Origin of the sequence: Silvibacterium sp., from assembly GCF_047605705.1 — a bacterium.
In the GTDB taxonomy this organism is placed as follows: Bacteria; Acidobacteriota; Terriglobia; order Terriglobales; family Acidobacteriaceae; genus Silvibacterium.
Genome location: NZ_JASGFD010000013.1, coordinates 57,672 through 100,877, shown reverse-complemented (window position 1 = coordinate 100,877; position 43,206 = coordinate 57,672). Strand labels below are relative to the sequence as shown.

General features: G+C 61.7%; 37 protein-coding genes, 1 tRNA gene and 2 pseudogenes (1 of these 40 cut by a window edge). 24 read left to right on the top strand and 16 right to left on the bottom strand.

Annotated elements, in window-relative coordinates:
* Window positions 1–733, top strand: a pseudogene (locus QM649_RS06995) (glycosyl hydrolase family 43); the annotation flags it as partial.
* Window positions 734–813: 80 nt separating this feature from the next.
* Here the strand turns inward: QM649_RS06995 and QM649_RS06990 are convergent.
* Window positions 814–4,524 carry a TonB-dependent receptor gene (locus tag QM649_RS06990; RefSeq protein ID WP_415198303.1) on the bottom strand — a complete coding sequence of 1,237 codons (3,711 nt, stop codon included), beginning with the start codon at window positions 4,522–4,524 and terminating at the stop codon, window positions 814–816.
* 466 nt (window positions 4,525–4,990) lie between these two features.
* On the opposite strand from QM649_RS06990, the pseudogene QM649_RS06985 reads away from it, so the two are divergent.
* The 3 genes and pseudogenes from QM649_RS06985 (at window position 4,991) to QM649_RS06975 (ending at window position 7,874) form a co-directional block, all read left to right on the top strand.
* Window positions 4,991–5,535, top strand: a pseudogene (locus QM649_RS06985) (DUF4337 domain-containing protein).
* A 90-nt stretch (window positions 5,536–5,625) separates the two neighbouring features.
* The gene (locus QM649_RS06980; protein ID WP_415198302.1) at window positions 5,626–6,945 is read left to right on the top strand and encodes an ectonucleotide pyrophosphatase/phosphodiesterase; all 1,320 of its coding nucleotides are present in this window, start codon (window positions 5,626–5,628) and stop codon (window positions 6,943–6,945) included.
* A gap of 2 nt (window positions 6,946–6,947) precedes the next feature.
* Window positions 6,948–7,874, top strand: a complete 927-nt coding sequence (locus QM649_RS06975; RefSeq protein ID WP_415198301.1) for an N-acetylglucosamine kinase — start codon at window positions 6,948–6,950, stop codon at window positions 7,872–7,874.
* 35 nt (window positions 7,875–7,909) lie between these two features.
* Here QM649_RS06975 and QM649_RS06970 read toward each other — a convergent pair whose 3' ends face one another.
* Window positions 7,910–9,634 (bottom strand): GH39 family glycosyl hydrolase, encoded by a 1,725-nt coding sequence (locus QM649_RS06970; RefSeq protein WP_415198300.1) that lies wholly within the window; start codon window positions 9,632–9,634, stop codon window positions 7,910–7,912.
* A 210-nt stretch (window positions 9,635–9,844) separates the two neighbouring features.
* Here QM649_RS06970 and QM649_RS06965 point away from each other — a divergent pair, with 210 nt between their 5' ends.
* Complete coding sequence (locus QM649_RS06965; protein WP_415198299.1) at window positions 9,845–10,609, top strand: hypothetical protein; 765 nt, start codon at window positions 9,845–9,847, stop codon at window positions 10,607–10,609.
* A gap of 37 nt (window positions 10,610–10,646) precedes the next feature.
* Here the strand turns inward: QM649_RS06965 and QM649_RS06960 are convergent, their stop codons facing one another.
* Window positions 10,647–12,611 carry a hypothetical protein gene (locus QM649_RS06960; protein ID WP_415198298.1) on the bottom strand — a complete coding sequence of 655 codons (1,965 nt, stop codon included), beginning with the start codon at window positions 12,609–12,611 and terminating at the stop codon, window positions 10,647–10,649.
* A gap of 129 nt (window positions 12,612–12,740) precedes the next feature.
* Here QM649_RS06960 and QM649_RS06955 point away from each other — a divergent pair, with 129 nt between their 5' ends.
* Entirely contained in the window at window positions 12,741–14,027 is a 1,287-nt protein-coding gene (locus QM649_RS06955; RefSeq protein WP_415198297.1) for an MFS transporter, read from the top strand.
* 216 nt (window positions 14,028–14,243) lie between these two features.
* Here the strand turns inward: QM649_RS06955 and QM649_RS06950 are convergent, their stop codons facing one another.
* The 5 genes from QM649_RS06950 to QM649_RS06930 all read right to left on the bottom strand — a co-directional run bounded on the left by QM649_RS06950 (window position 14,244) and on the right by QM649_RS06930 (window position 18,623).
* Complete coding sequence (locus QM649_RS06950) at window positions 14,244–14,708, bottom strand: CcdC family protein (RefSeq protein WP_415198296.1); 465 nt, start codon at window positions 14,706–14,708, stop codon at window positions 14,244–14,246.
* A 276-nt stretch (window positions 14,709–14,984) separates the two neighbouring features.
* On the bottom strand, window positions 14,985–15,362 hold the full coding sequence (locus QM649_RS06945) for an NTF2 fold immunity protein (RefSeq protein WP_415198295.1): 378 nt from the start codon (window positions 15,360–15,362) through the stop codon (window positions 14,985–14,987).
* A 60-nt stretch (window positions 15,363–15,422) separates the two neighbouring features.
* Window positions 15,423–15,617, bottom strand: a complete 195-nt coding sequence (locus QM649_RS06940) for a hypothetical protein (RefSeq protein ID WP_415198294.1) — start codon at window positions 15,615–15,617, stop codon at window positions 15,423–15,425.
* Window positions 15,618–15,745: 128 nt separating this feature from the next.
* Window positions 15,746–17,524, bottom strand: a complete 1,779-nt coding sequence (gene ggt, locus QM649_RS06935; RefSeq protein ID WP_415198293.1) for a gamma-glutamyltransferase — start codon at window positions 17,522–17,524, stop codon at window positions 15,746–15,748.
* A gap of 433 nt (window positions 17,525–17,957) precedes the next feature.
* Entirely contained in the window at window positions 17,958–18,623 is a 666-nt protein-coding gene (locus QM649_RS06930; protein ID WP_415198292.1) for a TetR/AcrR family transcriptional regulator, read from the bottom strand.
* A 113-nt stretch (window positions 18,624–18,736) separates the two neighbouring features.
* Here QM649_RS06930 and QM649_RS06925 point away from each other — a divergent pair, with 113 nt between their 5' ends.
* The 9 genes from QM649_RS06925 to rplI all read left to right on the top strand — a co-directional run bounded on the left by QM649_RS06925 (window position 18,737) and on the right by rplI (window position 24,976).
* Window positions 18,737–19,540, top strand: a complete 804-nt coding sequence (locus tag QM649_RS06925; protein WP_415198291.1) for an NADPH-dependent F420 reductase — start codon at window positions 18,737–18,739, stop codon at window positions 19,538–19,540.
* A 38-nt stretch (window positions 19,541–19,578) separates the two neighbouring features.
* Entirely contained in the window at window positions 19,579–20,637 is a 1,059-nt protein-coding gene (locus QM649_RS06920; RefSeq protein ID WP_415198290.1) for a 4-(cytidine 5'-diphospho)-2-C-methyl-D-erythritol kinase, read from the top strand.
* Between the two features lie 43 nt (window positions 20,638–20,680).
* Window positions 20,681–20,754 (top strand) — tRNA-Gln (locus QM649_RS06915).
* A 106-nt stretch (window positions 20,755–20,860) separates the two neighbouring features.
* On the top strand, window positions 20,861–21,901 hold the full coding sequence (locus QM649_RS06910; RefSeq protein WP_415198289.1) for a ribose-phosphate diphosphokinase: 1,041 nt from the start codon (window positions 20,861–20,863) through the stop codon (window positions 21,899–21,901).
* A 273-nt stretch (window positions 21,902–22,174) separates the two neighbouring features.
* The gene (locus QM649_RS06905; RefSeq protein WP_415198288.1) at window positions 22,175–22,837 is read left to right on the top strand and encodes a 50S ribosomal protein L25; all 663 of its coding nucleotides are present in this window, start codon (window positions 22,175–22,177) and stop codon (window positions 22,835–22,837) included.
* A 6-nt stretch (window positions 22,838–22,843) separates the two neighbouring features.
* Window positions 22,844–23,458 (top strand): aminoacyl-tRNA hydrolase, encoded by a 615-nt coding sequence (gene pth / locus QM649_RS06900; protein WP_415198287.1) that lies wholly within the window; start codon window positions 22,844–22,846, stop codon window positions 23,456–23,458.
* A 118-nt stretch (window positions 23,459–23,576) separates the two neighbouring features.
* Window positions 23,577–24,005: a 30S ribosomal protein S6 gene (gene rpsF, locus QM649_RS06895; protein ID WP_415198286.1), complete on the top strand. Its 429-nt coding sequence runs from the start codon at window positions 23,577–23,579 to the stop codon at window positions 24,003–24,005.
* A 95-nt stretch (window positions 24,006–24,100) separates the two neighbouring features.
* Window positions 24,101–24,442: a 30S ribosomal protein S18 gene (gene rpsR / locus QM649_RS06890; protein ID WP_415198285.1), complete on the top strand. Its 342-nt coding sequence runs from the start codon at window positions 24,101–24,103 to the stop codon at window positions 24,440–24,442.
* A gap of 75 nt (window positions 24,443–24,517) precedes the next feature.
* A complete protein-coding gene (gene rplI, locus QM649_RS06885) occupies window positions 24,518–24,976 on the top strand; it encodes a 50S ribosomal protein L9 (protein WP_415198284.1) in 459 nt (152 codons plus the stop codon).
* A gap of 79 nt (window positions 24,977–25,055) precedes the next feature.
* Here rplI and QM649_RS06880 read toward each other — a convergent pair whose 3' ends face one another.
* Both QM649_RS06880 and QM649_RS06875 read right to left on the bottom strand, forming a co-directional pair.
* Complete coding sequence (locus tag QM649_RS06880) at window positions 25,056–25,670, bottom strand: hypothetical protein (RefSeq protein WP_415198283.1); 615 nt, start codon at window positions 25,668–25,670, stop codon at window positions 25,056–25,058.
* Complete coding sequence (locus tag QM649_RS06875; protein WP_415198282.1) at window positions 25,654–26,874, bottom strand: GTP-binding protein; 1,221 nt, start codon at window positions 26,872–26,874, stop codon at window positions 25,654–25,656. Before QM649_RS06875 ends, QM649_RS06880 begins: the two co-directional genes overlap by 17 nt.
* Window positions 26,875–26,961: 87 nt before the next feature.
* Here QM649_RS06875 and QM649_RS06870 point away from each other — a divergent pair, with 87 nt between their 5' ends.
* On the top strand, window positions 26,962–27,339 hold the full coding sequence (locus tag QM649_RS06870; protein WP_415198281.1) for a Fur family transcriptional regulator: 378 nt from the start codon (window positions 26,962–26,964) through the stop codon (window positions 27,337–27,339).
* Window positions 27,340–27,411: 72 nt separating this feature from the next.
* Here the strand turns inward: QM649_RS06870 and QM649_RS06865 are convergent, their stop codons facing one another.
* Window positions 27,412–27,597 carry a hypothetical protein gene (locus QM649_RS06865; RefSeq protein ID WP_415198280.1) on the bottom strand — a complete coding sequence of 62 codons (186 nt, stop codon included), beginning with the start codon at window positions 27,595–27,597 and terminating at the stop codon, window positions 27,412–27,414.
* Between the two features lie 199 nt (window positions 27,598–27,796).
* Window positions 27,797–29,698, bottom strand: coding sequence for a molecular chaperone HtpG (gene htpG / locus QM649_RS06860; protein WP_415198279.1), 1,902 nt, complete (start codon window positions 29,696–29,698; stop codon window positions 27,797–27,799).
* Window positions 29,699–29,859: 161 nt separating this feature from the next.
* Here htpG and QM649_RS06855 point away from each other — a divergent pair, with 161 nt between their 5' ends.
* Window positions 29,860–30,750 (top strand): TIGR03435 family protein, encoded by an 891-nt coding sequence (locus QM649_RS06855; protein WP_415198278.1) that lies wholly within the window; start codon window positions 29,860–29,862, stop codon window positions 30,748–30,750.
* 195 nt (window positions 30,751–30,945) lie between these two features.
* Here the strand turns inward: QM649_RS06855 and bla are convergent, their stop codons facing one another.
* The 3 genes from bla to QM649_RS06840 form a co-directional block, all read right to left on the bottom strand.
* Window positions 30,946–31,848, bottom strand: coding sequence for a subclass B3 metallo-beta-lactamase (gene bla / locus QM649_RS06850; protein ID WP_415198277.1), 903 nt, complete (start codon window positions 31,846–31,848; stop codon window positions 30,946–30,948).
* 87 nt (window positions 31,849–31,935) lie between these two features.
* Entirely contained in the window at window positions 31,936–33,207 is a 1,272-nt protein-coding gene (locus QM649_RS06845) for a dipeptidase (protein WP_415198276.1), read from the bottom strand.
* Window positions 33,208–33,540: 333 nt separating this feature from the next.
* Window positions 33,541–34,362 carry a TIGR03435 family protein gene (locus QM649_RS06840; RefSeq protein WP_415198275.1) on the bottom strand — a complete coding sequence of 274 codons (822 nt, stop codon included), beginning with the start codon at window positions 34,360–34,362 and terminating at the stop codon, window positions 33,541–33,543.
* 267 nt (window positions 34,363–34,629) lie between these two features.
* Here QM649_RS06840 and QM649_RS06835 point away from each other — a divergent pair, with 267 nt between their 5' ends.
* Together QM649_RS06835 and QM649_RS06830 are read left to right on the top strand one after the other, a co-directional pair.
* On the top strand, window positions 34,630–34,935 hold the full coding sequence (locus QM649_RS06835; protein WP_415198274.1) for a hypothetical protein: 306 nt from the start codon (window positions 34,630–34,632) through the stop codon (window positions 34,933–34,935).
* A gap of 106 nt (window positions 34,936–35,041) precedes the next feature.
* Window positions 35,042–35,587 carry a hypothetical protein gene (locus tag QM649_RS06830; protein ID WP_415198273.1) on the top strand — a complete coding sequence of 182 codons (546 nt, stop codon included), beginning with the start codon at window positions 35,042–35,044 and terminating at the stop codon, window positions 35,585–35,587.
* Window positions 35,588–35,644: 57 nt separating this feature from the next.
* On the opposite strand, the gene nagA is transcribed toward QM649_RS06830, so the two are convergent.
* Window positions 35,645–36,802 carry an N-acetylglucosamine-6-phosphate deacetylase gene (gene nagA / locus QM649_RS06825; protein ID WP_415198272.1) on the bottom strand — a complete coding sequence of 386 codons (1,158 nt, stop codon included), beginning with the start codon at window positions 36,800–36,802 and terminating at the stop codon, window positions 35,645–35,647.
* Between the two features lie 98 nt (window positions 36,803–36,900).
* Between nagA and QM649_RS06820 the strand changes: the two genes are divergently transcribed.
* The 5 genes from QM649_RS06820 to guaA all read left to right on the top strand — a co-directional run.
* The gene (locus tag QM649_RS06820) at window positions 36,901–37,761 is read left to right on the top strand and encodes a deoxyribonuclease IV (protein WP_415198271.1); all 861 of its coding nucleotides are present in this window, start codon (window positions 36,901–36,903) and stop codon (window positions 37,759–37,761) included.
* A gap of 282 nt (window positions 37,762–38,043) precedes the next feature.
* A complete protein-coding gene (locus QM649_RS06815; protein ID WP_415198270.1) occupies window positions 38,044–38,871 on the top strand; it encodes a hypothetical protein in 828 nt (275 codons plus the stop codon).
* Between the two features lie 94 nt (window positions 38,872–38,965).
* Window positions 38,966–41,599, top strand: a complete 2,634-nt coding sequence (leuS, locus tag QM649_RS06810; protein ID WP_415198269.1) for a leucine--tRNA ligase — start codon at window positions 38,966–38,968, stop codon at window positions 41,597–41,599.
* A 109-nt stretch (window positions 41,600–41,708) separates the two neighbouring features.
* Window positions 41,709–42,599 (top strand): hypothetical protein, encoded by an 891-nt coding sequence (locus QM649_RS06805; RefSeq protein ID WP_415198268.1) that lies wholly within the window; start codon window positions 41,709–41,711, stop codon window positions 42,597–42,599.
* 390 nt (window positions 42,600–42,989) lie between these two features.
* On the top strand, window positions 42,990–43,206 hold the start of the coding sequence (guaA, locus tag QM649_RS06800) for a glutamine-hydrolyzing GMP synthase (RefSeq protein ID WP_415198267.1). The gene runs 1,340 nt beyond the window's last position; 217 of the gene's 1,557 nt are visible here — the first part of the coding sequence; it begins with the start codon at window positions 42,990–42,992; its stop codon lies off the right edge, out of view.

Genomic DNA, 43,206 nt, shown 5'->3' with positions numbered 1-43,206 from the left:
CCCTAGCTCCGGAGGATCCAAAGGCCAGTGGTATCTCATCTATCACACGGCGGATGCAAAGAACGGCGGCCACTTCCGCCGCAGCGTAGCCATCGACAAACTCCAGTGGGACGACACCGTGACGCCGCCGCGCATGCTCAAGGTCATTCCCACGCACGCACCCTCCGCGCCACCTGCGCCCAGCCGAAACATCGCTGCCGCTGCGCGCCCGAGCGCTTCGAACGAGCCCGTCCCGCAGCAGTACTGGATCGCCGCCGTCAACGACGGCATCGTGCGCGCCAACCCGCTTCCTCCCGATATGTGGGCGACGTGGACGCCGCACAACCCGCCACAGCAATGGCTTGAGTACACCTGGGCAAAACCCGTCACCCTTAACGGCAGCCGCATCGTCTTCTGGGCCGACCATCCGGCCGGCGCGAACGAGGGCGTGGCTCCTCCGAAGGCCTGGCATCTTGAGTACTGGCATCACGGCGCATGGGGACCCGTCCCGCATCCTTCCGCCTCGACTGCCGAGCCCAGTACCCAAGAGTCCCACCACCCTGCCGCTATCTCTTTCGATCCCGTGACGACCCGCTGCCTCCGCGCCGTCTTCGACGCCTCAGGGGACAACACGCAGCATGCCGCTGTCGCCGTCGAAGAATGGGAGACGCTTGCGCCAAAGCCCATCGCGCACAGCGATCTCCCCGCGCCACCCGCTGCCTCCGCAGGATGCAGCGAAACGCAGAATCACTGAACATCGCAAGTAAAAACCGATGTAAAAAAGAAAGGCCGCAACCACCGTTGAGGGGCTGCGGCCATCTGATTACCGTTCTATCAGAATTCGAAGTTCGCGCGAATCTCGATATTACGGGGGTTATTCATCGTCGTAGTCGTGCTGCCGAAAGTCGTGCTGTTCACGGCAGCGTTCATACCACCCCACGCAGTGTGGTTGAAGGCGTTGAGGAACTCACCCTGCAGCTTGAAGATCACGCCATCGACCAGCGGAATGGTCTTGTTCACTGACATGTCCGTATTGATCCACTTCGGAGCATGCAACCACACCAGCTGGCCGAAAGTTCCTGGCGTCTCATGCGGCGCAAGATACGCAGTGTTCGCAATGCCCGAAGCATCGATGTACTTCGAATCGAACATGCTCACCCAGGGGTGACCGGTGTTGTAGCGCGGACGGATCTGATGCTGCAGCTGCTTCACCGTCACGTTCGTCAGGTCGATGCCCGAATCGCTCTGGTTGAAGGTCTCCGTGCCACCGGTGAACAGATATGGATCGCCACCCGAGTAGGTGAGGATGGTGCCGACCGTCCAACCGCCGATGACGCTGTTTGCCACGCGACTGTTGTTGAAGAACTGACGACCACGGCCGAAAGGCAGATCATACGTACCACTCGCGTGGAAGATATTGCGAACGTCGAACGAGCTCGGGAAGTAGTTCAGGCTGTGGTTGCGCTCCGTGTAATAAGAGGGCGCGCTGTTGCCACGGCCTCCGTAGACACCCGGCGCCGTGCTGCCCTGTATGCTGGTGCCCAGCGACTTGGCCAGCGTGTAGTTGGCATCGAACTGCATGCCGTGCCACGCGTTCTGGCGGAAGTCCACCTGCAGCGAGTTGTAATTCGAGAAGCCCTGCGCCTTCATCTCAAGAATTTCCGCGCCGGCTGCAAACGGATTTTCCTGGAAGAAGTTGATGGGGTAGCTGCCGCCCGAGTTACCGCAGGGGCTCCAGCTCGCGCCCACCAGCGAGCAAAGATAGGTAGAGTTACCAGCCAGAGCTCCGGCAAACGCTCCTGCCTGGCCCTGCTGCAGGTAGGTGATGAACTGCGAATCGGTGAAGTTGGACGATCCGCCCGCGTTCGCGAAGGCCTGCGTCAGAATCGGCAGAGCGTTCGATCCGGCGAAGGTCGTTCCGCCCGAAGCCGCCAGGTTCTGCTGCGCCAGCTTGAACTCGTTCAGGAAACCATTTTCAAAGATATTGACTTCGTTGTAGTTCGAAGGCATCCACTGGCGCTTGGCCACGTTGCCCAGGTAACGCACTTCGAGCACGTTGTTATGGTTCAGCTCACGCTGAATGCCCAGCGTCCACGACTCGATGTACGGCTGCTGGATGTGTGGATCGAAAGCAAAGTACGAGGTATCGCTGAAGGCCTGGTACGACATCGGAATCACCGACTGGAAAGGCGAGGGCGAAGTCGAAGTCAGGGCAGGCAGCGTGCCACCGAGGTTCACAGAACCGGCATTGTAGAAACCCGCAGCGGGAGTTACACCCGGGCTCGGCGCAACCGGATCGGCATAGTAGTAGGTGTTGAAGTTCGCACCGTTGTTCGAACCGAAGTTCCAGAAATTCTGCGCGCCTTCCGTGTAGTTCTTGAAGGTAAAGCTGCCGCGGACGACCGTCTTGCCGTCACCCATGAACTTGCCCAGCCAACCGTCGGCATCACCCCGAGGATTCCAGGCAAAGCCGATGTTCGGCTCCGGATGGACAAAGGTCGGTTCATACGCGGTCGCATGCGGACCTTCGACCGGATTCTGAATACCTGTGAGGGTGCCGGGCTTGAAGATATTACCCACGCCGGACGGACCCCACAGGTTGGCGATATCCGGATGGGTATAGAAACCAGTCTCGTCGGTCGAGGCGCCGGTCAGATCCCAGCGCAGACCCGCGTTGATGGTCAGGGTCGGCGTAGCCTTCCACTGATCTTCGACGAAGAATGCCGTCTGGTTCAGGCGCTCGTGCAGGTTGAAGGAGACACCCGGCTGGAACTGCTTGGTCTGGGCATTCACGAACTCGCCCAGGCTGTAGTAGGTCATACGGCCGGTCAGCGTGGCGTACAGGCCTTCCACGTCCGTCGTCGCGCCCGTCGGGCCATCGGCCACGGAAGCATCCAGGTTTGAGGCCACCGGATCGCCGCTGGCGATGCCATCGACACCGATGTACGGCACAAACTGGTTGTTGTAATAGTGATCGATCTCGGTCGCCGACTCCACGCCATATGTAATGGTGTGATTGCCGTGTACCCAGGTCGTATCGTCCTTCACGCTCAGCACGGGATAGAGCGAGCCGCCCTTGAGCTGGTTAAAGCCGTTCACACCAGAGGTCAGTCCGAACCCGAAAGCCAGGTCGCCCTGTTCGGTCATCGCGGCCGTCGGCGTATTGATGCCCTGCGAGTTGTAGATAAAGCCGGTGTAGAGATAGCCCACGCGGAACGAGTTCACGAGATTCGACTTCAACGTCCAGTCAAAACCGGTCACCACCTGGTAGTTGCGCTCGAGGCTGCTGTACGCCTGGTTCGCATAGTACGCACCCGGATACGGCGGCGCGCCGGCATCCGTGTAGTAAGAGTTCGACTCGTTCACCGCACCGGTCAGACGGAAGTTCTGCGTCAGGTTGTAATCCAGGCGCAGGGTCGGGAACTTCTGAACGATATTCTCCTTGTTCTGGAAGTTCACCTGGTTGTGGTTCAGATCGATATTGTTCGTCATCGTCGCGCCGGTTGCGCTCTGGCTCGCCTTGATGTTCGCCAGGTCAGACGCAATCAGCGTGTTGATGGTGCCGGGGCAGTTCGCGCAGCCTGCGGACGCTCCAACGTTCAGCACGTTGACCGACTTGGCCGTCGTAGAACCGCTGGGAATGTAGCTATAAATACCCGCAGCCGCGGCATCCGTCGGAACGGCCGTGCTCACCGTAAACTTCTCCGGCTCACGCAGGTTCGCAAGGCTGACAAAGAAGAAGGCCTTGTCCTTGATGATCGGGCCACCGACGCTGGCGCCGAAATCGTTAATGATCTCCTTGCTGCGATCCTGGTCCTCGTAGTTGTTCAGCCAGCTGTTCGCATTCAGCGCGTCGTTGCGATAGTCCTCGAACAGGCGGCCGTGGAACTTGTTGGTGCCGCTGCGCGTGGTGAAGCCGATGTTCATGGCCGCGGTGCCGCCCTGAGAAGCATCGAGTTCGCTGGTCTGCACCGTCATTTCCTGCACGTCTTCGATACGATTTACCGTCGACGATCCATCGGAATTGAAACCGCCGCTCTTATTGCGGTTGGTCATCGTCGAAAAGCCGTTCGCGCCGATGTTTACTGCGCCGCCCGGCAGGTTATTGAAGTTCAGGCCATCGACCGCGCCCGGTACCAGGAAGGCGAACGATGAGGCGTCGCGGCCCTCAAGCGGGAGGTCTTCCACCTGCTTCAGATCCACCGTCGTCGCGATCGTATTGTTCGACGTGTCCAGCAGAGGCGTCGCGTCTGCGGCCACGGAAACCGTCTGTGTCGAGGAGCCGACCGCCAGCGTCACCTTCAGGTTCGTCACCTGGCTGGTCTGGATCGTTACCGCCGGATATTCGCTGGTCGCGAATCCGTTCTTCACCACGCTCAGCGTGTACTGCGCCGGCGCCAGGTACGGAATCACCGCGACGCCGTTGCCCTTGGTCTGCGATTTATGAATGTCGTTGGTGCCCAGGTTGCGCAGCTCCAGCTGCGCTCCGTCGATCACTGCGCCGGAAGCATCCTGCACCGTCACGTTCAGCGAACCGGTGGCCATGTCCTGCCCCTGTGCCGTGAGGCCCAGAAGGCAGAAGCATGCCGCGATGACTACCAGAAATGTATGTGGGAAACGGAACTGCCTACGGGTTACAGATTCCGTACGACAGGAAGAGACCTGCGAAGGCCGGCTGAGACCGGCTGCCGGATCTGAAGTCCGGCTATGGCTCCGGGGCATAGCGTCATTCTCCTAAACAAAGTGGGTCGTACTGCATGCTGGTTTGCCAGATCTTCTGCAATGCCCATTTCTGTAGCGGGAAACACCCGCATAAGAAGACCCGACAATGAATACAGTTTTGGGTACAACTACGTTTGCCCACTTTACCGGCATTGTCAACAGAAAATGAATACACAATCGTATTTTTGTAATTCCTGCCTCATTCCCGGTTCATTTCGCATTACCGCCCGTTTGGTATCGTGAGCCTTGGAGACCCGGCCGCGAATCAGGCCTCCGGGCCCGCCTTTTTATGGAACCGAACGAAGCACACGAACTGCAGGAAGAGCATCATCACGCCGCACACGACCCCAGCCTCCGCCCGGTGAGCTTCACCATGAGCGTGCTGGCCGTGCTGGTCGCCATCACCACCGTTCTCGGACACCGCACCCACACCGAAGCGGTCCTCGAGCAGGCCCGGGCCAGCGACCAGTGGAACCTCTACCAGGCCAAGAAAAACCGCCAGTACAACACCCAGCTCACCGCCGACCTGCTCTCCGCCATCACCATCCGCGATGCCGATGCAGCCAAGAAGATCGTCGACGGCTACAAGTCGCACCTCGACAAATGGAATGCCGATCTCAACGAGGAACAGACCGAGGCTCAGGAGTACGAGCAGTCCGTAAAGCGCCTCGAAAAGCATGCCTCCCGTTTCGATCTCGGCGAGGCCCTGCTTGAATCGGCCTGGTCGTGACCTCTATTACGTTGCTGACCCGCCAGCGGTTCTATTGGTGGATGGGGATGACCTTCGGCATCGCCGGCATCCTCGTCTCTGCCTGGGCCTTCTTCATCCACTAGCCCGTTTTATGCCGCTTCCCCGGAAAGAAAGATGGTCCAGCGCGCTCGGTGGACCATCTTTCCTATAAGCTTTCTGCCGAAAGGTTCCTGATGCTCGTTCCGCTTCGCCGCGCCGCGCTCACTGCGCTCCTGCTGCTCGCACCCGCCGCCGTTCCTGCGCAGGGTTTCGCGCAACAGTTCGTCACCCCGGTCATCGCCGTCGATCACGGCCCCGAGGCCGCCGCCCAGCAGCAGAAACACTACGTCGTCATGGTCTCGCTCGACGGCTTCCGCTGGGACTACGCGAAGCGCTACGGCGCGCCGCACATCCTGGAACTCGCAAAGGAAGGCGCCAGCGCGCCCGACGGCATGATTCCGTCCTATCCCTCGCTGACCTTCCCCAATCACTACACGCTGGTCACCGGCCTTTACCCTGAGCACCACGGCATCGTCGACAACAGCTTTTATGACCCGGCCCGCAACGCTCGCTACGCGCTCGGCGACCAGCAGGCCGTCACCGATGGCTCCTGGTACGGCGGCGTGCCGCTCTGGTCGCTCGCCGAAAAGCAGGGCATGCGCTCGGCCTGCTTCTTCTGGCCCGGCTCCGAGGCCGAAATTGCCGGACAGCGCCCCAGCTACTACCTCCATTTCGATAACAAGATCGACGATCACCAGCGCATCGACACCCTCATCCAGTGGCTTCAACTCCCGCCCGAGAAGCGTCCGCACTTCCTCACGCTCTATTACGCCGATGTCGACCATGCCGGACACGAGCACGGCCCCGACTCTCCGGAAGTCGCCGCAGCCGTCCACCACGTCGACGAACTCATCGGCGAGCTGCATAAGAAGCTCGATGCCCTGCACCTGCCCATCGACCTGATCGTCGTCTCCGATCACGGCATGGTCCGCACGCAGGGAAGCTGGATCAACCTCGATCAGTACGTTTCGATGGACGGTATCCAGACCATCGGCCCGCTGCTCTATGCTCCGGATGAGGCCTCGGCCAACCATCTGTATCAGAAGCTCAAGGCCGCCGATGCGCGCTTCGAGGTCTATCGCCGCGACAAGGTTCCCGCCGGCCTGCACTTTGATAGCAACCCGCGCGAAGGCGACCCGGTGATCGTGCCGAAAGGCCCATACTCCATCCGGGCCCAGGCTCCGCATCTTCAACCCGGGCAGACCGAACGGCCGGTGCTGACCGGCTCACACGGCTACGATCCCGCCGGGATTCCCGAGATGCGCGCCGTCTTCTTTGCCGCCGGCCCGGACATCCGCGCTGGCGTTGCCCTCAAGCCATTTGAGAACATTAACGTGTTTCCCTTCGTGACGGCGATCCTCGGCCTCGAGAATCCGCCCATCGACGGCAGCCCCAATGTGCTCTCGGGAGCTCTCAAGAGCAACGTAGTTTCGAACGATGAGGTAAAGCAGTAATCATGGCGTTTTTTCTGGGATTCGATGCAGGCGGCACCAAGACCACCTGCGCTCTGGGCGATGACAACCGCGAGATCCTCCGCCTGACCGGCGGCAGCATCAAGCCCCTCCGCGTGAGCTTCGAGGAAGCGGCCGAAAACATGCGCTCCCTGCTGGCTGAAATCGCCGCGCAATCCGGCGTCGATCTCCGCCAGGTCACCGCCTCCTGCATTGGCACCGCGGGCGTACGCCTGCCGCAGACCCAGCAGTGGATGCGCGATATCCTCACGCCCCATGCGGGCGGCGAGGTCACCATTGTCGGCGATGAAGAAGTCGCCCTCGACGGCGTCTTCCCCGGCCAGGCGGGCGTGCTGGTGATCGCCGGCACCGGCTCGAACACCCTCGGACGCACCTCCACCGGCGAACTGATCCACGTCGGCGGCTGGGGACCGGCCCTCGGCGACCAGGGCTCGGGCCACTGGATCGGTCATCAGGCACTGCGCGCTGCCTTTCACGCCCTCGACTTCGGCGAGCCGACTCTGCTGCTCACCCGCGTGCGCGATTTCTGGAAGGCCGAGACGGTGGGCGACGTGGTGAACATCGCCAACGCCACGCCTCCCCCGGACTTCTCCAAGCTCGCTCCTGTTGTACTGGCCTGCGCCAAGGAAGGCGACCGCGTCGCTGCCTCCGTGCTCGCCGAAGGCGGACGCCTGCTCGGCGAGGATGCCCTCGAGGCGCACCGCTGCGTGCGCGCGCAGGAGCCTTATGCAAAGGAACCCGGCATCGCCTTCATCGGCAGCATCTTCGAGCACATTCTTCCGGTGCGCGAGAGCGTGATCGCAACCATCCGCAAAGAACTGCCCACCGCTCCCATCGCGAACGAGGTTTCCGACGCCATCCGTGGAGCTCTGTGGCGTGCCCGGCAGCTGGCGCTGACGCCGGCAGTCTAAGCAGAAAGCCCACTCCGGAAGAGTGGGCTTTTCCTCTACCAGCTCACCTGCAACAACGCGATCGACTCACCCGGCAGCTCGGTCTTCACCTCGATCTGCCCATCCTTCACGTCCTGCCACGCAGGCGATCCAATCAGCTCCAGCCCCTCGCGATCGAGCAGCTGCGCGTACTGCTCTGAAGTAGGATGTTGCGGCGATCCCATCGCCTTCCACACCGTGTAAGCGTTGCTGTGGTTCGTATCGATGCGGTACTGCTTCACCAGTACCCGCTTTGCCGTAGCGGGCATACCGGAGATCGCCAGTGTGACGGGCGCCGATGCCGCCTGCGCCTCCGCATCGCGATAGTTCCACAGCAGGATGCTGGCACCATTCGCGCCCTTCGTCGCCATGCCATCGATATCGGAGACCACGCCTGCTCCACTCGCGACAAGCTGATCCAGCGGAATCGCACCGTCACTCCGCACACTCACACGTTCAGCCTTCATCAGCGCCGCCATGCGGAAAAAATTCAGGATCGGCTCATCAATCCCGTTCGTCGCAAGCGAACGGAAACCTTCAAAGTAATCCCTGTTCTCGAACTCGAAGGACCAGCTCAGCATCGCGAGCAGATTCACATGATGCTCGTCCGCAAGCGCGAAGAGCGCCTTGTAAGCCGCCGCGGTATATGCGGGATACAGCGTGCCGTTTCTGTAGTCGTTGGCCGGGTTCACCTTGCTCGAGCAGGCGGCGCAGCCCTCAGGATCGGCCTCGCTCAGGATGATGGGCAGGTCGTGAAATTTCGTGAACGAGGCCACGGTCGCGAATCCGTGATCGACGTCTTTCAGCTCCCTGTCCAGTCCCATCTGGACCCGCCCGTTCTCAATCTGCGGCTGGCCCTTTACATGAAACGAGATGAAGTCCAGCGGAACCGTCCCACCGGTCGCCGCGCTCTTTCCGGTTGCAGCGTGCGTGAGAAAGTCTTTCAGGAATGCATTGGCCTTCTCGCTGCGTGGACTGGTACTCGCCGGGCCCCCGACACGCGCTTCCGGGAGCGCGGCACGCACGCCGGCGACCGCATAATCGTAGAGCTTCCAGTAATCCTCGGGGGAGGCGTGCCAGTAGTCGATATCCGGCTCGTTCCACACTTCGAAGTACCATTGCCGCACCGTATCGCGCCCGTAACGCTCTACGAGATGCGCCACCACGACACGCACCAGCTCCCGCCACTTCGCGTAGTCCTTGGGAGGATTGTTCGAGGCACCGGAGATGGTGCTCTGCGGATAGTGAACCTGGTACTCCTTGCGATCGGGCAGCGATGCGGCAAGATCCTTCGGCATGAATCCAAGCTCGACCATGGGCCGCACACCCGCGGCCTTGTATGCATCGAAGATGCCGTCGAGGATGGCGAAATCATAGATGGGTTTGCCGCTCGCGTCTTCGCGATAGACATTGGTCGAGCTCCACTTGAGCTCCGGAACACCGTCTCCGGATGTGAGCAGATGGTGCGCGCGGATATACACCGGCACCGGGCTCAGGTCATGCAGCTCGCCAAGCAGCTTCCGGCCGTCGCGCATGGTGGAGTAGTTGCTCTCGTCATACCCGAACCAGCTGTAGATAGGCCTATAAGGGCCGATGGGCGTCGCGAGATCCGCAGTGATGTGTACAGGCGCGCCGGTAGAAGCAGGCGGTGATGGCGGGACTGTTCCCTGCCCTGCTGCCGGGAAAGATGACAAGACCAGGAACATCCAGGCAAACGCCCATGGATTGCGGGCAAATCGCATACCGTCTCCTCAATCACAGCCGAAAGCGAAGCTTACCATCCCGAAGCTACCCGCATCTGAACAGGCATCCCTATGCGTATCTGCCGGCGATTTCTATCCGTCCTGTTCTGTGTCCCGCTCTGTGTGCTGCCTGCGTCGGCACAGTCTCTATCTGCGTCTGTGTCGGCAACCACGACACAGGACGCCACACAGCCGGCGCTCTCGCCAGCATTGGAACAGGCACTCGGCATCACGCCCCTGCTTAGCCGGCTCAAAGCGCTGCAGCAGTCCGGACAAGGCGGCTCGCTGGACGCGCTCAACCTGCGCCAGCAACTGCTCGAACGCATCCTGGCCGCGGATTTCGAATCCGATGCCGTGGTGGCGCACATCGACAACGAAGCCTCCTACGTGAGCGAGAAGCGCTACCTGCTCGAACAGCGCAACCAGAAAGAGTCGAATGCGCTGAACCTGATCACCTTCGCCACCAGCGGCGCTCTGGGCGCGGCTGGCGCGGCGATGCAGCTGACGAACAATCTCAATCACGCGGGTGTCGCACTGCAGGCCGCGGCGGGCGGAAGCTCGCTGATCCTCACCGGCGTGCAGCTCAAATCCGGCGGAGGCAGGCAGGCCATCGACTCGCCCTACAACATGCTCGCGCAGATCCTCGGGCAGACGCCGAATGCCGAGAGCCGCTATCCGCCCATCGTCGTGACCTATCTCAACACGCCGCGTGCGGACGGCCGCTCCACCACCGAAGCCCTCACCGAAGCCTGGCAGCGCCTCGGACGTTTGCAGGAGAAGTCGAAGCAGGGCGGAACGTCGGTGCCGGCGCTGGTCGCCGACCGCACCTCGAGCATGAGGCTCTCCGACGACGAGCTCGCGAATCGCGAAGCCATGCTGCACGACCTGCACGCCGTGATCTCCACGCTGCACAGCGACCTGCAGCAGGTGCTCGAACAGGTGGAACTCTCGCACACAACCGAGGATCACAAGTAAGAACAATCGAAACGGCCCGCAACGAACGGCAGACTAATTAGCGTTTGCGAATCCAGCGCGCCTGCTGCTTGGGAGCAAGCGTGATAACTGTGCGTTCCCCGCTCTGACCTCGGCCCGCATCACCCTCAAGCCGATACAGCTCATGCCCATCCGTGAGTGCGGAAAGATCGACTGCGAAGCGGCGCGGCTTCTCCGACAGATTTGTGAGCGTGAAACCGGATTGATCCCAGCGGTAGCTAAGATCGTATGCCGGAATGCGAAACTCCACGCTGCCATAGTCCGCGAGATGCGGAGCGACGAGCACGTCACTGTCATTGCCTGCCGACAGCCCCAGGTACTGCGAGATCAGCACAGCCGTGAAGACATTCGGATACTCGTAGTATTGCCCGGCTCCATGCGCATTCTTGCCGTCCACGTAATACACATGGTCCATGTCATAGCGCTCGCCCATGAAGCCCTTGCTCTTTGCCGCTTCCGCTGCAACGGTCTTCAGCTGTGTGAGCAGCAGCGCGTTTTGGTGCTGCGAGGCGCGATAGGCCGCGTCCCAGTACCAGTAGCGGCCCGTGGCGCTCAGGTCGTAAGGGCCGGCAATGCCGATCTCCGAGGGCGTATAGGCATCGATATGCGCGGAGAGAAAGCTGGGAAAGCGTTCGAACTCGGCGCTGTTCGCTGCGATGAGCTTCTGCACCGCATCCCGCTGTTCCGCCGTGGCAAAGTCCAGCGTGACCGGCAGCGTGTTGGCCAGCAGATGCACATGATCGTGCACCTGGCCGTTGCGATCGACCCAGTCGACGAAGCGATGATTCGCCTCATCCCAGAAACCGAGCGGCAGCGGCGCCACAAGCGCCTTCGCCATCTTCGCAGACGATGCCTGGTACGACGCGGCCTGTGCGGTGCGTCCCAGCAGCTCTTCCATGCGGGCCAGCAGCGCAAATGCGTGCGCGGCGAAGGCCTGCGCCTGCGTCTCACGGCCATCCTTGATGACTTGGTCCTCGTAGTAAACATCGGACCAGACACGCCCATACTGATCGGTGTTGGCGAGCACCCATTCCGCCGCGCGCTCGAGGTTTCCGATATGCGCCGCGAGCCACGCGCGATCCTTCGTCGCCTCATACCAGCGCCATGACTCCTGCAGAACTTCGATGTTGCCGGTGACCGGGAACATGCCTGCGTTTTCGCGATGATCTTCGCTGTCGCGGCGGATGTGATACTCCCGCCGGCCATCGGGCTGCACGGAGGTGGGCGCTCGGGAGAGATGCTCGGGGTCGTCATCCATGAGCTGAAACTGCAATTCGATCATGCGCCGCACCAGATCGAGTTCGAGCGGCGAGCCAAAGGCAAGACGGCCCCATATCTGAAATTCGTGGTCGACCGCAGGATACGAGCCCGCGTATTTGCTGGTCTCGAGCGTACTGAGCACATATCCGTTGCTGTAGGGGAACTTCGCTGCCAATGTGCGCTCGACCACGGAAGGCAGCATGGTGCCCCAGTAGAAGGTGGCCAGCGTATTCTCCAGTTCACGCCCGTCTTTCATATCGATGGCGAAGGTGTGGCCAAAGACGTCGCTGTGCGGACGCGCCTCGGAGCGATGCAGCGTGATGTCATCGGCCTCGAGATGCACACTCAGCCCGTCCTGCGTCAGAGCCGCATTGGCTGCACTCCCATGCAGCTCGATGTACCAGGAAGCATCGTGCGAGGCCGCACCCTCCGGCAGCACCCACAACGCAGAGTTCACCGTAATGTCCGCACCGGCAGCGCCGAGCGGCAGCACCCACCAGGCATCGTGATCGCGCTCCACGCCTACACTCTGGCTGTGCGCAAAGGTGAGCGTGATCGGCTTCGTGCGATCGATGCGTGTAAGCGTGAGAGCCTCGTCCTGACTGGCCGCGCGGGCGTTTTCAATGGTGTGAAGGATACCTTCAGCGCCTGGGAAAGAAGCGGACTGTGCAAGAGAAAACAAAGAAGTGCAAAGCAGGAAGAGCGTCGCGGCCAGCGCTCGCATGAGGGACCTCAGCGTGGGGTTTATCGAGCATCTGCCATGAGAACAGCATCGCGGCATTGCGTCCACCGAAGGGCGTCCACGCAGGCAGGATGCTGCCTCCGCGCCCGTCGATGGGTACAATGACGAAAAATGCCAGCACGCAAAAACAGTCCAGCACAGGTTTTGTTCGCGAGCCTCATCGGCACGACGATCGAGTTTTTCGATTTCTACATCTATGCCACGGCTGCGGTCCTGGTCTTCCCCAGGCTGTTCTTCAAGCCGGGAGATGCGAGCTCCGCTGTCCTCGCTTCGCTTGCGACCTTTGCCGTCGCCTTCGTGGCGCGTCCCATCGGATCGGGACTCTTCGGCCACTTCGGCGACAAGCTTGGCCGCAAAAAGACGCTGGTGCTGGCACTGACGACGATGGGCCTCTCGACGTTCATCATCGGCCTGCTGCCGGGCTATCAGAAGATCGGCGTGCTCGCTCCGGCGCTGTTGACGCTGTGCCGCTTCGGGCAGGGCATCGGACTCGGCGGGGAGTGGGGCGGAGCCGTGCTGCTCGCGGTCGAGAACGCTCCGCCGAATCGCCGCGCCCTCTATGGCATGTTCCCGCAGCTGGGCGCGCCGCTCGGCTTCCTGCTCTCCGGCGGCATGTTCTTCCTGCTCTCGCACCAGATGACGAACGCGCAGTTTCTCGCGTGGGGATGGCGTCTGCCCTTCCTGCTCTCCGCGACGCTGGTCGTGCTCGGCCTCTACGTGCGCCTCACCATCACCGAGACGCCCGCCTTCCAGGAGATGTCCGAGCACTCGCACGTCGTGGGCTTCCCCATGAAGCAGGTCTTCGGGCGGCAGATTCGCGCGCTGGTCTCCGGCATCTTCATCTGCCTCGCAACCTTCGTGCTCTTTTACCTGATGACGGTCTTCGCGCTCTCCTGGGGCACCACGGCGCTGCATATCGCGCGCGAGCGGTTCCTGCTGATGCAGCTCTTCGCCACGCTCTTCTTCGCGATCACGATTCCGATCTCGGCGCTGATGGCCGAGAAGGGACGCAAGGCGGTGATGATCGGCGTGACGGTGCTGATTGCGATCTTCGGCCTGGTGCTGGCGCCGCTGTTCTCCGCAGGCGTGGGCGGCGCAACGCTGATGATGGTGATCGGCCTCGCGCTGATGGGTATCACCTATGGACCGCTGGGCACGGTCGTCTCCGAGCTCTTCCCCACGGAAACGCGCTACACCGGCAGCTCGCTGGCATTCAGCTTTGCCGGAATTCTGGGCGCGTCGCTCGCTCCGTATATCGCAACCTGGCTGGCGAAGAGCTATGGCCTGCCCTACGTGGGCTACTACCTCGCGGCCTCGGCCGTACTGACGCTGCTCGGCCTGCTGGCGGCTCCGAAGAATCCTGTCTTCGATGTGAAAGACAGGGCGCTGGCGAAGTAAGACTCGTTCGGAACAAACAAAAGCGCGCACTCTTCGCAGGAAGAGTGCGCGCTTTTGTTTGTTCTCGCCTAAATGCGAGACGTGGGCGTTGGCCGTTTACCCAATACCCTGTCATTCCGACCGGAGCGGGACAGCTTCCTCGCCCCGCGAAGTGAAGGAACCCGCGGTTTGCCGGCTCTTCGAAATACTTATTCCGACAGAAGAAGCAGGCTTTCGCTAACTCCGCACGAGCCGCCTGTATTCGATGTACATGGTCCCGCGCCATACCAGGATCATGCCAAAGGCGAGGATGAAGAACAGTGCCGCCGTCTGCTGGAGCGAGATGATGTGGCCGATGTAATCTCGCGCGAAGTAGCGGATCGCAGCCAGCGCCAGCACCACCGCAAAGAAGAACTTCGAACGGTGCATCAGGACCCGGTCCCCGTCGCGCACCAGCTTTGAGGTGTGGATCAGCGGCAGGGAAAGCAGCACCGCGCCAATGAGGAAAGCAGCAGCTCCCCAGAGGATGGGCACCCGGAAGGGCGGTGCAAGAAACATGCAGAAACCAGTGGCCATGCCCATGGGCGGGATGAGGATGGTTTTCTGCGTAACAGGCCGGCTGCCCTCACGCAGACGCCAAAGCATCACGGCAAAGAGACCGACAATCGCACCGACAGCGGATGTACCCGGAGCAAGAAGCATTTCCTCTCCATGTTAACCGGGACTGGCCGTCCAGGCCTTCCGCCTTCGGCACGCGCTCCCTTTGGTCGCGGGTTCAGGGTTGTATGCGGGTGAGCGGGACGGCGGGTTCTGCTGCTTCGGCCGGAATGACCGGCTTTGTCTGTAGAGGAGGGAATGTGGGTGCCCCGTTCAAGCTTCGCATGGGCGGGAGGTCCGGACCGCTATGTGTGGCGCGTGTCCGTGATGCAAGACATTCATGGTTGGAATGGATTTCTTGCCATAGGTTGAGCCCCAGTGTCACTGCGTGTGAAGGAAGGAAAGCACTGCTCCAGTCCTTCGATCGAGCTGGATGATGAGTTCGCCTCCAGTCTCGCCTCCATGCAAATGAGGGTCTCCGATCACGGTCCATACATTCCCTTTCAGACGCGCCTTAAGCGGCAATTCTGCTGATACGACGTCCTTTCCCCAGATCGGTACTGCGATTGCGGCCGCGACGGCGGCGGCCGTTGCCTGATCTGGAATCAGCCCGGAAGCTGGGATCGAGAGATGAGCGTGTTCTGCAAGGCGGCGATCATATTCGATCCAGTCGTCATCGCTTACGGTGGTTTGAGCAGCAAGCGTGCCTGCCAGGAGAAGTGAACCGATCACAAGAATTCTGGTTCTGCCTTGTTTCATCGCTTCCTCCTCAGGATTTGTGTCTTCCCACCCAAGCGAAGCTTGGATGGGGGCACCCGGCTATATCTTCCGATTATTCCGCCGGTGCGCCGTATAGAGAGTCATAACGCAGGTAAAGAGCGTTAACGGCGCGATAGCGACAATATGGCCGCCGGTGGACCACAGATAAAGCGAAAGGGCGAGAGCCGTGACAAGCGCCACGAGCATCAGCGCGACTTCCAGCCACGCCTTGCGAGGCATATTCGGAATAGCCATCCAATACTCCTCGTCAGCGAGGCCAGTGTAGTGCATCGGAGACGGCCCGTCGGGTGGCCCACCCGAGCTTCCTTTGCGTGGATGGGCCACCCTTTTTCGCGCCACTGCGCGTTACGTCCTCTGGTCCCTCAATACCCTGCAGCTTTCCCAAACGTGTGCCGGTTGTCGTGGCCGCCTTCGAGCTCTCCGGTCGTGGGATCGACGGCGACGCACTCGGCGTCACTCCAGTGGCCTCCGATTTTGAGCTGGTAGCCCATGGCGCGGAGGCCTTCGATGGCCTGGTCGGAGAAGCCGGGCTCGAGATAGAGCGTGTCGGGCAAATACTGGTGGTGGAAGCGCGGGGCGTCGACAGCCTGCTGGATGTTCAGTCCTTCGTCGACCGTGCTCAGCAGGATATTCGCCACCGTGGTGATGATGCGGCCGCCGCCCGGCGAACCGAGAACCATCCGCACCTTGCCCTGCTTATCCAGCACGATCGTCGGGGTCATCGCGGAGAGCGGTCTCTTGCCCGGCTCAATCGCATTCGCCGGCCCCTGGATCAGGCCATACATGTTGGGCACGCCCTGCTTCGAGGCGAAGTCGTCCATCTCGTCGTTCAGCAGGAAGCCGAGGCCTTCGGCCGTGACCGCCGAACCGAAGCCGTTGTTGAGCGTGGTGGTCACGGCAACCGCATTGCCATCCGCATCCATCACGGAGAAGTGCGTGGTCTGCGTCGACTCGTGGCGGATCTCGGACATGGTCGGCGGAGAAGGCAGAAAACCGGCGGGCCGTTTGAGATCGGCCGAGGGCGTGGCCTGGTCCTGCGCAATGCTCTTGCGCCAGGCTGCGGCGTAGTCCTTGCTGGCCAGCTGGTCGAGCGGAATCTTCACGTAATCCGGGTCGCCGAGGTAGTCGGAGCGGTCCATATAGGCGCGCCGATAGGCCTCGACAATGAGGTGCATCTCCTCGGGCGTGCGGTCCTTCCAGCGCGCGAGGTTGTAGCCCTCGAGGATATTGAGCGCCTCGAGCAGGACGATGCCCCCGGAAGACGGCGGCGGCGCGCTCACCACGGTCAGATCGTGATACGTGCCCGTGACCGGCTCCCGCTCCTTCACCGTGTAGCGGGACAGGTCCTCCGTGGTGATGAGGCCGCCACCCTTCTGGACATCCTCGGCCAGCTTCTTCGCGATGGCGCCGTGGTAAAAGCTGTCAGGATCGGCAGCGATGGCGTGCAGGGTCTTCGCGAGGTCGGGCTGGCGGAAGAATTCGCCCGGCTGGTAGAAGTTGCCGTTGCGCTGGAAGATACGCTTCGACTCGGGGAACTGGGTGAGCGTCTTGTCGTGGTACTCGGCCGCCTCCTCGGTCGAGAGGACGAAGCCATCGGTAGCGAGACGGATAGCCGGGGCCATTACCTGGTCGAGCGTGAGCTTGCCGTACTTCTTCTCGGCATAGACCATGCCGGCAACCGAGCCGGGCACGCCGATAGCCTTGTAGCCGGTGATACTCGCGTCGGGAATGATATTCCCCTGCTTGTCGAGATACATGTTCTCGCTGGCAGCCTGCGGAGCGCGCTCGCGGTAATCGAGGAAGGTGTTCTTGCCGGTGGCGAAATGGATGAGCATGAAGCCGCCGCCGCCAAGATTCCCGGCCGCGGGATGAACGACGGCGAGGGCGAACTCGGTGGCCACGGCGGCATCGACGGCGTTGCCGCCTTCGCGGAGAATTTCAACGCCCGCGTCAGTGGCGTCGTGGTGGATGCTGACGACCATGGCATGTTTCGTCCGCACCGGCTGCTCGGTAGCGAGCTGCTCCGCAGAGACGGCCGGATGGTTCCGCGAATCGTCCGGAGCAGCATCCTGTGCATGCAGCAGACAGGGCGTGGCGCTAGCGAGGAGCACAGAGAGCAGGGCGGCGTGGGGTCGCTTCATCTTGAGGGTGAGGATATAGCTTTTAGCTTCCAGCCTCTAGCTTTTAGCTAACTGCACGCAGGGCGACTCGCCTTCGGTCGCGCGCTCCCGTTTGGCCGCGGTTCAGAGTGCGTGTGAGACCCACCCATGACCAACCGCATGTCATGGGTGGGCATCAGGCTTCAGCTGAAGAGACGGCGCAGGCGTCGTCTATTGCGTGACTTGGCGCGCTTTGCGTCTTGGCGCTGAAGGGATGCCAGTGTTTGTGCGAGCTTCTCTCGAGAGGTTGAATGACTCTGTGTTCTCGCGTCCTCTTTGGTGAACTGCCTTTGTTTATCGCCTGAGACGGAACTGCCCCTCGCTCCGGGAGGAATGACTAGCTTTCTTTTAGGAAAAATCCTGCCAGAAGCAGACATGCAGAATTGCCGATCATGCGTAGCTGCTGCTCACGCAGTTACAGACACTCCCCCGTAAACAGCCCCCACATCGTCTTCGAGGCGGCCTGCGCCTGCCGCTCGATCTCCTCCGCATTGCCCGGCCGCAGCCCATGCAGAACCTCTTCGAACAGACCCGCCCGTAGCAGGGACTCGTAAAGAGCCGCATCCTGCGCGATATCCCGCGCCGTCCAGCCTTTTTCCCGCGCAATGCCTGCCAGGTAGGCAATCAGGATTCCGGTCCGGCCTCGCGCAAAGTTCTTCTGGTATTGCCGCCCCAGTTCGGGAAAGCGTCCCGCGTCCCGCGTCACCGCGCGATACAGCGCTACCTGTTCCTCCGAGAGCAGGTGGGACAAGTACTCTCGCCCGGCCTCCATCAGCCCATGCTGCGTCGTTTCGCGAAACCAGCCGAAGCGCTCCGCCAGAACCGTATCCGGGGGCAACTCGCCGGAGAGCAGGCCATCCCTGCAGGCCGCGAGCATCACCTTGCTGAAAAGCTCATCCTTATTGGCAAAGTGGCTGTAGATCGTCTTCACCGAAACGCCCGCCGACCGCGCAATCGTGTCCATCGAAGTCCCGGCAAAGCCTTCGCGCAGGAAAAGATCGTGCGCCGCCATCACAATGGCGCGCTCCTTTCCGGCCATCATCACCGCCCGGGATGTCTGTTTCTCCGCTGCCTTCGCCATCGAAACCCTGCTGCCACTCTTTCGAGCATAAACAGTTTTCCTGAATCTACAACGATCGTTTCCCCATCTACCTCAAAAGGGAAACGATCGTTGCATTCACATAAGGAGAAAGCATGAAGATCGGCATCGTAGGAGCGGGCAACATTGGATCGGCACTCGCCCGGCACTTTCGCGAACGGCAGCACACCGTGCTCATCGCCAATTCACGCAGTCCGGAGACCCTCTCCGCTCTCGCCCACGCGACCGGCGCAATGCCGGTAGCCCTCTCTGACATGGCTCGCGGCGTCGATCTGCTCATCATCGCCATCCCCATGAAGAGCGTGCCGCTCCTTCCGAAAGAGTTTCTCGATGGCCTGCCGGCGACCTCTCCCATCCTCGACACCGGCAACTACTACCCGCTGCGCGATGGCCGCATTGCCGCGATCGACAAAGGGATGATCGAGAGCGAATGGGTCGCAAGCCTCCTGGGCCGCCCCGTCCTCAAGGTGTTCAACAACATCGTTGCCGACAGCCTGCTTCGCAAGGGTCTCCCGCGAGGCTCGAAACACCGCATCGCCCTGCCCATCTCGGGAGACGACGCCACCGCGAAGCGGAGGGTCATCGCCCTGATCGACGAGATCGGCTTCGACGCCCTGGATGCCGGGCCGCTCGCCGAGTCCTGGCGCCAGCAGCCCGGCACACCGGCCTATTGCCCGGATCCCACCCTGAGCCAGCTGCCGGGATTGCTGCAGCGCGCTCAACGAGACAAATCCCCGGCCAACCGCGACCGGGCTGCGCAGCTCATGGCGAAGCTGCCTGCCGATTTTCCGCCGCAAAATCTCGTCCGGCTTTCGCGGCTCTCCGCCGGCATGGATCTTTGGAAGCCCCAAAGCTGGCGCGCAGTGCTCAGCCTCGGCTTCGCGCTGCTGCGCTCCTGAACGCGGAGACAGCTCTCAGCCGCTATCCTGTATGAGGTATGTCGACCGTTCTGCGCTCGTATTCGAAGATCAACCTGGGTTTGGCGATCGGGCCCACGCGTCCGGATGGCTTTCACGGCCTGACCACGTGTTATCAAACACTTGAGGCGCATGACCTGGTGACGGTCGAGGCTCACCCCGCCTCGGTGACGGCCATTTCCCTCGCCTGCAACGACGAGCGCGTCCCCTGCGACCACCGGAACACGGCCTGGAAGGCAGTCGAGCGGACGCTGACGGCGATGGGAGTCACAGCGACGGTCTCCATCCATATAGAGAAGCGCCTCCCGGTGCAGGGCGGCATGGGTGCGGGCTCGGCCAATGCCGTGGCAGCGGCCCTGGCGCTCGAAATCGAGCTGGCGAAGCATGGCGTTGCTCCGCTTTCCGGCGCGCAGCGGCTGGAGGTGGGCGCGGCCGTGGGTTCGGACGTGCCGCTCTTTCTCATTGGCGGAGCGGTGCTCGGCGTCAGCCGAGGCGAAGAGGTCTATCCCCTGCCGGATTTCGAGTCGACGCATTGCGTCGTGGCCCTGCCCGAGATCGGCGTCTCGACGCCGGAGGCCTTCCGGGACTGGGATAAGCTGCATCTTGAACGAACTGCTGCATTGACCCCGGCCTCATCCTCCGATAAACTTAGTGAGTTGAGTAAGGCTCTCGCTTCTGCCATGAGCGAGCCGCACTCCTCCGGTGTCTTCCGCAATGCGGGGGGCCTGGCCGAGAGATCGAAGCATTCTGCAGAATCTGTAGAAGAATCGAATCCGCTTCTCGCGCTTGTCCGAACCGGGATTGAAAACGACTTCGAAGAAGTTGTCTTTCCGCGATATCCCCAGCTCGGACAAATCAAGCGCGTTTTAGAAGGCTCGGACAGGTCTGTTTCGGACACGACGGGGCATGCGGCGATCTACGCCTGTCTCTCCGGTTCCGGTTCGGCCCTTTTCGGCCTGTACCGCACCGCCGAGGCGGCCGAGGCAGCAGTCGCGCGGCTGGAGGCACAGGGCATACGATCCCTGCTGACCAGAACCCTCCCGCGGGAACGCTACTGGGGCAGCATGCGGGTGAAGTAGATCAACGGATTTTTCGTTGATGTGTAGTATCCAGGTTTTTTACTGGGCGATCGACTAATGGTAGGTCAAGTGCCTTTGGAGCACTTTGTCTAGGTTCGAATCCTAGTCGCCCAGCCAGCTTTCCCCCTTTCGGCGTTACCCGCCGGGAGGCAGCAGCCCTGGCAGGACATCGCCAGAAACCACCATGCAGGACAACCAGGGCAAACCAGCCCGGGAGAATCTTGTGAAGAACGAAACGGTATTGGAAGCAGAAGCGGTACAGGCAGCGGAACTCGACGGCGCGAAGAAGCCGGTCGAAAAGAAGCGCGGCAAGAGCTACAGCGACGACAAGCGCTTCAAGATCTTCTCCGGTTCGGCGAACCGGGAGCTGGCGACCGAGATCTGCAAGACGATCGGCGTGACGCTGGGCGAGACGAAGATGCAGCGCTTTGCCGATGGCGAAGTCTACTTCCAGCTGCTTGAGAACGTTCGCGGCGCCGACGTGTTCGTCGTGCAGCCGACCTGCAACCCAGTCGATCAGCATCTGGTGGAGCTGCTGATTATGATCGACGCGCTAAAGCGCGCATCGGCCGGCCGCATTACCGTGGTCGTCCCGTACTACGGCTACGCCCGGCAGGACCGTAAGGACCGTCCGCGCGTGGCAATCAGCTCGAAGCTGGTGGCCGATCTGCTGACCACCGCCGGAGCCAACCGCGCGCTGTTCATGGACCTGCACGCGGCTCAGATTCAGGGCTTTTTCAACATCCCGGTCGATCACATGTTCGCCAGCCCCGTGATGGTTGGCTACTTCCGGGAGCTGAACCTGCCCAATCTTACCGTGGTATCGCCTGACGCCGGTGGCGTCGAGCGCGCCCGGTTTTTCGCCACCAAGATCGGTGCGCCGCTGGCCATTGTGGACAAGCGCCGTACCGACATCAACGTGACGGAAGTGATGCACGTGATCGGCGACGTGGAGGGGCGCAGCTGCCTCATCCTCGACGACATCGTGGACACGGCCGGCACGCTGGTGAAGACGGTGGACGCGCTGCTCGCCAAGGGCGCAACTCAGGTGTATGCATGCGCTTCGCATGCCGTGCTTTCGGGCCCAGCCATCGACCGCATCGCGAACTCGAAGCTGAAAGAGCTGGTGGTGACCGACTCGATTCCGCTGACGGAAGAGGCCAGGAAGACCGGCAAGATCAAGGTCCGCTCGGTGGCCGGGCTCCTGGCAGCGACCATCGAGAGCATTCACATGGAGACCAGCGTCAGCTCGCTGTTCAATTAGCTGTTAGCTTCCAGCTCCTGGCTTTTAGCTGGGACGGTTGCGAAGTTAAGGTTTAAGGCTTTCTTTGAAAGAGGGAAGCCGAGAGTTTGGAAGTCGTCGAGAGCAGTGATTTCAGGCCTGGAGGCCTGAGGCGGTTCTCAAACACAATCTGCCTTTGGCTTTCTCAAAAGCCAAGGCCATAAAGGGAGCGGCAACAGCATTCGATCAGCGAGTTTTTAGCTAGAAGCTAAGAGCTAGCAGCTAGAAGCTGACCGTGCCCGAAAGGAAAAGACAATGATCAGCCAGGAACTCGTAGCAGCGACGCCCCGTGAGGGCAAGTTCAACAAAAATGCGGCACGCCGCGTGCGCGTAGCGGGCAAGATTCCCGCAGTCGTCTATGGCGCCTCGGAGCCGGCGGTTGCCGTCGAAGTCGACCCCAAGCAGATCCAGCGCATCCTGTGGTCGGAAGCCGGCCACAACTCGATCTTCGATCTGGAGATCAGCGGTGCAGCCAAGACCAAGGCCATGATCGTCGACTGGCAGTATGAGCCCATCAAGGGCACCCTGCTGCACATCGACCTGAAGCGGATCGCCCTCGACAAGCCGATGCGTGTTCACGTCCCCGTGCAGCTGACCGGTACCCCGGCCGGCGTGAAGACCCAGGGCGGCATCCTCGACCAGGTTCTGCGTGAAGTCGAAGTCGAGTGCCTGCCGACCGATATCCCGAGCCACATCGATGTGGACGTGGCGAACCTCGAGATCGGCGGCGTGATCCGCGTGGCCGACCTGCCGCACGGCGACAAGCTGAAGTTCCTCAGCGGCGCCGACGCGACTGTGGCGCACGTCATCGCGATCAAGGAAGAAGCGGCCCCGGCGGAAGGCACCCCGACCGAGCCGGAAGTGGCGAAGAAGGGCAAGCCCGCTCCGGCGGCTGCCGCGGCTCCGGCCAAGAAGTAGCTGTAGATGGCGGACGGCAAGGGTGTGCTGCTGGTGGTGGGGCTCGGAAATCCGGGCATCGAATACCAGTTCACACCGCATAACGCAGGGTTCCTGGCCATCGATCGCGTCGCCGAGTCTCATGGTGCGACGGTGGCCAACCGCAGAGGCAAGGCGCTGACGGCGAAGGTTCGAATCGCCGGCCGGGAGACGATCCTGGCAAAGCCGGAGACGTTCATGAATCTGAGCGGTCTCTCGGTGGCGGCGCTGGTGGAGGAATTCGGCGCCGATCCGCAACAGGACCTGATCGTGCTGTACGACGAGCTGGCCCTCCCTCTGGGCGCGATGCGCATTCGGGATGGCGGTTCGGCCGCAGGGCACAACGGAGCGAAGTCGATCAACGCGACGCTCCGGACGGAAGATTGGGCAAGGATCCGGATCGGTGTCGGTCCGGATCAGAGCCCGGAAAGCGCATACCGGCGGGGCAAGGATTACCTGCTCTCGCCCCTGCGCAAGGCGGACCTGGCCACGCTGGCAGAAGTGCTGGATAAGGCAGAGCAGGCCGTCGAGAAATTTGCGGCCAGTGGAATCAGGGCCGCGATGAACGAGTTCAACCGCCGGGACAACCCTCCCGCGGCGTAGGAAAGAGCAGCCCGGGTCGGCAGAAGAGCGCAGACCGGCCGGCAGAGAGAGCCGGCGGAAAATTACTCCGGAGTGACAGCGCCACGCGCGGCCAGTCCAGGGAAGAGAGAACCAGAGTATGGATCGTTTCTATGAAGTAATGTTTATCGTTCGCCCCGACATCGAGGACGCGGATGTGGACAAGCTGATCGCCGGCTTTGAGCAGACGATCACCAACGGTGGCGGCAACCTGCGTTCGACCGAGAAGATGGGCCGCCGCAAGCTCGCCTACACGGTTCGCAAGTTCAACGAGGGCAACTACATCCTCCTCACCCTCGATGCCGACGGCAAGCTGGTGGCCGAGCTCGAGCGCCGTCTGCGCGTCACCGAGCAGGTGATCAAGTTCATCACCGTGCGCATGGACGAGGAAGAGAAGCGCCTCAACAAGATCAAGGCCATCCGCGCCTCGCGCAAGAAGCTGAGCGCACAGCCCGTGGTTGCCGCTGAGCCTGTTGCCGCCGAGCCCGTTGCTCCCGCGACCGAGACCGCCGCTCCGGCAGCTGTCTAATCGCGCTTTTGAGATCGCCGTTCCCCGAACGGCACAGCAAGACCCAAACGTTACATCGCGGCCTCCGATAGCCGCGGAGAAGGATAGAGAAAATCATGGCTGACGAAACCACGCCTCGCGCTCCGGAAGCTTCCGCTCCGACTCAGGGCGCTCCTGCACCTCGCACTGGCGGTCCCCGCTCCGGTGGCCCCGGCGGCCCTGGCGGTCCCGGTGGACGCAAGTTTTTCCGCCGCAAGAAGGTCTGCAAGTTCTGCACCGAGAAGATCGACGCGATCCCGTATCGCGACGTCCGTCTGCTGCAGGGCTTCGTGGCCGAGCGCGGTAAGATCGTGCCCCGCCGCCTGACCGGCGTATGCACCACGCACCAGCGCCGCCTCACGCGTGCGATCAAGCAGGCTCGCAACATCGCCCTGCTGCCCTTCGCCGCGCGCTACTAGAACTGGTTCGGATATCGAGATAAGTCATAGGCGGGTGAGGCCGGCTCAAGCCGGCCCCTGCCGCAGGAGATCGCAATGGAAGTCATTCTTAAGGAAGACGTCAACAACCTCGGCCACCGCGGCGACGTGGTGAAGGTAGCCGACGGCTACGGCCGCAACTACCTGCTGCCGAAGAAGCTGGCCATGGAGGCGACTGCCGCCAACAAGGCTGTCATCGAGCAGATGAAGGCCTCGGCCGTCCGCAAGTCCGCCAAGGAAAAGGGCGAGGCGGAAGCGCTCGTCGCCCAGCTCAACACCCTGTCACTGGTTTTCGTCCGCAAGGTCGGCGAGAACGAGCACCTGTTCGGTTCGGTCACCTCGGCCGACATCGCGCACGAGCTCGAAGCCAAGGGCTTCAACATCGACCGCCGCAAGGTCCAGCTCGAAGAGCCCCTCAAGCAGGTCGGCGAGTTCCACGTGCCGGTCAAGCTGCACCGCGAAGTCACCGCCCACATTCCGGTCACGGTCAAGGGCGAGGAAGCCGCAGCCGAATAACCTCTGCGCTTCAGCAACAATAGAAACGGGACGCCGCAGGGCGTCCCGTTTTCTTTTGCCCTGTCTTTCTCTCAAGCGGTCACGCTTCAACTGGAGCCGCGTCCATCCGGGACACCAGCTCCTCGCCAAATCTGCGCCAGCCCGCAATCAGGTCCGGCTGGACTGCGCTGGATCTGCGATTCAGCGTCATGGGACGGTACCGCTCGCCCAGTCTCTCCTGAATCCAGCTCTCATAGCGCACGGCCCAATCCAGAAACGCCCCCACATGCTCCAGCGACAGCGCACGCGGCTGCGAGTCCAGAAGAGACGCATCCCAGGCATCGCATCGCGGAGCCGTTCGGGGCACAAAGGCGAAACGATTGAGATAGACCCCCTCACGCGTTCCGGCAAAGACACCGAAGCCCCATATCCGAATGATGCTCTCCTCATCGAGAGCCAGCGTGTACTGGCTGCATCCGCCCGAGCCCTCAGGAGCCCGCAGCCGCGTGAAGCCATACTCCAGCAGCAGATTGCCCTCTTCGCGCCGAATGTCCTGCCCCCACGCCCAGCACTGCGCGTCCAGCAGGCGTGCGCCGCGTCTGGCCAGCGCATGCGGCCACTTCAGTGGCGCCGTATCCTGAGCGTCGAGGACCGAACCCTGCGGCGAACAGATGCGGCTCAGCTCTCCGGCAGCGGCATCAGTGCGTGGGAGCAAGCGCCACCTGACCCTGCTCACCGCGGAACATGCCCTCAAAGGGATCCTGCCAGAGCTGCCAGCTCCGCGGCCCTTCGGCAAGCTCTTCCTTCGTGACGAGTGCCCGCTCCAGGCGCTGTTCGACCGCCGCCCGGTCCATGCCCGCGCCGATGAAAACAATCTCCTGCCTCCGGTCGCCATACGGCGCGGCCCATACCTTCTTGAGATATTCGTTCGTCTCCTCGTCCAGTTCGACGGAAGAGTAGGACGCCAGCCAGTTCCCCTGCGTCTCCACTGCAATGGTGCTGCCGGCGATCGAGAAGAGGATCAGGTCGTCATGGTGCGAAGCGAGCCACAGGAAGCCCTTCGCGCGCAGGACCGTCGGAATCCCGTCATCCATCAGCTTCTCCAGCCGCTCGGGATGAAACGGCCGCCGTGCGCTGTAGACAAAGCTGGAGATGCCGTATTCCTCCGTCTCCGGCGTGTGCTGTTCATTCAGCTCGCGAACCCAGCCAGCCGAAGCCTGCGCGGCATCCATGTCAAAGAGTCCCGTGTTGAGGACCGCATCGAGCGGCACCTCTCCGCGCGTGCAATGCACCTGCTTCGCCACCGGGTTCAGGTGCTTCAGAATCGCTTCGAGGCGATGCAGCTCTTCGCTCGTGACCAGATCGCACTTGTTCAGCACCAGCACATTCGCAAACTCGACCTGGTCGATCAGCAGATCGGAGATCGAACGCTCGTCGTCCTCGCCCAGCGCAAGGCGACGGTCTGCAAGGTCATCCACAGATTGAAAATCGTTCAGAAAGTCTGCGGAGTCGACCACCGTGACCAGCGTATCCAGGGTCGCGACCTCGGACAGGGACTGCCCGCTCTCATCCATGAACGTGAAGGTGGCCGCAACCGGCAGCGGCTCGGAGATGCCCGTCGATTCGATCAGCAGGTAATCGAAGCGCCCCTCGTGCGCAAGGCGCGAGACCTCCTGCAGCAAATCGTCGCGCAGCGTGCAGCAGATGCAGCCGTTGGTCATCTCGACAAGCTTCTCCTCGGTCCTGCTGAGGCCTGCGCCGCTGTTCTCCACCATCCGTGCGTCGATGTTGATCTCGCTCATGTCGTTGACGATGACGGCGACGCGCTTGCCATCGCGGTTATGAAGGATGTGGTTGAGCACGGTAGTCTTGCCTGCGCCAAGAAAGCCGGAAAGGACGGTTACGGGGAGTTTCTGCATTGCGTCACCTCTATTGCTAATGAGAATACATTTGCATTATTAGATTAACAAATCGAGGACGTTCTATGATGAACAAAGACGAGAGCGATGCCGGAAGCGAATCGAAATACGAAGCAGAAGGCCGCCATCCACGCGGCTTTTGAGATGGAAGACCGCCCGCTGACGCCGGAAGAGGTGCAGGTGCTGGCGCAGAAAGAGGGCGCGTCGGTAAGCCTCGCCACCATCTACCGCAACATCAACTCCCTGCTCGAAGAGGGCTGGCTGCAGAGCGTAGGGCTGCCGGGCATGCCGTCGCGCTATGAAATCGCGGGCAAGGCGCATCATCATCACTTCTATTGCGATGCCTGCGGGAAGCTCTTCGAGCTGAAGGGCTGCGGCATGCCGAAGATCAGCCGCCTGCCGGAAGGCTTCCGCGCCGTGAGCCACGAGGTCATCGTGCATGGCCTCTGCGACACCTGCGGATAAATCACGAGCCGGCCGATCGCATAGAGTGCGATCCACCGGCTGCCTTGCGATGAATTCGTATCTTCCCTGCTCTTATCTCCCCGGACCAGGGTGGTCGGGCGGATGATTCGGGTGGTCGGGATGATCGGGGTGTGGTCCCGCATCCGGTGGAGGCGGTCCGTGATGGTGGTGACCGCATCCGGCCATCGGCAGCATCAGCGAGCCGGCAATCATGGCCAAAGCCATGGCAGGCACGAGCTTTGCATTCAGCTTCTTCATCTCTCCATTTTCCTTTGATCGGCTGGGTTTCAGGACAAAAGACCGCACATTCGTATTTCGACTCTGGACACGCGCCGTCAGAGCGCCTATCCAGCAGGGATGCGGCCTGTATGACAGGGTTTGTTCGGTCCCGCTTTCTCTCTCCAGACAGGAACGCCTCCCGCATGGGAGGCGTTCCTGTCTGTTGCTGTCTTCGCTCTTAGATCGACTGGTTCAGCACGCGGTTCAGGCGCTGCACGAACGTGGCCGGATCCTTGAGCGGCACGCCTTCGAGCAGCAGGGCCTGGTCGAAGAGCAGCCACGCCGCGTCTTCCACCCGGCCGTTGCTTGGGTCGGCGAGCAGCTTGCGGATGATCTCGTGATCCGGGTTGATCTCGAGCGTCGGCTGCACCTCGGGCAGTCCCTTCTGGCCCATGGCCTGCATCATCTGGCGCATGCGCGCGCTGGGCTCGTCCTCGTCGGAGACGATCACGGACGGGCTGTCGGCCAGCCGTGAAGATGCGCGGACGTCCTTCACCGCTTCTCCGAGCGTCGCCTTGATCTTCTCGAGCAGCGGCTTCAGCTCTTCGGCCCTTTCGGCAGTCTTCTCCGGCGTCGCGTCGTCCTTGAAGTCTTCCGACACCGACGACTTGTTCACCGACTTCAGATCCGTGCCGTCATACTGCGGCACCTGCGAGAAGACGATTTCATCGATCTCGTCGTCGAGAATCAGGACTTCGATGCCCTTCTTCTTATAGATCTCGAGCAGCGGCGAGTTGCGCAGCATGCTCTCCGTGCCGCCGGTGATGTAGTAGAGCGCCTTCTGCTCCGACTCCATGCGCGCCTTCACCTCGGCCAGCGAGGTCAGGCCTTCGGCCTTCGTCGACTTGACACGGATAAGGTCGAGCAGCGTGTCGCGGTTGGCGAAGTCGCCGTAGACGCCTTCCTTCAGCGGCCGGTTGTACTCGGCGATGAACTGCGCGTACTTGTCTTTGTCGTTCGAGGCGATCAGCTTGAGTTCGGAGAGAATCTTCTTCACGCTCGCCGTCTTGATGCTGGTCAACACCTTGTTCTGCTGCAGAATCTCGCGCGAAACATTCAGCGGCAGGTCTTCGGAGTCGATGATGCCGCGCACGAAGCGCAGGTACTGCGGCAGCAGCTCTTTCGAATCATCCATGATGAAGACGCGCTTCACATAGAGCTTCACGCCGCCCTTGTAATCCGCCTGGTAAAGATCGAGTGGAGCCTTCGATGGAATGTAGAAGAGCGTGGTGTATTCGAGCGTGCCCTCGGCGCGTGTGTGGAACCAAACCAGCGGATCGTCCCAGTCGCCGGAGATCGACTTGTACAACTCCTTGTAGTCGTCATCGGCGAGCTCGGACTTCGAGCGCCGCCACATGGCGCTGGCCGCGTTCACCTGCTCGGTGGTGCGCGTCTTTACCGATTCCTTCTTCTCCGCATCCCAGTCGCTCTTGTCATAGGTGAGGAAGATGGGGAAAGCGATGTGGTTCGAGTACTTCTTGACGATCTCCTGCAGCCGCCAGCCGTTGGCGTACTGCGCGCCCTCATCGTTGAAGTGGATGAGGATGGTCGTGCCCGCGCTCTGCCGCGCCTCCGCGCCTGAGACCTCTTCGAGCTCGAAGCCGGTCTTGCCGTCGGAGGTCCACTTGAAGCTCTTCTCCTCGCCTGCCTTGCGCGAGATGACCTCGACCTTGTCGGCCACCATGAAGACCGAATAGAAACCCACGCCGAACTGGCCGATCAGGTTCGAGTCCTTGCGCGCGTCGCCCGAGAGCTGCGAGAGGAAGTTCTTGGTACCCGAGCGCGCGATCGTGCCAAGGTGGGCGACGAGATCCTCCTCGTTCATGCCGATGCCGGTGTCGGAGAGCTTGAGCGTCTTCGCTGCCTCATCGAGTTCGAGGTCGATACGCGGCGACTCGATGCCATGACCCACCAGCGCCTTGTACTTCTCGTCGGAGATGCTCAGATGGCGCAGCTTGTCGAGCGCATCGGAGGAGTTCGAGATCAGTTCGCGGAGAAAGATCTCCGGGTGTGAATACAGCGAATGGACGATCAGCTGGAGCAGCTGGCTTACTTCTGTCTGAAATTCCTGCTTGGACATAACACCCCAATTATTGCCAAAAATTCCGGCAAGATGAAGCGGGGCATCCGGCCATTTCTGCTTTACTCCGGGCTGAGGCCTCTGGCAGCATGGGGCTCACCTGCGTATCGGGCCCAGGCCGGCACGCGGAATCTCTCCCAGCTGCTCAAGGTGCTCGCCAAATGCTCACAGTGGAGCGTTTCGATTTTCCCCGTTCTGGCCGTTACGGCCTCGCCGCAACAGCGTTGACGCTGCTCCTTGCCTTCACCGCGCCGCTCTCCGCGCAGACGGCGGACACTGCACAGAAAACGCCCCCGCCGCTGGCCTTCGATGTTGCCACGGTGAAGCCGGTGGACACCTCGCACATAAACACGGTCGAGCTGCGCGTGTATCCGGGCGGGAGACTGGTGATCCACACGCAACCGCTCAGCATGCTGGTTGCTGATGCGTTCGACGTGCCGTGGGACGAGGTTATCGGCACCGGAAGCAAGATTACCGAAAAGAGGTTCAACATCGAGGCCGTTCCTCCTCCGGATCTGAGAAGCAAGATCCAGGAAGGCGAATACTCCAACCTCGGCATCCGCAGCCCGGAGGAACGCGGCATGCTGCAATCGCTGCTGATTGAACGGTTTCACCTGAGGTATCACTGGGAAAAACAACCCGGCACCGTATACCTCCTGGAGCGCGGCGCTGGCCCACTCAAGCTGGAGCCAGCAAAAATCAATCTTTATACAAAGAGCGATAACGGCGACTTCACCCCTACCCAGTCCTACCCTACGGGAGATCTCGGCATGGCCGCCGGACATGTAGTGAGCTTCGACATGGCGACCATGCATCAACTGGCCTTCGCGCTCACTCGAGAAGAAGAAGCCCCGGTCATCGATGAGACCGGCCTCCAGGGCTATTACAACTTCACTTCAAAGACAGTTGTTACCGAGGAAGACTTTAAGGATCGAAGCGTCTTTCACATGTACACGGCAACTGTCCCCGAGATGGGCCTCAAGCTGGTAAAAACCACCGGCACCGTGGAGAAGCTGGTCGTTGACAGCTGGGAAACGCCGGACGCGAACTAACGACTGCGTCAAACTCTTTTTCACATCCTGTTATTCCGGCCAAAGAGAGCCGCAGGCGAACGCAGTGTAGGAGCTTAAGTCGATATCAGGAACTGAAACAGCAGGTTTCTCCGCTGTGCGAGACAAAATCCGTCTCGCTCCGGTCGGAATGACAATGCTTGCAAAGCGATATGTAGCCATAGCTTGATCGGCAGATCACCGCCCGGAAGCCGCCTGCTGCTGGCTCAATGTCTGCTCGAACGTCTTCTGCGCGTCGGCCACATAGTCCTGATACCCCTGCGGATCGATGAACACCCGAGGCCCATCCTTCGGATAGTGCTTGAGCTTCGCAAGCATGTTGAAGTACTGCCCGTGCGCGCCGAGGAAGACGTCGCAGGGCAGCGCGTGCAGCGTGGCGAAGGTGTGCTGGAAATCCTCCACGATGCCGGGATAGCTCACCGGATGGCCAGGCGTAGCAACGAAATGAAACTCCGACCAGAAGCCCGTCCCGCCCACGATGACGATATTGCGCCATGTCCCTGCCGGCTCGCCCGGGATGTGCATGCGCATCGTCCACGTGGTGCAGCCGCGCGTGTGCCCGGCGGTCTTGTGCGCGACGAGGACCACGCCGCCCAGGCTCACCGTGTCTCCATCATGCAGCACGCGATCCACATGCACCGGGGCATAGTTACGCACATTCGGTGAGGGCGCCAGAAAATCCGTGCGCGCGCCAGTCTCCACCACGCTCACATCGCCGTCCATCACCATGTTCTTCGCATGCGTCTCGCGCACGATCGCGGCTGCGCCAGCCATGTGATCGAAGTGTGCCTGACTGTTCAGCAGAATCTTCGTATCGCTCCAGCGAAAGCCGAGTTTCTCCACGCTCGCGCGGATCTGCGGCGGCGACGAGGCGAGGTTCGCATTGATAAGAATGTTGCCCTTCACCGTGACCACCAGGTAGCTGGCGAGATCCTTGCTGCCCACATAGTAGAGATTGTCGGCAATGCGGAAAGGCGTGATCGGCGTCGTCCACGCCGGATCTGCTGCATGCGCCAGCGTGGGAATCACAAAAAGGACACTACAGACCAGAAACAGCAGGCGAGAAAGAAAGGCGCGCATCCTCTCCTCTATAGCAGATTGCGAAGAGCCGCCCGGGAAAGAAGAAAGGGCCCGGCTTTCACCGGACCCTTCGCCGTTACTCCCTATCTATTCCCCGATGGCCGCGCCGAAGATCCGCAGATAGTTTCCGCCGCCAATCTTCTCTATCTCGTCCGGCGTGAAGCCGGTCTTGAGCATCGCCTCCACCACGGTGTAGAAAAAGCCGGTCGTCTCGCCCTCCCATGCCAGGTTGGTGCGCTCGCCATAATGCGGTCCCGGTTGCGGTCCCGGTTGCGGTCCCGGCGGCGGCCCCTGAGGCGAACCGCCCTGCGGGCCACCGGGATGATCTCCGCCCGGAGCGCCACCCGGAGGAGGGCCACCGGGTGGTGGACCCCAGGGATGCTGCATCGGCTGCGTCAGCTTCGTATCCGTACCGATGATCACGTGATCGATCCCGATGACATCCGCCATCGCGCGAAGGTTCTGCGCATATTCCAGCGGCGTGCTGGTCAGGTGCAGCCAGATGCCCACCGCCCCGCCTGCGGTGGCCACGACCTTGGCCTGCTCCTTGCTGATAAGCCGCGGCTTCATCATCTGCGCCATGCGCGGATCGCTGCCCAGCCGCCAGTCCGGTCCGGTGTGCGAGATTACCAGCGGCCTGGTCGAGATCTTGACCGCATCCTGCGTCGTCTTCATGTCGCAATGAGCGAGGTCGATGAGCATGCCCAGCCGGTTGCATTCGCGGATCACGTCGATCCCGAAGGGCGTCATCCCGCCGTAGCGTGGAGGATTGGTGTAAACATCGCCCAGCGGCGTCGTGGCATCGCTGTCATGCAGCAGGCCGAAGTGCCGCAGCCCGCGATGATAGGCCTCTTCCACGCGCTCCAGCTTCCCTTCGAGAAAGTGCGCGCCTTCGATCGACTGGATCACCGTCGGCTGGCCCTTCTTGTGCGCTGCCTGCACATCTTCCGGCGTCAGTGCGCGCTTCATGCCATTGCGCGCCAGCTGGCGATCCATGCAGCCCATCGCCACCTTGAAGCGCTCATAGGCATCGCCCTTCTGATAATCGGTCGCAAAGGTCATGCAGATCGCCGAGAGCCCGGATTTCTTCAGCTCGCCGGAGAGATCGATATCCGCCCCCGGCAGCTCGGCTTCGGTCATCGGCACATCGATGTGGTTGTGCGTGTCGATGCCGATCGACTTCTTCACGATCTTCGCTACCCGCGACTCGGACACATCCGCGACCCAGGCGCCGCGAGCCCACGCCGCAGGTGTGCCGGCCATCATCGCCGCCCCAGCGGCCATGGTCATTGAGGAGAGAAATTGCCGCCTCGTACGACTCGAAGTCGGATACGAGCTGCGGCTCGAGCGAGATTCCATCAGAGATTCCTCCATGCAACATCTACAGGAATGCGCCTGCATTCGTGGGATGCACCGCGGCGCCTGCATCTACACCGCGTTCCGGCTGCTTCCATCATAGCGACGCTTGCGCTCTGCGCAGCAGGATGGCGCGGGGATTGAGTCCAGTGAACATGGCTGCAGCTTTGTATTGGCCACGACCAGCCAACTCCCCATTTCCTTCCGGTTTTGATGAGCGTATTGGCGATGAGGCGTTCGTCAAGAATCACCCACAGACTCCGGGGATTCTTAGATCGATCGCTTATGAGCCAGCTTCCGGTAAGGACTTGAAATCTGCGGCCTTTGACTGGCCTGCTAATTCTCACTCGGCATTTCGACCGAGTCGACGACGATAACGTCAATCGGCTGCTTCTCTGATGTGAGCCTCAAGCCGAGTTGCTCTTCGAGAGCGGTAAAGAGCGAAGGCCACTGTGTATTCGTATCGGTTGCAGCGGCTCTGGAACCGGGGTCGTCAGAGGTCCAGCGCAGCGTGAAGTCGTAGCCGCCCGTAAGGCCAGTCTTGTCGACCACGGGGCGACCGGCGATCTCGGGCTCGGCCGCGAGGGACCTTATCAGGTTGCTCATCAGCGCGGAATGCCCTTCCATGTTGCCTTCACCAAAGAAATTGATTCGGCTGTGTGGAGTGCCTGCCTCCAGATCGTGCTCCGGGCGCGGAATCTGCAGCTTTGAGCCGCCTTTGGCTATGCGTAACACCAGGGCCGGCATCTCGCGCGTCTCATGATGAAACTTCAATTGGAATCGATCGGTAAGCAGCGACTGCGTTAACCTGCGTCGCTCTTCGTCAACTTCCGGCTGCGTCATCTTGCTCCAACGCGCAGTGGTCTCGTCATCGACTTTGGCGTTGATGTTGAATGCCCGCGAGTCCATCCAATCGGGACCACCTTCGATCTGGTCTTTGACGATAGAGCTTACTCCGAAGGCGTTGGCGATCATTCCACGCACGGTCACGCCGTCCCACTTGAGCCCGTCAGGCCGCCGCCAGTAGAGCGCCAGATGTTCCTTCGCAGGGTCGCTGCGTTTCACGGTGACGACATCGAAGCGCGGCGCAACCTGCTGAGCATTTGCGACGCAGGCAGCAATGAGAAGGGCGAGCGGGAGGATCCGAGGTAGCTTCATTCCGGTTTTCTCTGGCGGACGGAATCGCGATCAAGCGATAGCAGGGTAACAGAGCGAGGCTATTCCATTGCGTACACCGTACGGTTCTAAGAACCGTACGCAACCCAAGAAGCATTTATAGAAAACGAGTCCGGAGAAACGCACTTATCGTTTCTTATCCGCAAACAAAAAGATCGGCATCTCCTCTTAAAAATGCGGCCTGATAATTGGTTCCGTTAGAGGGTTTATCAAAAGCCCTCCTTAAGACCGGTTGCATGGAAGGCGTGAATGGTTGATCTCAGCGCAAACGTCGTCACTGTGATCCAGAAGATATTTCGTGAGTCGGATCGGCCCGCGGCCTCTGAGCTGCTCCGGCATGAGCTAGCCGATAACTTACCTCACATGCGGGAGATCTATGATCCGGTGCGATTCGATCGTGTCAGAATGGCTGCGCTGAAACTGAGCAACGGCAATATGGAAAAACTGATGAAAGCGATTGCTCTCGGGAAAAAAGACTGGCGTGATTTGCTCATGACTGCCGGTCTTGGTCAGCTCGATGCGCACCTGGATTGGTACCTGTCGATTTCCGCTTGAGTGATATCTGGCGCGACTCCACGCATTGGTAACGCCCTCGGCTCATGGCAGCATGACAATGCTGTCGAGATGAAGGTTCAGGCAAAGAGTGAGATGAGAGGTGCATGTGCGAACGATTGTGCTTCTGATGGGACCCCATGGCAGCGGAAAAACCACGCTTGCAGACGCTCTGAACCGCCAGGGTGCGGCCATCCGCTTACGGCAGTACACAACCCGCCAAAAGCGCGACGGCGAGAATGACGAGTACAAATTTGTGGCCAGCCCGCAGACAGACGCAGTGTGGCGCTACGTCAAAGCGGGATCAGACTACGGCTTTGCGAAGTCCGAACTAGCCGATTTGCCTGTCGGCTCAGTCGGAGTTGTCGCGGTGCATACCGAGGCGATCCATGATCTGACGCAAAGACCGTCAGACGTGAACATGCTCATAGTGGGTTTAGACACGCTGGCGAATCGCGAGGAGCAATTTTCACGAGTCGGCCGGATAGAAGCCCGCATCCAGAGCGCCGAAGCCTTCGAAGAGTCGAGAAGGATTGCAAGAGACCAGGAGATTTGCCTCTCCGGCGATTTCGACTCCGTTCTGAGCTCGCTCAAGCAAATCATCGAACAGCAGAGAGAGAGTCTGACGAGCGTTAGTCCCTGCAATCGTCCATAGCGGCACTCCTCCGCAAACAAAGAGGCCGGCTCGCGCCGGCCTCTTCACATGGAAGCACTAAGCCTTCGCCAGCACCTGTCCGCGCAGGATCGTCTCCACCACTTCGTTCTTCGCATTGATGACGGCAAAGTCCGCGCTGCGGCCTGCGGCCAGCGCGCCTGCCTGGTCGGCAAATCCGGCCATGCGTGCCGGGTTGCGGCTCGCCAGCTTTGCGACCTCCGCAATCGGCGCGCCGGTGAACTCGGCAAAGTTCTTCACCGCGCGGTTCAACGTCAGCGTGCTGCCGGCCAGCGTGTTCTCGCCGATCAGGCAGACGCCGTCCTTCACGCGAACATCCAGCTCGCCCAGCTTGTAGTTGCCGTCCGGCATGCCGGTGGCGGCCATCGCGTCGGTGATCAGGATCGCCTTGTCCGCGCCCTTGCACTTCCAGTAGATCTTCACCGCCGTCGGCGCCACATGCAGGCCGTCGCAGATCAGCTCGCCATACAGGCCGTCGTTCGAGAGCACCTCGCCCAGGAGGCCCGGATTGCGGTGGTCGAAGGCGCGCATCGCGTTGTAGGTGTGCGTCGCCGAAGCCGCGCCCGCGGCCGTGCCCTTCGCCGCCTGGTCGGAGTTCGCGTCGCTGTGGCCCATGCTGATGCGCACGCCCAGCTTCGTCGCATGCTCGATCACCTCGAGCGCGCCCGGCAGCTCAGGAGCAATCGTCATCAGCCGGATGTGGCCTTCGGCTGCCTGCCAGAAGCGGTCGAACATCGCGACCGAGGGCTCGACGAGCTGATGAGCCGCATGCGCGCCGCGCTTGTGCGGCGAAAGGAATGGTCCCTCGAGGTGAATGCCGAGCGGCTTCGCGCCGTACTCAGTCGACCCGATGAACTTCACCAGCCCCTCGAGCGAACGCAGCGTCCAGTCGATCGGCGCGGTCACCGTGGTCGGCAGGTAGCTGGTCACGCCGCGCGCGGCCAGAAAGTGGCCGATCCTGCCGAAGGCCTCCGGCGTCGCCTCCATGATGTCGTGCCCCACGCTGCCGTGGATATGCACGTCGAAGAGCCCGGGTGCCAGTGTGGCGCCGGCAAAGTCCACATGCTCCCCGGCGGGCAGTGCCGCCGCGCCGCGCGCAGCAATGCTCTCGATCACGCCGTCTTCCACGACGACAACAGGGTTTTCGATAACCTCTTCCGGGGCAATCAGCCGCGCGGCCGTAATTACAGTCTTCATGCTTCGTCTCTCCGGAGCAAAGAACGCTCCCAGCTATTGCACCGGCCACCGCAGCCGCCGGAAAAATTTACATCTGAAAAAACCTTACACTCATAGGGATGAGTTCCCGTCGTATCGGCATCCACCTCTCCACCTCCGGCGGCGTTTTTAAGGCCGCAGAACGCGCCCGGGAGATCGGCGCCAACACTTTTCAGATTTTCTCATCCAGCCCGCGAATGTGGCGGCCCACGCGCATCGATCCTTCGCACTGCGAGGAGATGCACCGGCTCCGCAAGCTCTACGACTGCGCGCCGCTGGTCATCCACACCAGTTATCTTGTGAATCTCTGCAGCCAGTCCGACGAGGTCCGCCAGAAATCCATCGTCGCCTTTCGCGGCGAGGTTGAGCGCGCTCTGGCCCTTGGCGCCGAGTATCTGGTCCTCCATCCCGGCTCCTGGCGCGGCCTCACCCGCGACGAAGGCCTCGAGTTCGCAGCCGACTCCATCGCCAAGGCCACGGACGGCATCACCTTCGATAAATGCGACTTCCGCGTCCTGATCGAGAACACCGCCGGGGCCGAGTTTTCGCTCGGCGGCAGCTTCGAGCAGGTAGCCGAGCTGATTGCCCGGCTCAAGAAAGTCGTCCCCGTGGGCGCCTGCCTCGATACCTGCCACAGCCACGTCGCCGGCTACGACCTCGTCAGCGAGGGCGGCTACGCCGAGACCATGGGCCTCATCGAGAACACGATTGGGTTTACAGACGTCCGCGTCTGGCACATGAACGACGCCAAGGCCGCCATGGGCTCGAAGCTCGACCGCCACGAAAACATCGGCCAGGGCACCATGGGCCTCGAACCCTTCCGTCGCCTGCTCAACGAGAAGCGCTTCTCCCACGCCGCCTTCATCGCCGAGACCCCGGTCGACGAGCCGGAGGACGACCGCAAGAACCTCGAAGCGCTGAAGGCGCTGGTCGGGAAGTAGGGTGTCAGAAGAAGGATGCAGGGAGTAGGGGTTAGGGCGTAGCTAAACCCGCGGGGCACCCCGCAGCTCACGCGGTTCGAGATGGGGCCTCGCAGGATTCCGACGGTGGCCCATGCAAGCCCGGTTCTGGCTTGCGTGGGGTACGCAGGATGCAGGCCGGGTGCCCCACGTCTCGATTCTGAGAGGTGGGATCTTCTGCGTTCCGCCTGATCGCCCTGCGCGAAGCAGCCGGGTTATGATGGGAGCGCTGTCGGGCTCCCATTCTGGAGGTGCGCTATGCGCATGGCTCTTAGCCGCCTGTTGTTCGCCGTTCCCATGTTGCTGTCTGGAGTTGCCGCCCTGAATGCGCAGACACTGAGCGCTATCGGAAGCGGAACAACGACCACGTCTGCCGGTGATTGCCATTGCGCCCTCCACCATCCCTCCCTGCCACCCCAGCCCTACACGGCGGAGTTCAAAACTACCCAGGTGCAGGTGCTTTCTAACGGCGTAACCATCACTCGCGTAAATATCGAAAAACATGCAAAGGACGCGCAAGGCCGCACCTACCTTGAGCAGCAGGTAGTAAGAGCGACGGACCGGCCACTGGTGACCGAATTTCGCGTCCAGGATGATTCTGCCGGAACGGATCTGAGCTGGAATTCGGAGAGCAAAACTGCCAGCCTGATCCGCGGACCGGGAAAGGAAGAACACCATGGGTGCTGGGCCACCGAGTCCGGCCACATGCGTTGGGTCTATGACGCACCGCGAGCACCGCGGCCTGCCATAACACAGACCCTCGCTCCTAGAGCGAATGCCGTTCCTACAGAGCATGAAGACCTCGGAACCAGGACCATCGAAGGCGTGGAAGCGAAAGGCGCCCGCATCACGCGGACAATCCCGGCGGGGACGATCGGAAACGACGGGCCTCTGGTCAGCCACATCGAATTCTGGACCGCCGTAAAACTTGGTTTGCTGCTGGAGCAGGTCATCGATGATCCGCAGATGGGGAAATCGACGCGGGAAACGACGCTGCTATCGCTCAGCGACCCCGATCCCGCGCTCTTCCAGCCTCCCGCCGATTACGAGGTAAAGACCGAAACCGCCCACCAGATACCCTGTCCGGAGTAGCGCCGGCCGCCAATGTCCTTGCTTTTTAAGAGGCGGAACCTTCTCACAAATCGTCCCGACCCCCGATTGACGCCCATTTACAATCAGACTTGACATGTCTGATAGCCGAATCACCCCGGAAACCGCTCCCCAGGCGGAGGAAACCAGCCGCGAAGCCCGCTATAACCCTGCCGAGATCGAACCACGCTGGCAGGATCGCTGGGCCGCCGACACCGAACTCTACGCGGTCGAACCGGCCGCCAGCGGCAAGCCCAAGTACTACGTGCTGGAGATGCTGCCCTACCCGTCGGGCAAGCTGCACATGGGCCACGTCCGCAACTACTCCATCGGCGACGCGCTGGCCCGCTACCAGTGGATGAACGGCTACAACGTCCTGCACCCGATGGGCTGGGACGCCTTCGGCCTGCCCGCCGAGAACGCGGCCATCAAGAACAACACCCCACCGCGCGAGTGGACGCTCTCGAACATCGCCGCCATGAAGCAGCAGATGGCGCGCCTCGGCCTGAGCTACGACTGGCAGAACGAAGTCACCACCTGCCTGCCCGACTACTACCGCTGGAACCAGTGGTTCTTCCTGCGCATGTACGAGAAGGGCCTGGCCTATCGCAAGCAGAGCAAGGTGAACTGGTGCCCGCAGTGCGCCACCGTGCTCGCCAACGAGCAGGTAATCAACGGCTATTGCTGGCGTCATGAAGACCAGCTCGTCGAGCAGCGCGACCTCGAGCAGTGGTTCTTCCGCATCACCAACTACGCGCAGGATCTGCTCGACGGCCTCGACCAGCTCGAAGGCTGGCCCGAGAAGGTGCGCACCATGCAGCGCAACTGGATCGGCCGCAGCGAAGGCGCGGAGGTCGAGTTCGGCGTGGAAGACAGCGCCAGCGCGCCGAAGGACGAGAACCGCAAGGGGAACTGCGTTCTGCAGCCTCGTGAAGACCTGAAGCTGACGAAAGACAAGATCACCGTCTTCACCACCCGTATCGATACGATCTTCGGCGCATCGAGCGTGCAGCTCGCGCCCGAGCATCCGCTGGTGAAGCAGTTTGCCGCGGACGATAAAAAGCTCGACGCCGAGGTGAAGGAGCTCATCGCCCAGCAGGCCAAGGCCCGTGAGGAAGGCGACATCGGCGCGATCGAGAAGCGCGGTGTCTTCACCGGCCACTACGCGGTGAATCCCTTCAACAACGAGCGTCTGCCGATCTGGGTGGGCAACTACATCCTGGCCGACTACGGCACCGGTGCGATCATGTCCGTGCCCGCGCACGACGAGCGCGATTTCGAGTTCGCGAAGAAGTACGATCTCGAGGTCCGCGTGGTCGTCCTGCCGCGCCGCATCACCGACCCGGCCACCGGCAAGGAAGAGGAAGCGATGCTTCCCTATACGCCCGCCGACAGCCTGCTCATCAACTCCGGCGAGTTCAACACCCTCGGCAACGAGGAGGCGCAGCACAAGATGGCCGCCTTCGCCGAGGAGCACGGCTTCGGCCGCGCCAAGGTCACCTTCCGCCTGAAGGATTGGGGCGTCAGCCGCCAGCGCTACTGGGGCACGCCCATCCCGATAATCTATTGCGAGAAGGACGGCATCGTTCCCGTCCCGGACGACCAGCTGCCCGTCCTGCTGCCCGAGAACATCGCCATCACCCAGCAGAACGGTTCGCCGCTCTCGCACGTGCCCGAGTTCCTGAACACCACCTGCCCGAAGTGCGGTGGTCCGGCTCGTCGCGAGACCGACACCATGGACACCTTCGTCGACTCGAGCTGGTACTTCTACCGCTACACCAGCGCGAAGAACGACAAGGCGCCCTTCGACTCGAACGCGATCGACTACTGGTTCCCCATCGACCAGTACATCGGCGGCGTCGAGCACGCCATCCTCCACCTGATTTACTCGCGCTTCTGGACCAAGGTGATGCGCGACCTCGGCCTCATCAAGAACAGCGAGCCTGCCGAGCGCCTCTTCACCCAGGGCATGGTCATCAAGGACGGCGCGAAGATGTCGAAGTCCAAGGGCAACGTCATCTCGCCCGACGAGATGATCGGCCGCTACGGTGCCGATGCCACGCGTGCGTATGCGCTCTTCGCCGCCCCGCCGGACCGCGACCTCGACTGGCAGGAGAACGGCGTGGCCGGCGTCAGCCGCTTCCTCGGCCGTGTCTACCGCCTGGTGACGCAGTATGCCGAGCGCGCCCGCGCCGCCAAAGGCACCGACGCGACGGCGACCACGCCCGCCGCGCAGGCCATCCAGCGCAAGCTGCACCAGACCATCCGCAAGATCACCGAGGATTTCGCCGGGCGCTGGCACTTCAACACCTGCATCGCCGCCATCATGGAGCTGGTGAACGCCCTCTATGCCGCCGAGCCGGCCATCGCCGCCGGAGAAATATCGGATGCCGTGCTGGCCGACGCACTCGGGAAGCTGGTGCTTCTGCTCGCGCCCTTCGCCCCCTACCTCGCCTGCGAGCTCTGGGAGCAGCTGGGCGAGAGCGGTGCGATTCTGCGCGCGCCCTGGCCCCAATATGACGAGGCGCTGGCCCGCGAGGACGAAGTCGAAATCCCTGTCCAGCTCAACGGCAAGCTGCGTTCGGTGATCCGCGTGGCCGCAGGCGCTCCGCAGGAAGCCCTGCGCGACGCCGCACTCGCCGACGAGAAGGTGAAAGCAGCTCTCGACGGACGCTCGGTGGCCAAGGTCATCATCGTTCCCGGCAAGATGGTCAACTTAGTTGTGAAGTAAACCGGGTGCCCCATGTCTCGCTCTGAGACGTGGGGCCACTCCCACAGCGCGAAAGGCGGTCCCCATCCCGGCCCTGAGCACAGTCCGAGGCACACAGTCCTTCGTTCACGTGCTTGGAGAATGCCGCCGCCGGCCATCGCTGCTGCTGCTGGAACTCCTCTGGCGATGGAGCTTCGGCCTGCCAATCACCCTCATCCTCGGATGGGAGGGCTGGCGTATCTACCTCGCTGCCACAGCGCAGATCGCAGCCTCCGGCCTCAGCGACTTCTCGCTCATGGACCCCACGCAGGCCGCGACCATCTCGGCAAACCTCTACGCCGCACTCGCCCCACCCGTCGCACAGTTTCTCGGCTGGTTCGCGCCGCTGGCGATGGCGGGATGGGCCGTCGCCTCGGGCCTCGGACGCAACGCCGTCCTGCGCCGCTACGACTCCGCCCTGCCCAACCGCTGGGGCACGCTTGCCGCGCTGCAGTTGCTGCGCGCCGCCGCCCTCGCCGTCTCGGTCTGGATCTGGTTCGCCGGCCTGCACTGGGCCGCATCCGCCACGCTCAACACATCGACGGACGCCGAGCCGAACCTCGTCGGCTACTTCGCGCTGGTCATCGGCCTCTCGCTCGGCGTCTTCGTGCTCTGGGCGCTGGCCAGCTGGGTCTTCTCGATTGCACCGCTTCTGGTGCTGCTTGAAGATTGCGGCATCACCGCCGCCCTCCGCCGCAGCCTGCGCCTCGGGCCGCTACGCGGCAAGCTGGTGGAGATCAACTTCATCATGGGCATCGTCAAGCTGGCGCTGGTGATCCTGGCCATGGTCTTCTCCGCCACGCCCGTGCCCTTCGCCTCGGAGGTGAGCGGCCCCGGGCTATGGCTCTGGTGGGGATTCGTCACCCTCGCCTACTGCGCCGCCTCGGACTTCTTCCAGGTGGCGCGGGTGGTAGCGTACCTGGAGCTTTGGAAATACATGGGCTCTTCCGAAACCGAAATGCGAGAATCCAAGCAGGCCTAAATCGTTATGAGCTTGCTAGAACCGCCTCAGCATAATGAGCACTCCCTCGGTCCGGCTTGGCTATGGTTTGTTTGCGTAGGCTGCTTAGGTGTAATCATTGCGCTGGCTTTGACTTTCTTGCTTTCAGCAGATCGTATTTCAGCTGGAATTGGCCTCGCATTGTGGCCCAGCGCGATCTTCGGACTAGCCGATCCCAGAACTACTGGCGCTCAGGTCATGACCGCGGCTTTTACCTTTGGTGGACAGTTCTTGCTCTATGGCGTGATTGGGCTTGTCATTTACGCATTGCTCAGATCAGCGACCTTCACGCTCAGAAAGAGGTAATGAGCAACCGAAGGCGCCCCCCTGGACGATCATTCTGTGCTCTGGCGGAGCAGGGTAAACTAAAGGGTGGACACTTCTTCGATCGTCATCCTTGATTTCGGTTCGCAGTACACGCAGCTCATCGCGCGTCGTATCCGCGAGCAGAACGTCTTCTCCGTAGTGCTGCCCTGCACCGCCTCCATCGCCGAAATTCAGGCGCAGAAGCCCATCGGCCTGATCCTTTCCGGCGGCCCCTGCTCAGTCTATGACCCGGATTCGCCGCCCGCCGACCCCAAGGTGCTCG

Coding starts and splice junctions, on each gene's coding strand:
- QM649_RS06870 (WP_415198281.1), top strand. CDS start 26,962: ATGCCGGAAGCGAATCGAAATACGAAGCAGAAGGCCGCCATCCACGCG.
- QM649_RS06970 (WP_415198300.1), bottom strand. CDS start 9,634: ATGCGATTTGCCCGCAATCCATGGGCGTTTGCCTGGATGTTCCTGGTC.
- QM649_RS06990 (WP_415198303.1), bottom strand. CDS start 4,524: ATGGCCACCGGTTCGCTGAACGTGACGGTGCAGGATGCTTCCGGCGCA.
- QM649_RS06865 (WP_415198280.1), bottom strand. CDS start 27,597: ATGAAGAAGCTGAATGCAAAGCTCGTGCCTGCCATGGCTTTGGCCATG.
- leuS (WP_415198269.1), top strand. CDS start 38,966: ATGTCTGATAGCCGAATCACCCCGGAAACCGCTCCCCAGGCGGAGGAA.
- rpsF (WP_415198286.1), top strand. CDS start 23,577: ATGGATCGTTTCTATGAAGTAATGTTTATCGTTCGCCCCGACATCGAG.
- QM649_RS06945 (WP_415198295.1), bottom strand. CDS start 15,362: ATGAAACAAGGCAGAACCAGAATTCTTGTGATCGGTTCACTTCTCCTG.
- QM649_RS06940 (WP_415198294.1), bottom strand. CDS start 15,617: ATGGCTATTCCGAATATGCCTCGCAAGGCGTGGCTGGAAGTCGCGCTG.
- rpsR (WP_415198285.1), top strand. CDS start 24,101: ATGGCTGACGAAACCACGCCTCGCGCTCCGGAAGCTTCCGCTCCGACT.
- QM649_RS06855 (WP_415198278.1), top strand. CDS start 29,860: ATGCTCACAGTGGAGCGTTTCGATTTTCCCCGTTCTGGCCGTTACGGC.
- nagA (WP_415198272.1), bottom strand. CDS start 36,802: ATGAAGACTGTAATTACGGCCGCGCGGCTGATTGCCCCGGAAGAGGTT.
- QM649_RS06980 (WP_415198302.1), top strand. CDS start 5,626: ATGCTCGTTCCGCTTCGCCGCGCCGCGCTCACTGCGCTCCTGCTGCTC.
- QM649_RS06955 (WP_415198297.1), top strand. CDS start 12,741: ATGCCAGCACGCAAAAACAGTCCAGCACAGGTTTTGTTCGCGAGCCTC.
- QM649_RS06835 (WP_415198274.1), top strand. CDS start 34,630: ATGGTTGATCTCAGCGCAAACGTCGTCACTGTGATCCAGAAGATATTT.
- QM649_RS06905 (WP_415198288.1), top strand. CDS start 22,175: ATGATCAGCCAGGAACTCGTAGCAGCGACGCCCCGTGAGGGCAAGTTC.
- bla (WP_415198277.1), bottom strand. CDS start 31,848: ATGCGCGCCTTTCTTTCTCGCCTGCTGTTTCTGGTCTGTAGTGTCCTT.
- pth (WP_415198287.1), top strand. CDS start 22,844: ATGGCGGACGGCAAGGGTGTGCTGCTGGTGGTGGGGCTCGGAAATCCG.
- QM649_RS06975 (WP_415198301.1), top strand. CDS start 6,948: ATGGCGTTTTTTCTGGGATTCGATGCAGGCGGCACCAAGACCACCTGC.
- rplI (WP_415198284.1), top strand. CDS start 24,518: ATGGAAGTCATTCTTAAGGAAGACGTCAACAACCTCGGCCACCGCGGC.
- QM649_RS06920 (WP_415198290.1), top strand. CDS start 19,579: ATGTCGACCGTTCTGCGCTCGTATTCGAAGATCAACCTGGGTTTGGCG.
- QM649_RS06875 (WP_415198282.1), bottom strand. CDS start 26,874: ATGCAGAAACTCCCCGTAACCGTCCTTTCCGGCTTTCTTGGCGCAGGC.
- QM649_RS06950 (WP_415198296.1), bottom strand. CDS start 14,708: ATGCTTCTTGCTCCGGGTACATCCGCTGTCGGTGCGATTGTCGGTCTC.
- QM649_RS06930 (WP_415198292.1), bottom strand. CDS start 18,623: ATGGCGAAGGCAGCGGAGAAACAGACATCCCGGGCGGTGATGATGGCC.
- QM649_RS06845 (WP_415198276.1), bottom strand. CDS start 33,207: ATGGAATCTCGCTCGAGCCGCAGCTCGTATCCGACTTCGAGTCGTACG.
- ggt (WP_415198293.1), bottom strand. CDS start 17,524: ATGAAGCGACCCCACGCCGCCCTGCTCTCTGTGCTCCTCGCTAGCGCC.
- QM649_RS06815 (WP_415198270.1), top strand. CDS start 38,044: ATGGCTCTTAGCCGCCTGTTGTTCGCCGTTCCCATGTTGCTGTCTGGA.
- QM649_RS06820 (WP_415198271.1), top strand. CDS start 36,901: ATGAGTTCCCGTCGTATCGGCATCCACCTCTCCACCTCCGGCGGCGTT.
- htpG (WP_415198279.1), bottom strand. CDS start 29,698: ATGTCCAAGCAGGAATTTCAGACAGAAGTAAGCCAGCTGCTCCAGCTG.
- QM649_RS06840 (WP_415198275.1), bottom strand. CDS start 34,362: ATGAAGCTACCTCGGATCCTCCCGCTCGCCCTTCTCATTGCTGCCTGC.
- QM649_RS06925 (WP_415198291.1), top strand. CDS start 18,737: ATGAAGATCGGCATCGTAGGAGCGGGCAACATTGGATCGGCACTCGCC.
- QM649_RS06960 (WP_415198298.1), bottom strand. CDS start 12,611: ATGCGAGCGCTGGCCGCGACGCTCTTCCTGCTTTGCACTTCTTTGTTT.